48 protein-coding genes and 2 riboswitches (1 of these 50 running past the window's edge) are annotated in these 57671 nt (G+C 70.6%); of the genes, 23 read left to right on the top strand and 25 right to left on the bottom strand.

Going from position 1 to position 57671, the window contains the following annotated elements; genetic code table 11:
• Positions 1–866, bottom strand: partial view of a M24 family metallopeptidase gene (locus KGQ19_RS12510; protein WP_212009272.1) — the 5' portion only. It extends 16 nt beyond the left edge of the window; the window shows 866 of its 882 coding nt (coding positions 1–866); its start codon is at positions 864–866; the stop codon falls past the left edge of the window.
• 77 nt (positions 867–943) lie between these two features.
• Complete coding sequence (locus KGQ19_RS12505) at positions 944–1489, bottom strand: dihydrofolate reductase family protein (protein ID WP_212009271.1); 546 nt, start codon at positions 1487–1489, stop codon at positions 944–946.
• Between the two features lie 198 nt (positions 1490–1687).
• On the opposite strand from KGQ19_RS12505, the gene KGQ19_RS12500 reads away from it, so the two are divergent.
• The 3 genes from KGQ19_RS12500 to KGQ19_RS12490 all read left to right on the top strand — a co-directional run bounded on the left by KGQ19_RS12500 (position 1688) and on the right by KGQ19_RS12490 (position 4110).
• Positions 1688–2338, top strand: a complete 651-nt coding sequence (locus KGQ19_RS12500) for a TetR/AcrR family transcriptional regulator (protein ID WP_212009270.1) — start codon at positions 1688–1690, stop codon at positions 2336–2338.
• Between the two features lie 84 nt (positions 2339–2422).
• A complete protein-coding gene (locus KGQ19_RS12495; protein ID WP_212009269.1) occupies positions 2423–2956 on the top strand; it encodes a SigE family RNA polymerase sigma factor in 534 nt (177 codons plus the stop codon).
• A gap of 14 nt (positions 2957–2970) precedes the next feature.
• Positions 2971–4110, top strand: coding sequence for a hypothetical protein (locus KGQ19_RS12490; RefSeq protein ID WP_212009268.1), 1140 nt, complete (start codon positions 2971–2973; stop codon positions 4108–4110).
• 110 nt (positions 4111–4220) lie between these two features.
• On the opposite strand, the gene purU is transcribed toward KGQ19_RS12490, so the two are convergent.
• The 4 genes from purU to KGQ19_RS12470 all read right to left on the bottom strand — a co-directional run bounded on the left by purU (position 4221) and on the right by KGQ19_RS12470 (position 9626).
• Entirely contained in the window at positions 4221–5105 is an 885-nt protein-coding gene (gene purU, locus KGQ19_RS12485) for a formyltetrahydrofolate deformylase (RefSeq protein WP_212009267.1), read from the bottom strand.
• Between the two features lie 1842 nt (positions 5106–6947).
• Positions 6948–7775 carry an isocitrate lyase/PEP mutase family protein gene (locus tag KGQ19_RS12480; RefSeq protein WP_212009266.1) on the bottom strand — a complete coding sequence of 276 codons (828 nt, stop codon included), beginning with the start codon at positions 7773–7775 and terminating at the stop codon, positions 6948–6950.
• Positions 7776–7786: 11 nt separating this feature from the next.
• Positions 7787–8395 (bottom strand): P-loop nucleotide/nucleoside kinase family protein, encoded by a 609-nt coding sequence (locus tag KGQ19_RS12475; RefSeq protein WP_307856404.1) that lies wholly within the window; start codon positions 8393–8395, stop codon positions 7787–7789.
• Between the two features lie 31 nt (positions 8396–8426).
• Positions 8427–9626, bottom strand: a complete 1200-nt coding sequence (locus KGQ19_RS12470; protein WP_212009265.1) for an MFS transporter — start codon at positions 9624–9626, stop codon at positions 8427–8429.
• Positions 9627–9727: 101 nt separating this feature from the next.
• Here KGQ19_RS12470 and KGQ19_RS12465 point away from each other — a divergent pair, with 101 nt between their 5' ends.
• Positions 9728–10813 carry a DUF5937 family protein gene (locus tag KGQ19_RS12465; RefSeq protein ID WP_212009264.1) on the top strand — a complete coding sequence of 362 codons (1086 nt, stop codon included), beginning with the start codon at positions 9728–9730 and terminating at the stop codon, positions 10811–10813.
• Positions 10814–10829: 16 nt separating this feature from the next.
• On the opposite strand, the gene KGQ19_RS12460 is transcribed toward KGQ19_RS12465, so the two are convergent.
• The gene (locus KGQ19_RS12460; RefSeq protein ID WP_212009263.1) at positions 10830–11741 is read right to left on the bottom strand and encodes an esterase/lipase family protein; all 912 of its coding nucleotides are present in this window, start codon (positions 11739–11741) and stop codon (positions 10830–10832) included.
• A 220-nt stretch (positions 11742–11961) separates the two neighbouring features.
• Between KGQ19_RS12460 and KGQ19_RS12455 the strand changes: the two genes are divergently transcribed.
• Positions 11962–13587 carry an AMP-binding protein gene (locus tag KGQ19_RS12455; RefSeq protein WP_212009262.1) on the top strand — a complete coding sequence of 542 codons (1626 nt, stop codon included), beginning with the start codon at positions 11962–11964 and terminating at the stop codon, positions 13585–13587.
• A 150-nt stretch (positions 13588–13737) separates the two neighbouring features.
• The gene (locus tag KGQ19_RS12450; RefSeq protein WP_212009261.1) at positions 13738–15450 is read left to right on the top strand and encodes an AMP-binding protein; all 1713 of its coding nucleotides are present in this window, start codon (positions 13738–13740) and stop codon (positions 15448–15450) included.
• Between the two features lie 212 nt (positions 15451–15662).
• Here KGQ19_RS12450 and KGQ19_RS12445 read toward each other — a convergent pair whose 3' ends face one another.
• The 4 genes from KGQ19_RS12445 to KGQ19_RS12430 form a co-directional block, all read right to left on the bottom strand.
• Positions 15663–18623 (bottom strand): FtsX-like permease family protein, encoded by a 2961-nt coding sequence (locus KGQ19_RS12445; RefSeq protein WP_212009260.1) that lies wholly within the window; start codon positions 18621–18623, stop codon positions 15663–15665.
• 165 nt (positions 18624–18788) lie between these two features.
• Positions 18789–20405, bottom strand: a complete 1617-nt coding sequence (locus KGQ19_RS12440) for a beta-N-acetylhexosaminidase (RefSeq protein WP_212009259.1) — start codon at positions 20403–20405, stop codon at positions 18789–18791.
• A 46-nt stretch (positions 20406–20451) separates the two neighbouring features.
• Positions 20452–21780, bottom strand: coding sequence for an MFS transporter (locus KGQ19_RS12435; RefSeq protein ID WP_212009258.1), 1329 nt, complete (start codon positions 21778–21780; stop codon positions 20452–20454).
• A 55-nt stretch (positions 21781–21835) separates the two neighbouring features.
• Positions 21836–22315, bottom strand: a complete 480-nt coding sequence (locus KGQ19_RS12430; protein ID WP_212009257.1) for an RrF2 family transcriptional regulator — start codon at positions 22313–22315, stop codon at positions 21836–21838.
• Positions 22316–22413: 98 nt separating this feature from the next.
• Between KGQ19_RS12430 and KGQ19_RS12425 the strand changes: the two genes are divergently transcribed.
• Positions 22414–23139 carry an SMI1/KNR4 family protein gene (locus KGQ19_RS12425; RefSeq protein WP_212009256.1) on the top strand — a complete coding sequence of 242 codons (726 nt, stop codon included), beginning with the start codon at positions 22414–22416 and terminating at the stop codon, positions 23137–23139.
• A gap of 63 nt (positions 23140–23202) precedes the next feature.
• Entirely contained in the window at positions 23203–23955 is a 753-nt protein-coding gene (locus KGQ19_RS12420; RefSeq protein ID WP_212009279.1) for an ABC transporter ATP-binding protein, read from the top strand.
• Positions 23956–24030: 75 nt separating this feature from the next.
• Here the strand turns inward: KGQ19_RS12420 and KGQ19_RS12415 are convergent, their stop codons facing one another.
• Positions 24031–24822 (bottom strand): VOC family protein, encoded by a 792-nt coding sequence (locus KGQ19_RS12415; RefSeq protein ID WP_212009255.1) that lies wholly within the window; start codon positions 24820–24822, stop codon positions 24031–24033.
• Positions 24823–24963: 141 nt separating this feature from the next.
• Between KGQ19_RS12415 and KGQ19_RS12410 the strand changes: the two genes are divergently transcribed.
• Complete coding sequence (locus tag KGQ19_RS12410) at positions 24964–27990, top strand: FAD-binding and (Fe-S)-binding domain-containing protein (protein ID WP_212009254.1); 3027 nt, start codon at positions 24964–24966, stop codon at positions 27988–27990.
• A 16-nt stretch (positions 27991–28006) separates the two neighbouring features.
• On the opposite strand, the gene KGQ19_RS12405 is transcribed toward KGQ19_RS12410, so the two are convergent.
• The 3 genes from KGQ19_RS12405 to KGQ19_RS12395 form a co-directional block, all read right to left on the bottom strand.
• Positions 28007–28741: a DUF695 domain-containing protein gene (locus KGQ19_RS12405; RefSeq protein ID WP_212009253.1), complete on the bottom strand. Its 735-nt coding sequence runs from the start codon at positions 28739–28741 to the stop codon at positions 28007–28009.
• A gap of 61 nt (positions 28742–28802) precedes the next feature.
• Positions 28803–30047, bottom strand: coding sequence for a hypothetical protein (locus KGQ19_RS12400; RefSeq protein ID WP_212009252.1), 1245 nt, complete (start codon positions 30045–30047; stop codon positions 28803–28805).
• 90 nt (positions 30048–30137) lie between these two features.
• Positions 30138–30992, bottom strand: coding sequence for an alpha/beta fold hydrolase (locus tag KGQ19_RS12395; protein ID WP_212009251.1), 855 nt, complete (start codon positions 30990–30992; stop codon positions 30138–30140).
• A gap of 166 nt (positions 30993–31158) precedes the next feature.
• Here KGQ19_RS12395 and KGQ19_RS12390 point away from each other — a divergent pair, with 166 nt between their 5' ends.
• Positions 31159–31821, top strand: coding sequence for a hypothetical protein (locus KGQ19_RS12390; RefSeq protein ID WP_212009250.1), 663 nt, complete (start codon positions 31159–31161; stop codon positions 31819–31821).
• 117 nt (positions 31822–31938) lie between these two features.
• Here KGQ19_RS12390 and KGQ19_RS12385 read toward each other — a convergent pair whose 3' ends face one another.
• Positions 31939–32187: a hypothetical protein gene (locus KGQ19_RS12385; RefSeq protein ID WP_212009249.1), complete on the bottom strand. Its 249-nt coding sequence runs from the start codon at positions 32185–32187 to the stop codon at positions 31939–31941.
• A gap of 217 nt (positions 32188–32404) precedes the next feature.
• On the opposite strand from KGQ19_RS12385, the gene KGQ19_RS12380 reads away from it, so the two are divergent.
• From KGQ19_RS12380 to KGQ19_RS12360, 5 genes are all read left to right on the top strand, one after another.
• Positions 32405–33301 (top strand): helix-turn-helix domain-containing protein, encoded by an 897-nt coding sequence (locus tag KGQ19_RS12380; RefSeq protein WP_212009248.1) that lies wholly within the window; start codon positions 32405–32407, stop codon positions 33299–33301.
• A 30-nt stretch (positions 33302–33331) separates the two neighbouring features.
• The gene (locus KGQ19_RS12375) at positions 33332–33700 is read left to right on the top strand and encodes a hypothetical protein (protein ID WP_212009247.1); all 369 of its coding nucleotides are present in this window, start codon (positions 33332–33334) and stop codon (positions 33698–33700) included.
• A 201-nt stretch (positions 33701–33901) separates the two neighbouring features.
• The gene (locus tag KGQ19_RS12370; RefSeq protein ID WP_212009246.1) at positions 33902–35713 is read left to right on the top strand and encodes a serine/threonine-protein kinase; all 1812 of its coding nucleotides are present in this window, start codon (positions 33902–33904) and stop codon (positions 35711–35713) included.
• 25 nt (positions 35714–35738) lie between these two features.
• Positions 35739–37772 (top strand): murein biosynthesis integral membrane protein MurJ, encoded by a 2034-nt coding sequence (murJ, locus tag KGQ19_RS12365; protein ID WP_212009245.1) that lies wholly within the window; start codon positions 35739–35741, stop codon positions 37770–37772.
• 147 nt (positions 37773–37919) lie between these two features.
• Positions 37920–38762 carry an SGNH/GDSL hydrolase family protein gene (locus tag KGQ19_RS12360; RefSeq protein ID WP_307856403.1) on the top strand — a complete coding sequence of 281 codons (843 nt, stop codon included), beginning with the start codon at positions 37920–37922 and terminating at the stop codon, positions 38760–38762.
• A 131-nt stretch (positions 38763–38893) separates the two neighbouring features.
• Here KGQ19_RS12360 and KGQ19_RS12355 read toward each other — a convergent pair whose 3' ends face one another.
• Positions 38894–40789, bottom strand: a complete 1896-nt coding sequence (locus tag KGQ19_RS12355) for a helix-hairpin-helix domain-containing protein (protein ID WP_230418548.1) — start codon at positions 40787–40789, stop codon at positions 38894–38896.
• A gap of 157 nt (positions 40790–40946) precedes the next feature.
• Positions 40947–41957: an aldo/keto reductase gene (locus tag KGQ19_RS12350; protein ID WP_194896618.1), complete on the bottom strand. Its 1011-nt coding sequence runs from the start codon at positions 41955–41957 to the stop codon at positions 40947–40949.
• 132 nt (positions 41958–42089) lie between these two features.
• Between KGQ19_RS12350 and KGQ19_RS12345 the strand changes: the two genes are divergently transcribed.
• Positions 42090–43139 carry an LLM class F420-dependent oxidoreductase gene (locus KGQ19_RS12345; RefSeq protein ID WP_212009243.1) on the top strand — a complete coding sequence of 350 codons (1050 nt, stop codon included), beginning with the start codon at positions 42090–42092 and terminating at the stop codon, positions 43137–43139.
• Positions 43140–43294: 155 nt separating this feature from the next.
• The gene (locus KGQ19_RS12340) at positions 43295–44107 is read left to right on the top strand and encodes a hypothetical protein (protein WP_212009242.1); all 813 of its coding nucleotides are present in this window, start codon (positions 43295–43297) and stop codon (positions 44105–44107) included.
• On the opposite strand, the gene KGQ19_RS12335 is transcribed toward KGQ19_RS12340, so the two are convergent.
• The 5 genes from KGQ19_RS12335 to KGQ19_RS12315 form a co-directional block, all read right to left on the bottom strand.
• Positions 44104–44619, bottom strand: coding sequence for a GNAT family N-acetyltransferase (locus KGQ19_RS12335; RefSeq protein WP_212009241.1), 516 nt, complete (start codon positions 44617–44619; stop codon positions 44104–44106). The two genes, KGQ19_RS12340 and KGQ19_RS12335, sit on opposite strands and share 4 nt — an antisense overlap.
• A 164-nt stretch (positions 44620–44783) precedes the next feature.
• Complete coding sequence (locus tag KGQ19_RS12330; RefSeq protein WP_212009240.1) at positions 44784–45773, bottom strand: SCO2521 family protein; 990 nt, start codon at positions 45771–45773, stop codon at positions 44784–44786.
• Positions 45754–46791 (bottom strand): SCO2522 family protein, encoded by a 1038-nt coding sequence (locus KGQ19_RS12325; protein ID WP_212009239.1) that lies wholly within the window; start codon positions 46789–46791, stop codon positions 45754–45756. Before KGQ19_RS12325 ends, KGQ19_RS12330 begins: the two co-directional genes overlap by 20 nt.
• Entirely contained in the window at positions 46788–47708 is a 921-nt protein-coding gene (locus KGQ19_RS12320; protein ID WP_212009238.1) for an SCO2523 family variant P-loop protein, read from the bottom strand. Before KGQ19_RS12320 ends, KGQ19_RS12325 begins: the two co-directional genes overlap by 4 nt.
• Position 47709: 1 nt before the next feature.
• Positions 47710–49545, bottom strand: a complete 1836-nt coding sequence (locus KGQ19_RS12315) for an SCO2524 family protein (RefSeq protein WP_212009237.1) — start codon at positions 49543–49545, stop codon at positions 47710–47712.
• Between the two features lie 231 nt (positions 49546–49776).
• On the opposite strand from KGQ19_RS12315, the gene KGQ19_RS12310 reads away from it, so the two are divergent.
• From KGQ19_RS12310 to KGQ19_RS12285, 6 genes are all read left to right on the top strand, one after another.
• A complete protein-coding gene (locus tag KGQ19_RS12310; protein WP_212009236.1) occupies positions 49777–51624 on the top strand; it encodes an SCO2524 family protein in 1848 nt (615 codons plus the stop codon).
• 2 nt (positions 51625–51626) lie between these two features.
• Positions 51627–52550 carry an SCO2523 family variant P-loop protein gene (locus tag KGQ19_RS12305; protein ID WP_212009235.1) on the top strand — a complete coding sequence of 308 codons (924 nt, stop codon included), beginning with the start codon at positions 51627–51629 and terminating at the stop codon, positions 52548–52550.
• 5 nt (positions 52551–52555) lie between these two features.
• Positions 52556–53566 carry an SCO2522 family protein gene (locus KGQ19_RS12300; RefSeq protein ID WP_230418543.1) on the top strand — a complete coding sequence of 337 codons (1011 nt, stop codon included), beginning with the start codon at positions 52556–52558 and terminating at the stop codon, positions 53564–53566.
• Between the two features lie 62 nt (positions 53567–53628).
• Positions 53629–54546: an SCO2521 family protein gene (locus KGQ19_RS12295; protein WP_212009233.1), complete on the top strand. Its 918-nt coding sequence runs from the start codon at positions 53629–53631 to the stop codon at positions 54544–54546.
• Between the two features lie 9 nt (positions 54547–54555).
• The gene (locus KGQ19_RS12290; protein WP_212009232.1) at positions 54556–55023 is read left to right on the top strand and encodes a GNAT family N-acetyltransferase; all 468 of its coding nucleotides are present in this window, start codon (positions 54556–54558) and stop codon (positions 55021–55023) included.
• A gap of 179 nt (positions 55024–55202) precedes the next feature.
• A complete protein-coding gene (locus KGQ19_RS12285) occupies positions 55203–55730 on the top strand; it encodes a GNAT family N-acetyltransferase (protein ID WP_212009231.1) in 528 nt (175 codons plus the stop codon).
• 150 nt (positions 55731–55880) lie between these two features.
• On the opposite strand, the gene KGQ19_RS12280 is transcribed toward KGQ19_RS12285, so the two are convergent.
• Together KGQ19_RS12280 and KGQ19_RS12275 are read right to left on the bottom strand one after the other, a co-directional pair.
• Positions 55881–56348 carry a hypothetical protein gene (locus KGQ19_RS12280; RefSeq protein ID WP_212009230.1) on the bottom strand — a complete coding sequence of 156 codons (468 nt, stop codon included), beginning with the start codon at positions 56346–56348 and terminating at the stop codon, positions 55881–55883.
• Between the two features lie 70 nt (positions 56349–56418).
• The gene (locus KGQ19_RS12275; protein ID WP_212009229.1) at positions 56419–57234 is read right to left on the bottom strand and encodes a GNAT family N-acetyltransferase; all 816 of its coding nucleotides are present in this window, start codon (positions 57232–57234) and stop codon (positions 56419–56421) included.
• A 91-nt stretch (positions 57235–57325) separates the two neighbouring features.
• Positions 57326–57411: riboswitch (glycine riboswitch) on the top strand.
• Positions 57412–57525, top strand: a riboswitch (glycine riboswitch).
• Positions 57526–57671 lie beyond the last annotated feature (146 nt).

Below are 57671 nucleotides of genomic sequence, written 5' to 3'. Positions count from 1 at the left end.
TCCAGCACCGGGACGGCCGCCAGGCCCTGCTCCTGCCACCGCCGGACGTGCGGCAGGTCGTCGTCCAGCCAGAAGGCGTCGTCCTCGGTGACGACCAGCAACTCTTCGAACTTCACCCCGACGTTGCGGAAGCCGATGTGCGGCTCGACCGCCCAGAGCCCCGGCGTGGGGGCGTGGCGGGAGGCGCGACCGCCGGCCCACAGCGGGGAGCGGCCCTTGATGCCCTCGGTGACGATCTCCCGGCCCAAGGTCTCCAGGGTGCGCAGGCCGAACCCGAAGGCGTAGCGGCCCATGTTGCGGCGCTGGGTCATCCGGCCGACCTGGTGGCCGATGACGCTGCCCGGGTAGACCTTGTGGCGGGACTCGTAGCCCTGCTGCGCGATGAGTACGTCGACCGCCGCATAGACCTCGGAGAGGGTGTCCCCGGCCTTGATCCGGTCCAGGATCAGGGTCCGGTATTGCGCGAGGTCGCGCATAAGGGCGTCGAAGATGCGGTTGTCACCGGGCTTACCGAGTACCCCGGCGTAGCCGATGTCGGAGACGTAGCCGTCGACGACCGGGGAGCAGTCGAGGACGTAGGACATCCCCTCCTTGAGCCGCTTGTTGGTCGGGAAGAAGTGCAGCGGCGTCCACGGGCCTTTCAGCGACCGGAACGCCGTGCGCTCCCCGAACCAGGCGAAGGGGATGTGGAAGAAGTCCGCGACGCCGTTCTCCCGCAGGAAGGCGCGCATCCGCCGCGCGACCTCCCGCTCGGTGACGCCGGCCTCCAGTCCCGCGCCGACCGTCTCGGCGCAGCGGTAGGCCAGCGCCTGGGCGTCACGGTGGCGCTGCAGGGCCTCGGACGTGGGACCGGTTTTATTGGACACGGCGTCTAATGTAAGCGCCGGGGCCCCCGCCGACAAGACCCCGTTCCCGGAACGGACACCGGGTGTGACTCGCGGCTTCAGCCGGCGGATCCGACGACGTGGTAGTCGGCCAGCAGGTAGCCGGACGGCGTCCCCACGTTCCGGATCAGTTCCAGACCGATGTGCGGCAGCCCGTCCAGCAGCCGTCGGCCGTGGCCGACGACCACCGGGACGACCGGGAGCCGCAGCTCGTCGACGACGCCGGCGGTGAGCAGCGACTGGGCCACCGCGATGCTGCCGTGGACGCCGATGTCGCCGCCGGCGGAGTTCTTGAGCTCGCGGACGAACTCGATCAGGTCGCCGTCGATCGCGGTGGCGTTGTTCCACTGGGTCGCCAGCGGGGTGGACGCGGCGACGTACTTCGGCGCCTTGTTGATGAACGTGGCGAACGGCTCGATGTCGCTGCCCGGCCAGAACGCGCACCACTCGTCGTAGGTGCGGTGGCCGAGGATGACCGCGTCCTGGGTGGCGATGATCTCGGCGCCGCTGGCGTCCACCACGTCGTCCCAGCCGGTGCGGAACTTGTCGGCGGCCTCGGCCACTCCGTCGAGGGAAACGAACTGGGTCACCACCACCTTGCGCATCGCGTTCTCCTTGGGCCGAGCGGGCTGTCATCTGGTCGAGCGGGCCGCCACTTCCTCAGACGACCCGCCCCGCCGATACTTATCGGCCGGTTCCACATCAGTCGCGGAGGCAGAATCAGGAAGACTGAAGAAGATTCAGGAACGGTCGCGACACGCTCACCGATTCGCTCCTCGCCCCGGACATGGCAGCATGGCGATGTGCAGTCCGAGTCCCGCAGCTCCCAGCCCGTCCCCTCCGCCACGCGCACGGCCCCCCGGCGCCGGCTCTCGGTGGACCGCCGCCGCGACGAGCTGATCGAGGCGGCGCTGGACCTGCTCGCCAGCCGCGGCCCGGAGGAGGTCTCGGTCGACGACGTGGCGCAGGCCGCCGGTGCCTCGCGCGCCCTGGTCTACCACTACTTCGGGACCAAGCAGGAGCTCTACGCCGCCGCGCTGTCCAAGGCCGCCGCCGAGCTGACCCGGCGGCTGGCCCAGGTCGAGCCGGGCGACACGCCGTTGCAGCGGCTGGATCGCGCGGTGCGCGCGTTCGTGGAGTTCGCCGAGGCGCACTCCGCGGGGTTCGTGGCGCTGCTCGGCGGATCCGCGGCCTACGGATCGGGCGGGGAGTCGGCCGCGCTGGTGCACTCCGTGGAGGACACCGTCTATGAACTCCTCGTGGAAGGCCTTGGGGAGCCCACTCCGGTGGACCCACTGGTCCGGATGACCCTCAAGTGCTGGGTCGCCGCCGCCGAGACCGCGGTACTGGACTGGCTGAAGCACCAGGACCTGGCCCGGGTGGAGGTCGAGCAGCAGCTGATCGTGCAGCTCGGCGCGCTGCTTATGGCGATCGGCCATGAGGTCCCGGTCTAGCCCCGTAATAGGGGACGCGGATACGGGGCGGGGAAATACGTTCCCTGTTCCAACCGCGGGGGCCGCACTCCGGTCATACCTGATGTGAGGAAACTCAAGAGCCCGCTGGCGCATGGCGGTTCGGCCGAGGCCCGCGAACAGTTCCGTGAGTACGCCGTGGGCGCACAGCCGCACCTGCGCCGTAGCGCGTACCTGTTGTGCGGGAACTGGCACACCGCCGAGGACTTGGTCCAGACGACCTTCGGTCGGCTGTTCCGGTCCTGGCCCCGGGTGCAGCGCGCCGATTCGATCGACGCCTACGCCCGCACGGTGCTGTACCGCGCCTTCCTGGATCTCAAGCAGAAGGACCACGCGACCGTCGCCCTCGACGACGCCCCCGAACCGGCCTCCCCGGCCGACGACGCCGCCTTGCGGCTCGCGGTGCGCAGCGCACTCGACACGCTGCCGCCCCGGGCCCGGGCGGTCGTCGTCCTGCGGTTCTGGGAGGACCTGAGCGTCGACCAGACGGCCGACGCGCTGGGGGTGTCGCCCGGAACGGTGAAAAGCCAGACGTCCCGGGCGATCGCGATTCTGCGGCAGCGGCTCGGTACCGCCGTCAGCGAGCTCATCCACGACTAGCTGGGAGAAGAACTGTGAGCGACATGCGTGAGCTGTTGTCCGGCGCCCTCCCGGCGCCGCAGGACGAGCCACAGCACCGGGACGTCATCGACGACGCCATGGACTGGGGAACGCGCCGGCGGCGGCGGGACTGGGTGCTGTCCGGCGCGGCGGCGCTGGCGGTGCTCGCGGTGGGGACCGGGGTGGCCGCTATGAGCGGCGGGTCCGGGAGCACCGTGAACGCCGGCGGCGGGACGCCCTCGGGCGCCCAGACACACCGGTCGGATGCTTCCCCGTCCGGACCGGAGGGGAGCTGGTGGACGCCGTACTGCTCGGCGAGCGGCACGGTCACGAAGGACTTGCAGAAGTACTGCGAGCTGTACAACGAGGAGCAGAACTTCGGCATCGACTTCGCCGCGGGATCGGCGAAGTACATCCAGGCGGCGCTGCCCGCGGGGTTCACCGTCCAGCCGACGGGCAAGTGGGTGCTCATCCTCACCGGGCCGGACGGCAAGACGAACTACATGTTCCCGTCGGCGGAGCCGGCTTCGTCGCTGGACGGGCATCAGCTCGGCTGCGGCGTTCCAGCGCCGTCCGACTGCGTCCAGACCAGCACCGCCGGCGGGACCGTGGTCGTGGCCGGCGGGCCGTCGGGGGAGCCGAGCGCCGGGTACGTCGCGGCGGGGTTGAAGGACCCGCGCGTCGATCTCATCCTGGGGACCTCGGTCACCGGCGGGCTGAACGGGATGGCGGGGCCGACCGGTCCGGTTCCGCTGTTGACCGATGCCCAGCTGGCGAAGATCCTGACCGATCCGGGGTTCCTCGGCTACGCGAAGGCGCAGGTGCGGCACCTGGCGGACATCACCGAGCAGCTGCAGTCCATGGCGCCGCCGAGCGGTTCCTGGACGCCGTCCAGCGGTGCTTCAAACTCGGAGTCGTACCCGCCGCCGGGCGGGTACCCGTCGAGTCCGCCTTCGGGGAGTGCGGGTTCGTCCAGCTTGTCGTGGCCGTCATCGCCGTCGGACAGCGGGGCTTCGACAGGCCAGTCGTCGCCCTCATCGCCATCCGGGAGCGGGCCTTCGTCGGGCCAGTCCTGGTCGTCGCAGCCGTTGGGGAGCGGGGCTTCTTCCAGCCTGTCCACGCCCTCGTCGCCTTCGGGGAGCTCGTCCTCGTGAACTGAGGTCGGTATGAACTGAGGTCGGTATGAACTGAGGTCGGCCCTGAGAAGCGTTTCCGCGCTTCTCAGGGCTTCGCCGTGCGCGTGCTCGTGCTCGTGCCCGCGTGCTCAGGCGAAGACGACCGTGCGGCTCCCGTTCAGCAGTACCCGGTGCTCGGCGTGCCACTTCACGGCGCGGGCCAGCACCTGGCACTCGACGTCGCGGCCGACGGCGACCAGCTGCTCGGGGCTGACGCCGTGCCCGACCCGGGCCACCTCCTGCTCGATGATCGGGCCCTCGTCCAGGTCGGCGGTGACGTAGTGAGCGGTGGCGCCGATCAGCTTCACGCCGCGGGCGTGCGCCTGGTGGTAGGGCTTGGCGCCCTTGAAGCTCGGCAGGAAGGAGTGGTGGATATTGATTATCCGGCCCTCCAGCGCCTTGCAGACGTCGTCGGTGAGCACCTGCATGTAGCGGGCCAGCACGACCAGCTCCACGCCCCGGCTCTGGACCACCTCCAGCAGCGCGGCCTCGGACTTCGCCTTGGCCTCGGCGTCCCCGGCGGCGACCGGCAGGTGCACGAAGTCCACGCCGTAGGAGCGGGTCAGCTCCTCGAAGTCGCTGTGGTTGGACACCACTGCCGCGATCCGCACCGGCAGCGCCCCGGTGCCGGCCCGGAACAGCAGGTCGTTCAGGCAGTGCCCGAACTTGCTGACCATCAGCACCACCGGCATCAGCTCGCGGGCGTCGCGGATCCGCCAGTCCATCCGGAAGGTCGCGCCGACTGCGGCGAAACTGCTGTTGAGCTGCTCCAGGGTGACCTCGTCGTGCACCCGCTCGAAGCTGACCCGCATGAAGAACAGCCCCGAGTCCGGGTCGCCGTACTGCTGGCTGTCCAGAATGGTGCAACCGGTCATGAGGAGGTAGTTCGCGACGCCGTGTACGACACCGGGGGTGTCCGGACACGACAGGGTGAGGACCCACTGCTGCTTCTGCTGGTCAGCCATGCCCGTCATTGTCGCTGATCGCGGGCGTTCGCCCTAGTACCGTCCGGCTGACGACACCGATACCTGCATCGGCGACCCTACCTGCTGGTCATCGATGCGGATCGAGGCACCTTCGCGGCCGAGCAACGGCTTGGCGACGTAGATGAGGTTCAGTCACGAGGAGTTTTGTCAGATATAGGCTTGTTTGTGGCTTTTTGGTCCGAATCTTCTTTGGGGTTGGAGTTTGCGGGGCGGGTTGCGGTTGGGGTGTGGGTTGAAAGGCGATTTTTACGGCCTTCGGTCATAGTTGTGCCGGTTCGGGGTTCGTGGTGGTGGGTGTGTTTGTCGGCTGCCGGTTTTCGCGTTCACAACCCCGCCGCACCTCAGGCCTCTTCAACTCCAGCAAGTCAGGACAAGGGCAAAGGGCCAGATCAAGAGCAAGATCAAGGGCATAGGCCAGATCAACAGCAAGATCAAAGTCAAACCCATGGTGAAGGGCCGGGCCTCCGGCGGGCCTCGGCAACCTCAGGGAAACTAGCGCGGTTCCCTAGGGTGGCCGATCTAGTCTCAGCGGCTGCGGTTTGTGGGGTGGTGCGGTTCGTTCCCCTCGGTCGCGTCGTCAGCCCGGGGGGTACAGCACCGGTGTCCGGGGGTAAAGTCCGCGCGCGGCGGTTGGCCGTGTGAGCTGCGGTTTCGTACGGCGCGAACTTGACCCCCGGCCACCGGCACTGTAGGCGAAGCCCTGCCGACGCGACCGAGGGGAACGAACCGAAAACCAGCCGGAAGAATAGCAATCGCAGGGAACGTGGACACCGGTTTGGTGATGCGGCTGCCGGTGAGGGTGTGGCGGCGGGTCCGTGGTCAGTTGGTCGAGAACATGCCCGGGTGCAGTGAAGCGCGATATGGGGCATGTGCCCGCGATAGCCAACCGCCAGCTCCTGATATCCCCTGGTAGACCTTGCCAGCCGCAGCATCGGCCTTGGCCGCGAGGCCAAGCAGCTATCCGCCGGTGTCCATCTGGGGAGTCGGGCCAGTCCGCACCCGCCAGCCCAGAATGCGCACCTTCGGGACTGCCGCGCTGCCAGCACCCTGACCGGCGGTTGACCTCGCCGGGCCGCCGGTACCGAACCACTGGGCTTTGCCATTCTTCCGGCTGGTTTTCGGTTCGTTCCCCTCGGTCGCGTCGGCAGGGCTTCGCCTACAGTGCCGGTGGCCGGGGGTCAAGTTCGCGCCGTGCGAAACCGCCGCCTACCTGCAGGTCCGCCGCGCGCGGACTTTACCCCCGGACACCGGTGCTGTACCCCCCGGGCTGACGACGCGACCGAGGGGAACGGACCGCACCACCTCACAAACCGCAGCCGCTGAGACTAGATCGGCCACCCGAGGGAACCGCGCTAGTTTCCCTGAGGTTGCCGAGGCCCGCCGGAGGCCCGGCCCTTCATCACAGCTCTTGATCTTGATCTTGTTGGTGGCTCTTGATCTTGCTCTTGATCTGGCCTGTGACCTTGCTCTGACTTGCTGGAGTTGAAGAGGCCTGAGGTGGGGCGGGATTGTGAACGCGAAAACCGGCAGCCGACAAACACACCCGCCACCCCGAACCCCGAACCGGCACAACTATGACCGAAGGCCGTAAAAAGCTTTGCAACCCACACCCCAACCGCAACCCGGCCCGCAAACTCCAGTCCCCCAAAAAAGCATCCGAACCTGCATTCACAGAAGGTGTGCAAGAGCGGCCGCAGCACTGCCGCAACCATTCAGCCCGACAGCCCGACAGCTCCCCCACCAACAGCTCACCCAACCTCACCTCACCCAACCTCACCTCACCCGAAGTAACCCTCACCCCACCTCACCTCAGCCGAAGTACCCCCCACCTCACCCGAAGTACCCCTCAATATCCCCATGCGCCAGCACCCCACCCTGCGCGAACTCAAACGTCCCCCGCTCCGCGATCTCCCTCGCGGCGCCGATCGCCGCGCTGAGCGCCACCCGGGCCAGGTTCGAGCCGAGGCTGATGCGGCGTACGCCCCAGTCGCCGAGTTGGGTGACGGTGGCGGTGAGGCGGGCGCCGCCGGCCAGGACGTTGACGGGCTTGGTGACTTCGGAGGTGATGGTGCGGATCTGGTGTTCGGTGGTCAGGCCGGGGGCGTAGAGGACGTCGGCGCCGGCGGCTTCGAAGGCTTGCAGGCGGGTGATGGTGTCCTTCAGGTCGTCGTGGTTGTAGAGGAAGTTCTCGGCGCGGGCTGTGACGGTGAACTTGAAGGGGAGTGCGCGGGCCGCCTCGATGGCTGCGGTCAGTCGTTCCAGGGCCGCTTCCAGGGGGATCACCTCGCCGGCGATCGCGTCCTCGATGGAGCCGCCGACCAGGCCGGCGTCGGCGGCGAGGCGGATGGTCTCGGCGATGTCCTGGGGGGTGGCGCCGAAGCCGCTTTCGAGGTCGGCCGCTACTGGCAGTTGGGTGGCCGCGATCAGGGTGCGGGCGTTGGCCAGGCTGGCGTCGCGGGTGATGGCGCCGTCCGCGTGGCCCAGGCTGTGGGCGATGCCCGCGCTGGTGGTGGCCAGGGCTGGGAAGCCGAGGGCGGTCAGGATCTTCGCGGTGCCGGCGTCCCAGGCGTTGGCGATCACGAAGGCGTCCGGGCCGGCGTGGAGGGCGGCGAAGGTCTCGGCGCGGCGGTACTGGTCTTCGGCGGTCAGCAGGCTCATACCGCCGAACCTTACGCCGCGAACTCTTCGGCGAGGGCCGAAACCTGCGCGGTCAGGCGTTCCCGCTGGTCGGGGGAGTTGTCGATCTCGTGGTGCGGGACCGGCGGGGGAGTGTCGGGGCGGATCGCGGCGGCCCATGCGTCGAACGCGGCGAGTTTCGCAGTGTCCTCATTCCGGCCGCGGGCGACGATCCGGGACCGCAGGGCGTCGACGTCGCACCGCACCCACACCAGGCGCACGGTCCCGCCGCCGAGCTCGGCAGTCCACCGCGACCATCGCTCCGGATCGCGGATCTGGGACGTGAACGGCGCGACCAGCAGTACTGGACAGCCCAAGCGCCGGATCTCCCGCGCGGTCGCGGTCATCCCGCCGTATTCGTGGGCTTTCACGTGTTCGTCGTACCAGGCGCCCTCACGCTCGCCGAAAGGGCGCCCGGCCGCGGCCAGGACTTCCGAGGCGAAATCGCGGTACATGGTGTCCTTGTCGAGGACCGCCGGGACCGGACGCAGGCGCGCGGCGAGCAGCCCGGCCACCGTCGACTTCCCGACGCCGGGCGCGCCGGCGACGACGAACAACTCAGCGGGGTCGTCCAGAAAAGCGACCTCAGCGATCTCAGCCACACGCCGACCTTATACAGAGCCCAGGACCCTCTCACCGCGCCACAGCCGCAGCAGAAACCAGCGTCGCCGCCGCGAGCGTCCCCCACAGCGCCACCGGCCCGGCGGCGGCCAGCGCCGTGATCGCCGCCGGCGACACCGCCAGGCCGAAACCCGAGGAGAGCTGGAACCTGGCCAGGGCGCGGCCCACCGCGCGGGGCGGGGCGACGGCGGTGATGAGCGGCGTGGCGCTGCCGGCGTAGACGATCTCGCCGAGCGCGCAGACCACGGACACCGCCGCGATCATCGGGGCGCCCCAGCCGCCGCCCAACGGGGTCGCGGCGAGGAACCCGAGGTAGGACGCCGAGATGATGACGCCCGCGATGACCAGCGCGGTGCGCCGCGAGAAGCGCGCCATCCAGACGGTCACCGCCACCTGGAGCGTGACCACCAATACGGTGTTCATCACGAAGATGCCCGCCGCCCACGCGAGTGAGGCGTGCAGCTGGGTGACCAGCACCAGGGGGAGCGCGATCTCGGGGACGTTGAGGCAGAACACGTAGATGACGTTGGCGGCCAGCAGCGTGCCCATCCGGGGCGCGGGCTCGTCCGGGTCCGCCGCCGCGGCCGGAGCGGTCGCCGCCGGCGGGGCGCTGATGTGCACCGACCATGCCAGGGTCGCCGCGGCCAGGTACGCCAACCCGGTCGTGGCGGCCACCACCCGCAGCCCCGAGGTCCCGCCGGCGAGCGCCCCCGCCGCGATGAGGGCGCCGACGCCCATCCCGCCGTTGCGCAGTGCCCGAGCCGCGGCCAGGGCCGCGTCCCGCTCCCGGCCCTGAGCGATCGTCGCCACCAGGGCCGCGTGCGCCGCGGGCCAGGCCTGGTTGCCGATGCCCAGGAACAGGCAGGCCGCGGCGAACATCCAGGCGTTCCCGGCCGGGGTCGCCAGCAGCAGCGCGGTCCCGACCACCCGGATCAGCATCGACGCCGCCACCACCGTCGAGCGCGGCCCGCGGTCCAGCCAGCGGCCCACGCCGGGCATCGCCGCCAGGCCCAGGACGATCCCGCCGGTCATCGCGGCGCCGGCGGCCGGGGCCGACAGGGCCAGCACCTTGATCGCGAACAGCAGCAGGAACGGCCGGAGCAGCCCGGTGCCCAGGGCGTCGATGGCGATGGCGACGGCGTAGCGGGGCCCGCCGGTGGCCCGGACCAGCTCGCGGCCGCGGGTCTTTGCCGGGTTCTTCGGTGCGGTCATGGCGGCCACGGTATGGGCCGGCCGTCGATACCGGCACGATGGTTGACGGTTCCCGTCAATCGGAGCTGCCGGCCGCGTCCCGACCTGCGATGATGGTGGACATGACGTTGCGCATCGACATCACCGGCCTGGCGCCGGACCGCGTCCGGTTCGCCGTCTCCCCGCTGGCCGAGCTGACCTCGATGCTGCACGCGCTGGCCGCCACCGAGCACCACCCGGACCTGGCCGCCTGGGTCGCCGCAGTACGGTCGGCGCTCCCGCCGGAGCTGACCGAGCGGCTCCAGGAAGCCGAGTTCCTGTGGCGCTCCTCCCGGGCGGACTTCCTGCTTCCGGCCCGGCCGGCACCGACCCTGGCCGAGGAACTCGACGATGTGGACCGGATCGCCGACGAGGCCTATGTCACCTCGGCGCTCGTCACCACCTGCGGCAGCAACCGGGTCACGTTCGCCGGCCGCTCGCCGCTGGCCGATCCCCGGGCCCGCGAGTGGGCCCTGGATCTGGCCCAGGCGCGCGGTGCGGTCCAGGAGGGCTTCGCCGAGCGGCTGCTCGCGGACCCGGCGGCGGTGCGGGCCCGGGTGCGGCAGACGTTGCAGTGGTGCGCCGCCGAGTTCTTCGACGCCGCCTGGCCGGGCCTCGTCGCGCAGCTGACCGCGGACACGCGGCAGAAGGCGGACCTGCGTGCGCGGCAGGGTGTCGGCAGCGCGCTCGCGGCCGTGTCGGCGATGGTCCGGCTGGAGCCCGGGGGGAACGCGATCGTCGTGGACAAGCTGCAGGACAACGCGACCAGCGCGGGCGAGGCCGGGGTCACCTTCCTGCCCAGCGTCTACGGGCATCCGCACCTGGTCGCGGTGCATGCCGCCGGGTGGCGTCCGGTGGTGCAGTACCCGGTCGCGCACCCGAGTGCGGCGCAGGCGGTGTCGCTGGAGACGATGCAGGCGCGCTTGGAAGCCCTCGCGCATCCGGTGCGGCTGCGGCTGGTGCGGACGCTCGCCCGCGGCGCGCACACCACGGGCGAGCTGGCGCAGGCCTGGGACCTGACGCCGCCGGAGGTGTCACGGCACCTGGCCGTCCTGCGCAAGGCCGGGCTGCTCACCGCCGAGCGGCGCGGGCGGTATGTGCACTACCGGCTGGACCTGCAGGCGACGACGGCGTTGGGCTCGGACCTGGTGGCCGCGGTGCTCCGGTGACTGCGTTCGGCCGCGCTCAGATCAGCGCCCCGACCACCCCCGTCAGCAGATCCGCACACGTCGTCGGCGTCGCGTGCGCCGGGTCCAGCGCGTTCGCCGCCTCGTGGAACGCCACCCCGTCGACCGTCCCGACCAGCACGTGGTCCGACACGTCCAGCGGGCACAGATCCTGCACCAGCACGTTGTGCACGTTCGGCCCGGACAGGAACTGGTTCGTGTAGGGCGTGACCAACTCATCGTTCCGGGTCACGATCGTCGTGTACTGAACCCCGGGCACGGTGTCCCCGCCGGCGTCGAGCCGCCGGTTGAAGGCCGACCCCACGAACTGCTCCACACACGCCGGGCACGCCGTCCCGATCACCCGCGTGGCGCCCGGAATCTGCTGCGCGAGCGTGAAGATCCCCGATGCGGTCCCGCCGTGGTTGGTCGGCGCGATCCCGACCAGGGTGTGCACCTTCGGCGCGCCGCCGAGGAACTTCAGGTAGTACCGGGGCAGCGCCCCGCCGCCTTGGGAGTGCCCCAGGATGTCCACTTGGCTCGCGCCGGTCGCGGCCAGCACCCGGTCGACATACGCCGCCAGCTGACGTCCCGATCGCTCGATCGGCCCGATCCCGTGGACCAGCGGGATGCCGTCGTACTGACCGTAGTCGAGCTCGAACACACAGTATCCGAGTTCGGCGAAGTAGGGCCCGCCGATCAGCCACTGCTCGGTCGGGTTCACGAAGGTGCCGTGCAGTAATACGAGAGGCCGTGGATGTTCGGCGCTCGGCCGGCATCCGAAGTCGTTGACACCGGAGGAGAAGGCCGGAGCCGATGCCGCGTGCGCCGGGGCCGCGGCGAGCGCCGCGGGGCCGGCGAGCAGGGCGGCGGCCAGCAGCCGGGCCGCGCGGCGTCGCAGGGTTCGAGGACGCGGGAAGTGCGGTCGCATGAGTCCTTTCTAGGCCCGCGGCGGGCTCCCGTACATTCTCAACACCATGATATTCACCCGTCTGGCCCCGGGCTGTCGGAGGGCGGGGGAGGTATTGACGTCGGCTCCAATTTACCGGAGGGTAACTTCGAGCGAGCGGCGTTTCGGCGCGGACGCACACCCCCGCCCGGCCCCCGCGCGCCGACCGACCTGGTTCCACGGACGAAAGCAGGTACCGACCATGCCCGGCCCGGCAGGCGCGACCATCGACGGCGGCGGCTCCCACCTGGCGGTGGTCGCGACCCTGGTACGGGCCGGCGTGCTCCGCCCCGGGCCGCCGCACCGCAGCGTCCCGCAGCTGCGCGCGCTCATGAACTGGGGCGCGACCATCGCCGGGGGCTTTCGCGCGGCGGCCGCGCGCACCCCGAACGCCGAGGCGGTCATCGACGAGCGGGTCGTGCTCACCTACAAGCAGCTCACCGCCCGGGCCACCCGGCTGGCCAACGGCCTGCAGGAGCGCGGCGTCGCCCCCGGCGACAAGGTCGCGCTGCTGTGCCGCAACCATGCCGGCATGGTGGCCTGCTTCATCGCCTGCGCCGAACTCGGCGTGGACGCGGTCCTGCTGAACACCGGCCTGTCCGCCGGCCAGATGGCCCAGGTCATCACCGAGCAGCAGCCCAAGGCGGTGATCGCGGACAGCGAGTTCGACGCGGTCCTGGCCGACTGTCCGGACGGCACGCTGCGGATCAACGCCTGGCCCGAGGACGGCGCGGCGATCGCCCTGAGCCTGGATGAAGTCATCAAGGCCGCCCCGGCCACGCAGCGCAAGCCGCCGGCCAAGCCCGGCCGCATCATCGTGCTCACCTCCGGCACCACCGGCGCCCCCAAGGGCGCGCGCCGCCCGAACCCGCCGGGCATCGGCGCCGCGGCCTCGATCCTGAGCCGGATCCCGCTGCACGCCGGCGAGCGGATCCTGGTGCCGGCCCCGATGTTCCACTCCTGGGGCCTGGCCGCGCTGCAGATGGCCATGCCGCTGCGGGCCACGCTGATCATGCAGCGCCGCTTCGACCCGGAGGCCACGCTCAAGGCGATCCAGAGCAAGCGGCCCACGGCGATGTTCGCGGTGCCGGTGATGGTGCAGCGGATCCTGGATCTCGGCGAGGACGTCATCAAGAAGTACGACACCTCCACGCTGCGCGTCGTGGCGCTGTCCGGCTCGGCGATCCCGGCCGCGGCCGTGACCAAGTTCCTGGACACCTTCGGGCCGGTCCTCTACAACTTCTACGGCTCCACCGAGGTCTCCTGGGCCTCCATCGCCGACCCCAAGGACCTGCGCCAGGCCCCGACCACGGCCGGCCGTCCGCCGCTGGGCTCCAAGATCGTGATCCGGGACGTGGCCACCGGGCAGCCGGTCCCCACCGGCACCGTCGGGCGCATCTTCGTCTGGAACGACATGCTCTTCGAGGGCTACACCAACGGGGCCGGCAAGGAGACCGCCGACGGCTACATGGCCACCGGCGACCGCGGCTACGTCGACCCGCACGGCCTGCTGTTCGTCTCCGGCCGGGACGACGACATGATCGTCTCCGGCGGCGAGAACGTCTTCCCGCGCGAGGTCGAGGAGCTGATCGCGGCCCAGCCCGGGGTGCGCGAGTGCGCGGTGGTCGGGGTGCCGGACGCCGAATGGGGCCAGCGCTTCGCCGCCTACGTCGCCCTGCTGCCCGGTGCGACGATGACCGCCGAGGAGGTCAAGGCCCTGGTGAAGGCCGGGCTGGCCCGCTTCTCGGTGCCCCGGGACGTGCACTTCGTGGACGAACTGCCGCGCAACGCCACCGGCAAGGTCGTGAACCGGCTGCTGGCGGACTGAACGGTGGCGGACTGAACGGTGAATGAAACCCGGTCTGCGGGATAACCGTCTGCCGATCTTGTCAGCGGCCGACTCCCGAACGGAACCGGAAAACTGCGAACCCCACGAACGCCCAGCCATCCGTCACCCCGACAGGAGGGCCCCGCCACCATGTCCGTCAGCCGTGCCGAGCCCAGCGAGATCACCGGCCCGAAGGGCAGTAGCCTGCGGGTGCTGCGCATCCTGACGCGCTCGGGGGTGGCCTCCCCGGCACGCCCGGACCGCAACGTCCGCCAGCTGCTGAGCCTGGCCCGGTGGGGAGCCACCGTCGCCGGCGGCTACCGGGCCGCGGTGGCCCGCTCGCCGCAGCGGCTCGCGGTCATCGATGAGCAGCGTTCGGTGACCTTCCGCGAGCTGCACGAGCGCGCCGTCCGGCTGGCCAACGGTCTGGAGCGGCTGGGAGCCGCCCCGGGCAGCCGGGTGGCGGTCCTGTGCCGGAACCACGCGTGGTTCGTGGAGTCGGTGGTCGCCGCCGCCGAACTCGGCGCGGACGTCGTCCTGGTCAACACCGGCCTGACCGTGCGCGCCACCGCTGAGGTGCTGCGCGCGCACGAGCCGGCCGTGGTGATCGCCGACGCCGAGTTCGCCGATCACGTCGCCGCCGCCCGGCTCGGCGTGCCGTTCCTCGTCGCCTGGCCGGACGGCGCCGGATCGGGGGCCGGCTTGGGCGCCGGACCGGGCGCCGGCCGGTCCTTCAGCCACTCCGCGCAGCGCGCCCCCGGCACCGCCACGGTCGACGACGTGATCGCCGCCGCCTCGGCCGCCAAGCGCCGCCCGCCCCAGCGCCCGGGCCGGATCATCGTCCTGACCTCCGGCACCACCGGCGCGCCCAAGGGCGCCCAGCGCGCGAACCCGCCGGGGCTGTCCGCCGCGGCCGGGCTCATCTCCCGAATACCGTTGCGGGCAAGGGAATCAGTGCTCGTGGCCACTCCGCTGTTCCACATGTGGGGGCTGGCCGGGCTGCAGATCAGCATGGCGCTTCGCAATACCCTGGTCCTGCAACGCCGCTTCGAGCCCAAGGCCGCGCTCCAGGCCATTGAAGAGAAGCGATGCGCGGTCGTGTTCGGCGTCCCCGTCATCCTCCAGCGGATCATGGAACTGCCGCCGGAGCTGCGCGACTCCTATGACGCCTCCTCGCTGCGGATCGTGGCGACCTCCGGTTCGGCGATCCCGACGCCTTTGGTCACGGCGTTCATGGACGTCTTCGGCGACGTCCTCTACAACTTCTACGGCTCCACCGAGGTCTCCTGGGCCGCCATCGCCGAGCCGGCGGATCTGCGCATCGCCCCGAACACCGCGGGCCGCCCGCCGCTGGACTCCCGGCTGAAGGTGCTGGACGACCGCGGCGAGGTCGTGCCGCGCGGCGTCACCGGCCGCATCTTCGTCTGGAACAACCTGCTGTTCGAGGGCTACACCAGCGGCGGGACCAAGGAACACCGGGCCGGCTACATGGCCACCAACGACCGCGGCCATCTGGACTCCTCCGGGCGGCTGTTCGTCCACGGCCGCGACGCCGACATGATCGTGTGCGCCGGTGAGCAGCTGTTCCCGCGCGATGTGGAGGACCTGCTGGCCTCGGTGCAGGACATCCGGGAAGCGGCGGTGGTCGGCGTGCCCGACGCCGACCAGGGCCAGCGGTTCGCCGCCTATGTCGTGGTCCGCCCCGGCGCCGAGATGACCGCGCCCCAGGTGCGTGGCGTCGTGGCCCGGTACCTGCCGGGCAACGCGGTGCCGCGCGACGTCGTGTTCGTCGACGCCCTGCCGCGCAACGCCACCGGCAAGGTCGTGGTGCGCGATCTGCCGCCGTCGCTTGCCGGAGCGTGACCGGTGGCAGTCACGGCCGGTAGCGACCGCGACCGGTAGCGACCGCGACCGGTAACGGCCGCGACCGGTAACGGCCGCCGGGAACGGTCGCCGAGCAGCCCCGCCGATCACCCTCAGCACACCCCTGAAAGCTCCCCGTACCCGAACCGGATGGCGCGCCCGCCAGGCGCGCGCCATCCGGCCGCTCTCCAATTGCCCGCGCCGGGCTCGCCTTATCCCCGTCGTCGCCGAATCTCTATCTTCGAGCGTGTGACCAGGGCCGCTGCGATCCCGGCGAGCATCGGAACGATCACGATCGTGCCGATCAAGAACGTCCACGGGATCGTCAGATAGCTCTGCGCGTGGACCGTCGGGCCCCCGCCGATCAGACCTCGAAGACCGTGCCCGGAGCGCCCCTGCAACGCCGACTGCACGAAGCTGTGCGACCGGGCCTCGACGATCGCGACCGCCGGCACCAGACCGGTCGCCGAGCCCAGTACGGTGCCCAGCACGGCCGTGATCGTGGCCTGCGATCCGGCCAGCGCGCGGCGCATGCGCGGCCGCGCGCCGACCGCGGCCAGGGTCTCCAGATCGGCCTGGCCGTCGGTGATGGCCAGCCCGGTGGAGATGGCCGCGGCGCCGAGCGTCACGAACGCCGCGACGGCGGCCAGGGCCAGCATCGTGGTGTCGTTTCCGCCCTGGTAGCCGCGCTCGACGTCCAGCAGCGCGGTGGTGCCCAGGGACTCGGCGGCGGCGTTCGCGCGCTCCTGCTCGGCCTTGGTGGGCATCCGGGTCGTGTCGAAGAGGACCATCGACGGCACGTACTTCACCCGGTACTTGTCGGCCGCGGACTGGGGGATCAGGGCCCGGACGCCGTTGACCGCGCTGCCGTCCTTCGTCCTGGCCACCGCGGCCGGCAGGGTCAGATCGGCCGGCGGCGGGCCGGCGCAATACGGCGCGAACTGGCTGCGCAGGTCGTCCGGCAGGTCCAGGCCGGCCGGCGGGCAGTCGCGCTGGAGCGCGATGGTCGCCCTCGGGGCGCCGCCGGCGGGAGCTGTCCCGGTGAGGTCGAAGGGGCTGAAGACCACCATGCCGCCGGCCGCGAGGATCTTCTCGGCCTGCGGGTCGACCGTGCCGGTGAGCGCGCGCAGCGTGGCGGCGTCCCCGGGCACCACCTGGCCGCCCCCGAAGGCGGCCTGGCAGCGCGGATCGGACTGGATCATCGACTCGCCGCCCTGGCCCGGCGGGAGCACCACGGCGCCGCCGTTGCCGTTGAAGAACGGGCAGTCGTTGGCCGGGGTGCGTTTGACGACGATGCTGACCGGCACGAAGCCGTTGTAGTCCTGGGTCGGGATCACGGCGGCCGAGCGCACCGGCAGCACGGCGCTGATCGCGGCGATCGCCTTGGCGGCGTCCACCGGGGTGAGGTCCGGGCCGGTCGGGGTGCCGTTGTAGCGCAGGCTTCCGCCGGACTGCTGCTCTTCCTGCTGCTGGGCGGCGGCCCCGAACATCAGCGCCACCTGCCCCGGTCGCAGTGTGCTGTGATACTGCGCCCGGCCCTGGGCGTCGTTGGTGGTGAGCAGCGTGGCCACGGCCGTGGAACCGGCGACGGCGGCCAGGATCGCCGCGACCGCCGGCGCGGTGCGGCCCCGGTTGCGCGCGCTGTCGCGCAACGCCATCCGGCCGGTCAGCGGCAGCAGCCGGCCCAGCTTGCCGGTCAGCGCGACCAGCAGCGGGGTGCAGGCCACCACCCCGAGTTCGGACACCGCGATGCCGCCGACCAGCGGCACGGTGTGGATCCCGGGCCGGAAGACCGCGTATCCGGTCGCGGCCAGCCCGGCGGCCAGGATCACCGCGCCGAGCGTGGCCAGCTTCCACGGCACGCCCCGGGCGCCGCGCCGGCCGCCGGTCAGCGATTCCAGCACCTGCTGCCGGCCGGTGATCACGGCCGGGATCAGGGCGGCGATCAGTCCGGTGACGACCCCGATCAGGGCCGCGCCCGCGAGGTCGCCCGGCGCGATCCGGAACGCCCCGGGTTCGCGGTGCGTGAAGTCCACGGCCTCCGGCAGCGCCAGCCGCCCCAGCCCGATCCCGGCCAGCGCCCCGACCACACCGCCGACCGCGCCCAGCACCAGCCCGTCGGCCAGCACCACGGCGCGCACCATCCGGTGGTCGGCCCCGGCGGCGCCCATCAGCCCGAAGTCGCGGCGCCGTTTGCGGGCTCCGACCGCGAACGCCGGTCCGGCCAGCAGCACCACTTCCAGCAGCGCCATGACGATGCCGACAGCGCCGACCGCGAGCAGCGCCTGGGTCAGCCGGCTGCTGCCGACCGAGGCCGCGTGGTAGTGCTGCATCAGCGGCACCGCGGAGTCCGGCGGCGGGTTCTCGACGACCAGGCGTGACTCGGCGGAGTACCCGCCCTGGTTCAGCTTCTGTACCTGGGCCCAGTTCAGGCCGCCGGGTATCTGCGCGAGCCACTGCGTCGGACCGGCGTCGTCCGGTACGGCCGGGAGCGTGCCGGGGTAGGCGATGACCTCGTCGGCGTCCAGATGCGCGGGGTCGTCGTCCTCGCCGACGATGGTGAGCTGGTGTTTGGGCAGCTGCCCGTTCTTGTCGGGGACCTGGCCGGGGGTGAGGAACTCGGCGGTCAGCTGGTCGCCGATGTGCTTGTCGAGGGAGGAGAGCAGCGAGGTGGACAGCGTCACCTCGCCCGCGGCGCGCGGGGCCCGGCCGGCCTTGGGGACGTAGAGCCCGGACAGCAACGGGTCCCCGAGATCGCGCTCGACGACCGGGACCGAATCAGCCCCCTGCGGTGCCTCGACGCGCAGTTCCTGCTGGTTCGGCAACGGCACCACGCGCGATCCCGAGGGCAGCACGCCGGAGTCGACCGGCGAGGCCACCTGCACCCCTTGCAGCGCACCGCTGAGCATCCCGCCGGCCTGCGCCGAACCGGGCACGGTGCCGTCCGGCAGCTGCTCGATCGGGGTCGGGGCGACGTAGGACACCAGCGCGTCGGCGTGCCCGAGGTCGCGCTGCAACTGCTCGACGGTGGTCAGCTTGGTGGTGTGGTAAAGCGTGTCGGCCGCGCTCGCCCCGGCCACCGGCAGCGCTAGCATCGCCGCGACCAGCGCCGAGCGGCCCTTGTGGCGCAGGGCCTCTCGCCGGGCGATGCGGACGGCTACCTTCCAGATCATGGTGACCAGGATTACCGGAGTATGTTCGAGTACTGCATCGGAAGGTTTGCGTAGCGCATCTGCGCGGGGTGCTGTAGTCGCCTGGCGGGCTCTGCGAAGTCTTAACTGGGCCGTCTCGCAGGGCCGTGCCGCGGGGCCGCAGGGCCGTCTCGCCGGGTCAGGCGATCAGCCCCAGGGGACTTCCGGCGACTTGTAGTAGGCGATCCCCAGCTTGTCCCACAGCGGCGCCTGATCGGCCAGCCGGTGCGAGAATCCCGGCCAGTCGTGGGTGTTCGGCGCGGACCAGCCGATCTCGGCGATGGCCGGCAGCCGGGGGAAGGCCAGCGTCTCGGCGTCGGCCAGGCTCTTGACCGTCTCGGTCCACAAGGGTGCCTCCACACCGAGGACCGAGGACGGGGACACGCCCGGCAGCACGGTCACCGGGTCCCAGTCGTAGGCCTTGGAGACCGGGACGTAGCCGGCCCAGTGCAGGCCGAGGCGGAAGTCGGCGACCGGCTGCTGGTCGAGGTAGGCGTGGTCGCCCGGGGCCATGATCAGCTTGGTGCCCTTGGCGGCGGCTTGGAGGACGGAGGGCTGCGGCTGCCCGGTGTTCCAGTACTCGAGGATCGTTTGCGGCAGCAGCGGCGCGGTGCCGGCCTCGGCCCAGGCGATCGGCGTGCGGTCGTGTGCGGCGACCAGGTTCTGGGCGCGCTGGACGAAGGCGTTGTACCGCGTCAGGTTCAGGGCTTGGGCTTCATCGCCGCCCAGGTGCAGGTAAGGCGAGCCGGGGGTGGCGTCGGCCGCCGCTTTCATCGCTGAATCGACAAATCTGTATGTTGATTCGCTCGACGGGCACAGGGCGTCGTAACCGGGGGAGACCGACGTCACCGGGCCGTGGCGGCGGCCGTCGCAGGCCAGCGTGGGGTAGGCATACACGGCCGCGCCGACGTGCCCCGGCATGTCGATCTCGGGGATCACGGTCATGGAGCGGGAGGCGGCGTAGTCGACGATCTCCTTCAGGTCGGCAGCCGTGTAGTAGCCGCCGTGCCCGCCGCCGACCTGCGTGGAGCCGCCGACCGCGGCCAGCTTCGGCCAGCCCGGGACGGTGAGGCGCCAGCCCTGGTCGTCGCTGAGGTGCAGGTGGAACTCGTTGACCTTGTACAGGGCGGCGGCGTCGATGTAGGCCTTCACGTCGGCCACGCTGAAGAAATGGCGCGCGACGTCGAGCATGACGCCTCGGTAGGCGAAGCGGGGGTGGTCGGTGATCGTGCCGGCCTGGAGCTTGTCGCCGATCAGGAGTTGGCGGACGGTCTGCACGCCGTGGAAAAGGCCCGCGTCGGTGGCGGCGGTGAGGGTGACGGAGGTCGGGGTGGTGGTCAGGGTGTAGCCCTCGGCGCCGAGGGCCGGGTCGCCGCCGGTGGGTCGCAGGAGGAGTCGGATGCCTGCGTCGGTGTTCGCGGTCGTTGGCAGGGCCAGGCCGGTCTGTTGCTTGAGGTAGGCGGCGAGCTCGGTGGCCACGGGTTCGGCGCCGGGATCGGCGTGGATGGTGGCGGCGCTGGTCAGCGTGAAGGTGCCGGTGGCCGCGGTGGCGGTGGTCGGCGCCGGGACGACGCGTTGGAGTGCGGCCTGGTCGGCGGGGGACGGGGTCGCCGAGGCGGAAAGGCTGACGCCGGCGGCGGGCAGCGCGGTGGTTTCCGCGCCGATCTTCGCCCTGGTGCTGCCGCCGCACGCGGACATGGTGAGGATCGCGGCGCACACGCCGATCGTCGCGGCGGTTCGGAGCAGGTGGGGTCGGCCGGTCACCCCGTGAGGGTAAACCAGAGGTGGCGCGGCCGGGCCGAGGTTCCCATCAGCGAGCTTGCTCAGTCACCCTTGCGTGTTGCTCGGTCATGCGCTCGGTTGTGCGCTCGGCCATGCGCGCGGTCGTGGCGAGCCAGGCGACGGCCAGGCCGGCGACCACCGTGGCGACCGTGAACATCCGCGCCGTCCCGGAGGACTCCAGCAGGCCGCCGGTGGCGGTGCCGAGCCCGATGCCGACGTAGATCGCCGAGGCGTTGAGCGCCATCAGCAGCGGCGCTTCGGTGGGCGCGGCCGTGAACAGGCGGTGCTGCTGCGGCGGGGTCTGACACCAGGTCGCCGCACCCCAGGCGATCGCGAGCAGCGCGACCAGGGCCGGGGCGTGCACGCCGGAGGCGGCGAGGAGTGCGAAGGCTGCCATGCTCGCGGCCATGAGCGCGTAGCCGGCCGTCAGGACGCGGATCGGGCCCAGCCGGTCGGCGGCGATCCCGGCGACCAGGTTGCCGACGATGGCGCCGGCCCCGTACGCGGCCAGGATCCAGGCCGTGCCGCTGCCGCCGATGCCGAGCGTGCGCAGGGCCGGGATCGCGTAGGCGTAGACGATGTACGCGGCGCCCATGCCGAGGACGGTCAGCGGCAGCACGGTCGCCACGCCGGGGCGGCGCAGGGCGGCCAGGCGTGCCGAGAGCGGGACCGGGGCCGAGCCCGGCAGCGTCGGCATCAGGAAGCCGGCGGCGATCGCGGTGACCAGACAGAGCCCGGCGACCAGCCCGAGCGCCGCCCGCCAGCCCATGACCGAGCCCACCGCGTCGCCGAGCGGCACGCCGAGCGCGGTCGCCACGGTCAGCCCGCCGACCACGACCGACAGCGCGCGGCCGCGCAGCTCCGGGCGGACCAGCGCGGCCGAGACCGCGCCGGCGGTCGGGGTGTACCCGGCGGCGCCCGCCGCGGCCAGGACCCGCGCGGCGAGCAGGAACGGCAGGTTCGGGGCCAGCGCGCAGGCGGCGTTGGCCAGGGCCAGGACGGCGAGGGCGGCGACCAGCAGGACGCGGCGGGGGAAGCGTGCGGTGAGGGTGGCCACCACCGGGGAGGCGATGGCGTAGGCGGCGGCGAAGACGGTGATGGCCTGGCCGGCGCTCGCGGTGGAGGTGTGCAGGGACGCGGCGACGTCGGGGAGGAAGCCGGCCAGGACGAAGGCGTCGGTGCCGACGGCGAAGGTGCCCAGGGCTAGGACGAGGGTGCGGCCCAGGCCGTTGCCCGCGGTGCGGGGCTGGTGCCCGTCTCGACTGTCCTCACGGCTGGCTTCACGTCCTTCACGTCCTCCACGTCCTCCACGTCCTCCACGTTGTATCGAGACGCTTCGTATCGAGACATTAGGCATCCCGAATCACCTTTCGCGAAAGCCCGGCCGAGGCGGCCGGGCTGATTGGTGGGAGTCAGAGGGTGATGTCCTGGTAGAAGCGGCGCATGCGGACCGGGGCGCCGGGCGGTGCCATCCCCATCACGTCGGCGACGGTCTGCGCGGCCAACTCCCGCCGCCACGCCGTCTCCGCCCGCCGCATCGCCCGCGCCACCCCGCACGCGTCCCCGAACTCGGTCGGCGCGGCCAACGTCCCGGCCCCCTGCTGCCGGATCTCGGTACAGCGGAACGCCTCGTCCCGCCCCTCCACGGCCGCCACGACGTCCATCAGCGTGATCTCCTCCGGCCGCCGCGCGAGCGAGTAGCCGCCGCGCGCGCCGGGCGTCGAGGTGAGAATCCCGGTGCGCACCAACGGCTGCAGCCGCTTCTTCAGGTACTCCGGCGGCAGATCGAAGATCTCCGCCAGCCGCCCCGTCGCCACCGGCGCGTGGTCATCCAGCCAGGCCAGTGCCACCAGGCAGTGCAGGCCCCACTCGACGCCTTCACCCATCTGCATAACCGGGATACTACATGTCTTGATTAGGGGGTGTGGGTGCGGGTGCGGACGTAGGTCGGGGCGGGCCCGCTGTCGGGGCCAGTGGCTACCGTCGTGGCATGACCGAAGACGGCTATTTGCACGGCGCCTTCGACGATCGCCACCAGACCTGGGACTTCGTGCGCTCATTCGCGGCCGCGTACAGCGAGCCGCTGCGCCCCGGCGACGGCGTGGAGGCCGCCCGGCTCGACGCGGTCGAGGCCCGCCTCGGTCTCGTGTTGCCCGCCGCGCTGCGCGAGGCGTACCTGCTGTTCGGGGCGCGTGATGACCTGACGCGGTGGCAGGATCGGTTGCTACCGCCCGATGAGCTGCACGTCGACGACGCCCGCGAGGCGCTGGTGTTCCGGCGGGAGAATCAGGGCTGCACCAGCTGGGGCGTGCGCCTCTGGGACTTGGGGCGGGACCGGGATGATCCGCCGACGGTCGTCCAGGACCGGGGGCGGTGGGCGCCGTTCACGGATCGGTTGTCGATCCTGGCGGCCGAGATGGTGTTGCTCGAAGCCATGTTCTCCAAGGACCCGGCCCGAGGGCTTTACGACACGACCGAGTTCGACTGGGACGAGCAGGGCTCGTTGTTGGAATCGCGCTACGAACCGCTCGGGCTGCCCGGCATCCCGCAGTGGAGCGCGCCCGACGGCCGCCCGATCCGCTGGTACCAGGGGCCCGACGTGCTGATCCGGGAGGACGGCGGCGGGACGTGGCTGTGGGTCCACGGCCGGACCCCCGCGGCCGTCGACGCGGTGCGCGCGGCGCTGCCGGCGTCCTGGCAGCTGGTCCCGGACTGAGGGGCCTCAGACACCGGCGCGCCTAGTCGGCGGCGAGCGAATACGGTACCGACCGTGACAGCGATGAACGGGGAGACCACGACAAGACCGGTGCTGGAGTTGCGCACCGTCACCCGGGTGCACGGCAAGGGTGCCGCCGAGGTGCACGCGCTGCGCGGCATCGACCTGGCCGTCGCGCCGGGTGAGCTGGTGGCGGTGATGGGGCCTTCGGGTTCGGGCAAGTCCACGCTGCTGTCGCTGGCCGGTGGGCTGGACATGCCGACCACCGGCGAGGTGGTGATCGAGGGCACGGCGCTGGCCTCGCAGAGCAGGACTCAGCTCGCTGCGATCCGCCGTCGCTCGGTCGGCTACGTCTTCCAGGACTACAACCTCATCCCGGCCCTGACCGCCGCCGAGAACGTGGCCCTGCCGCGCGAGCTGGACGGCATGTCGGCGCGCAAGGCCCGGCAGGAGGCGGTCGCAGCCCTGGAGGAAGTGGGCCTGCGGGCCGAGGCCGACCGGTTCCCGGATGAGATGTCCGGCGGCCAGCAGCAGCGGGTGGCGATCGCCAGGGCCCTGATCGGCGAGCGCCGCCTGATCCTCACCGACGAGCCGACCGGCGCGCTGGACAGCGAGACCGGGGAGACGGTCCTGGGCCTGCTGCGCAAGCGCTGTGACGCCGGCGCGGCCGGGGTGCTGGTCACCCACGAGTCCCGGCACGCGGCGTGGGCCGACCGCATCGTGTTCATCCGCGACGGGCTGATCGTCGACGAGTCCAGCCCGTCCCAGCGTCCCGAGGACCTGCTGGCGTCCGACGGGGCCGGCGCCGGGAGATGACAGTGCGGCCCCGCCGGACGCGTGATCGGCATCCGGCGGGGCCTGTGAACCGGCTTGCGTGAGCCCTATGTCGCCTCAGCTCGCGGCGCCGGCCGGCTCCTTCGCCTCGAACAGCGAGAAGAACCCACCCTGCGGGTCCTGGCACACCGCGAACCACCCCGGCGGGATCGGCGTCGTGGGCACCACGACCGTGCCGCCGAGCGCGCCGACCTTGGCCACCGAGGCGTCGCAGTCGGCGACGCCGAAGTAGACGGCCCAGTGCGGCGGCGTCTCCTTCGGGAAGTGCTCGTCGTCCATCTCCATCAGCCCGGCGACCGTGCGGCCGTCGACCTGCAGTTCGGTGTACTCCATGCCCTCGCCCATGGCGCTGGTCTCGGCCGTCCAGCCGAAGGCCGCGGCGTAGAAGGTCTTGGCCGCGGCGGCGTCCCGGGTGTTGAGCTCGTCCCAGGTCAGCGCGCCGGGCTCGTTGACCACGCCGGCGCCCTTCATGCTCCGCGGCTGCCACAGGCCCAGGATGGCGCCGGTGGGGTCGGCGAACATCGCCATCCGGCCGACGTCGGTGACGTCCATCGGGGCCACGATCGGCTGCGCGCCGGCGGCGGTGGCCTTGGCCATCGTGGCGTCGGCGTCGGTCACCGCCACGTAGGTGCTCCAGGCCGTCGGTTGGTCCGCCGACATGGTCTTCATCCCGCCGGCCGCCTGGACGCCGTCCAGCTCGAACAGGACGTAGCCGCCGGCCGCCGGGTCGTCGGCGACCTGCGCGGTCCAGCCGAACAGCCCCCCGTAGAAGGCCTTGGCGCCGTCCAGGTCCGTGGTCATCAGGTCCACCCAGCACGGGGTGCCGGGGACGTAGTCCGTCATCTTCATCGCGGGCCTCCTTCAGCCGGCCGGCAGCGGCCAGGCGGGGGTTTGCGGGTCTGCTCCCGAACCTACTCGCCGCCGGTCCGGTCCGCCCCCGGGACACGCCACGCCACGCCCACCCGCGCGACGGGGCGCTACGTTGGGAGCGTGCCCGACCGATCCTCCCGCGCGAAGTCCTCCGCCACCGGCCCGGGTGAAAGCCCGGATTCTGTTCCCGACCTGGCCGAACGCGCCTGGCGCGGGGCGCTGACGGAGGCCGGTCTGGACGTCGATTTCGGGACCCGGCGACGCGCCGAGTACAGCGCGGACGCCTCCAACTACCGGCACGTGCCGCGCGGCGTGGCGTTCCCGCGCTCCGCCGCCGACGTCGAGGCCGCGGTCCGGATCTGCGGTGCGCACGGCGTGCCGGTGACGCTGCGTGGCGGCGGCACGTCGGTGGCCGGGAACGCGATCGGCGAGGGCCTGGTGCTGGACTGCTCGCGGTCCTTCGGGCGGGTGCTAGAGCTGGACGCCGCGGCGCGTACAGCACGGGTCGAGCCGGGCGTCGTGCTGGACGCGCTCCAGGCCGCGGCGGCCCCGCACGGGCTGCGCTTCGGGCCGGACCCGTCGACCGCGTCGCGCTGCACGATCGGCGGCATGATCGGCAACAACGCCTGCGGGGCCCGGTCGCTGGCGTTCGGGACGACCGCGGACAACGTGCTGGCGCTGGACGTGCTGCTGGCGGACGGCACCAGGACCACCGTGCGGCGCGGCACCAGCGGCGTCGCAGCGCTCGACTCCCGGCTGCGGGATCTGGTCGCGCGGCACGACGCGGCGATCCGCGCCGAACTCGGCCGCTTCCCGCGCCAGGTCTCCGGCTACGCCTTGCAGCATCTGTTGCCGGAGAACGGTTTCGACGTCGCCAAGGCGCTGGTCGGTTCGGAGGGGACGCTCGCGGCGGTGCTCGGCGCCGAGCTGCGGCTGGTGCCGGTGCTGCGGGAGCCGGTGCTGGTGGTGGCGGCCTACCCGGACATGGTCGCTGCGGCTGCCGACGTGCCGGCCGTGCTGCCGCATCAGCCCTCGGCGATCGAGGGGCTGGGCGCGGAGCTGGCCGAGGTGTGGTCGGCGCGGCGCAAGCGGCCGCTGCCCGCCGCGCTGCCGGAGGGCGGCGGCTGGCTGTTCATCGAGACGACGGCGGAGCAGGCCGCGTCGGTCGTCGCGGACCTGGCCGGGGCCCACGCCACGCGGGTGGTCCTCGGCCCGGCCGAGCAGCGGGAGCTGTGGCGGATCCGCGAGGACGGCGCGGGGCTGGCGACGCGGACGCCGGGCGGGGCCGAGGCCTGGCCGGGCTTCGAGGACGCCGCGGTGCCGCCGGAGCGGCTGGCGGACTACCTGCGCGGATTCGAGGCGCTGATGCGGAGCGCGGGGCGCAGGGGCACGGTGTTCGGGCACTTCGGCGAGGGGTGTCTGCACGTCCGGATCGACCACGACCTGCAGACGGGGTCGGGGCGGCAGCAGTTCGCGGAGTTCACGGCCGCCGCGACGGAGCTGGTGGTGGCGCACGGCGGCTCGGTGTCGGGCGAGCACGGCGACGGGCAGGCGCGCTCGGAGCTGCTGGCGGCGATGTACAGCCCTGAGCTGCTGGCGGCGTTCGCGGAGTTCAAGGCGGCGTTCGACCCGGCCGCGGTGCTGAACCCGGCGATCCTGGTGGCGCCGCGCGCTTTCGCCGCGGACCTGCGGGCCCCGCGCGTGATGCAGGCGGCGCCGCCGCAGCTGGCGCTGGCCGGGGACGAGGGCGACTTCGGGCGCGCGGTGCGGCGGTGCGTGGGAGTGGGGAAGTGCCGCAGCGCGTCGGGCGGGGTGATGTGCCCCTCGTTCCGCGCGACCGGGGACGAGAAGGACTCCACGCGCGGACGTGCCAGGGTGCTCCAGGAGATGCTGGACGGCCGCGCGGTCGGCGGCGGCTACGCGGCGCCGGAGGTTCTGGACGCGCTGGACCTGTGCCTGGGGTGCAAGGGCTGCAAGACGGACTGCCCGGTCGGGGTGGACATGGCGGCGTATAAGACGGAGGTCTTGTACCAGCACTACCGGGGCCGGGTGCGGCCCGCGGCGCACTACTCGCTGGGCTGGCTGCCGGTGTGGGCGCGGCTGGCGGGCTTCGCGCCGCGGGTGGTGAACCGGCTGATGGCCTCGCCGCTGGCGCCGCTGCTGAAGCGGGCCGGGGGGATCGCGGGGGAGCGGGCGCTGCCGCGTTTCGCGGTGCGGTCGTTCCGGCGGGCGCGGGCGGATGCGGTGCGGGCGGAAGCCTTGCAGTCTGGACGGCGGGTGGGTCCACTGCCCCATGCCGGTGCCGCCTCAGCCGGATCGGCGGCTGATCCAGTGGTGCGCTCGGCAGCGGCCCAAGAGACGGGTGCTCCTGCCGGCGCCTGGTCGGGTTCTGCTTTGCACACGCTGTCAGGCACGCGCTCGGTCGTCCTGTGGGCCGACACCTTCACCGAGAACTTCACCCCCGCGGTCGGCGAGGCGCTGATCGCGGTGCTGCGCTCGGCCGGATTCCGTGTCGTGGTGCCGCCGCGTACCGGTTGCTGCGGCTTGACCTGGATCTCCACCGGTCAGCTGGGCGTGGCGCGCCGGGTCTTGTCCCGCACGCTGGAGCTGATGCGGCCCGCGATCGAGGCCGGATTGCCGATCGTGGTGCCGGAGCCGAGTTGTGCGGCGGCGTTGCGGGAGGAGCTGACCGAGGTGCTGCCGTCGCATCCGTTGGCGGCGCGGGCCGCGGGGCTGGTGACCGGGCCCGCGCAGTTCCTGGCCGCGCACGCTCCCGACTGGCGCCCGCCGGCTTCGCCCTGGAGCGGTCACAAGGCGCTGATCCAGATCCACTGCCATCAGTACGCGAGCGGTGCTACCGGCGAGGCGGAGGTGGAGTTGCTGGCGCGCGCCGGGGTGGCGGCGACGGTGGTGTCCGGCTGTTGCGGCCTGGCCGGTGACTTCGGTGTCACCGCCGGGCACTACGACGTGTCGATGGCCGTCGCCGAGCTGAATCTGCTGCCGGCCATCCGCGCCGCTTCCTCGGACACGCTGCTCGTCGCGGACGGGTTCAGTTGCCGCACGCAGGTTGAGCAGGCGGTGGCGGAGCGCCGGGTGTGGCACGTCGCCGAGGTGCTGGCCGCCGGCTTGCCCACGCCCGAGGCTTGATCGCGGTTCCGCCGCACTACTTCGCGATCAAGCATCCCCACCCGTCATACCCACCGCCATACCGCTCCGCCATTTCGCACAGCCCCCACACCACGCCGTGAATGTGGTCCAGTTCCACCGCGTCGTCCCGCTCCAGAAGCACCTGCCACCGCCCCTCCTGCGCCCGCACCCTCCCGCCGAACCCCGCCGCCTGCGCCTCGGCCAGCAGCGCGCGGCCGCTGCGTTCGTCCGGGACGTCGAGGCAGTGGTCGACCGAGCGCGGCAGGTCGTGCCGGTCCCCGTTCTCCGCCAGCGACTGCAGGACGCGCCGGTCCATCAGGTACTGCATCGTGCGCGGGTCGGGCCACAGGAACTCCGTGTAGTACGCCCACGCCGGGTCGTCCTCGCTGAAGGTCTCCAGCTCGTAGTCCGCCGACTCGGCTTCCACCTTCGCCACCACCGTGCGCCCGTCGCTGTGCGCGGGCAGGTGGAAGAAGTGCTCGCGATAGCCGTGGTTGTTCATGCACGCCAGGTAGACCGCGTCCGTCTCCTCGGTCAGCGCGGCGACCAGCGTGTCCTGGAGGGCGTACATGGCGTCGTTCTCGGTGCCGTCGGGCAGGCCGTTGGCGCGCGGCGCGTGGAAGGCGTGCCGGACGTGCAGACGCTGCGGGTGCGTGCCGCGCTCGGCGGTCTCCCGCAGGTCCAGATCCAGGCTGATCACCGCTGGCGCGCCGTCGACGCCGCACACATAGACATCCCAACCCATACCCATGACCGGCACGCTATCCAGCCGCGGCCCTGGCCCGCAGGTATACCGCCGGCTTGGTCGCGGATCAGCCCGCGGCGCCGCCGCTCGGCGTGGCCTTGCCCGCCCCGGTGTTGGCCGTACTCGGCGTGTTACCGCCGGCGGACGAAGTCGGCGGCGTCGTCGGTCCGTTACTGCTGCCGCTGCTCTGCGGCGTGGACGGGATCGAGGACGGGGACGTGGAGGGACTGCTCGACGGTGTCGAAGACGGCGCCGAAGGCGTGCTCGCCCCGGAACCCGACGGCGACGGCGTCGAGGGCGGCGTGTTGCTCGGCAGCCCGCTGGACCCGGACCCGGACCCGCTCGAAGAAGGCGAATCCGGCTTCTGCGACGGCGTGCTCTGCTTGTGAGTGCCGCCGGTGCCGCTCGGATCCTGCTGGGCGGGCTGCTGGTTGTTCGAGTTGCCGCCGGTCCCGGGGTCGAACACGCTGCCGTGGTAGCCGGGGAACTCGCCCTTGCGCGCCACTTCCAGGGCGGTGACGGCACCGGTGCCGATGACGAAGCTCGCGATCGCCGCCGCGATCATCGGCTTGCGGCCGGGGAGGCGGTCCTTCCACGTGCGCGCCGCGCCACCGGCCGCGCCACCGGCCGCGCTATCAGCACCGGCACCGGCTGTGATCGTCGGCAGCACCACGGTCTCGGCGTTCGGGTTCGCCACGGAGAGCGTGCCGCCGTGCAGCGCGATCGTCTGGTCCAGATCGCTGCTCAGGACACCGGTCGGCATCTCGACGGGGGTTTCGTCGACGCGGGTTTCATCGACCCGAGTCTGGCTGCCCCGAGTCTGGCCGAATCGGGTCTGGCCGAACCGAGTCGCATCGGCCCGGGTCTGGCCGCCCCGAGTCGCCTCGGCCCGGGAATGGCCGAACCGAGGCGCATCGACCCGAGTCGCGTCAACCGCCGTGCGCTCATCGGGCACCAGATGCGTCCGAGCCTCCCGGTCCGCCGCATCATGCTCGGCCGCCGACTCCCGCTCGATCCGGGCCCGCGACAAGATCGTCGTGTACGCCTCCGGATCCAGCACCGGCATCGCCTTGCGAGCCGCCGTCTTCCCGCGCTCGAGCGAGTGCCCGATCAGCGCGCTGGCCGAGGTGGCCACCACACTGGCGACCGCGGCGCCGGCGATGGTGCCGGCCACTCCCAGCTTCGAGCCCACCGCGGCGGCCAGGGCGGCGGCGCAGGCACCGGCGGCGATCTTGGTGACGGACAGGTCGATGTGGTGGCGGGGGGCAGGTTCGCCGCGTTCGTCGCGGTCTTCAGGCGTCGGCGTAGTCATACGCTCATCAGTTTTCCAAGCCGCGCCACGGTTTCTCGACTTACGAGCGGTAGCTGTGACCGGATTCACGCCTGGAGCGGCGTTTGCTCCTCAGCTTTCAACAGAGCGAACGCGGTCGGCCACGGCGCGCGCCAATTCCTCCGGCGCCTGATCCGGAATCCAGTGGCTGATCCCGTTCAGCTCCACGAACCGGTACGGCCCCTCGACGAACTGTGCGCACCGCTCCGCGACCGGGCGGCCGATCGCGATGTCCTCGGTGGACCACACGAACGTGGTCGGGATCGTCACGTTCGCCAGCGCCACCGACTGCTTCACGTCGATCGCGCGGTACCAGTTCAGCGCGGCGGTCAGCGTCGCACGCCGGCCCAGGGCCGCGTAGTGCGGCAGGATCGCCGATTCCGGCAGCGGGGAGAACAGGTCGTGCAGGGCGCGGGCGCTGTTCGCCAGCAGCACGTCCTCGGCCTTCTCGCCCTCCATCCGGAACAGCTGCACGTACGCCGACCGCTGCCGCTGCTCCTCGCCCTGCGGCCCCGGATCGGCCAGCACCTCGTAGAAACCGCGCAGATGGGGCACCGAGACCGCGGTCAACGTCCTGAAACGGTCCGGGTGCGCGACCGCGGCGTGCCAGGCGACGATCGCGCCCCAGTCGTGGCCGACCAGGTGCGCGGTCGGCAGGTGCAGCGCGTCCAGCAGCCCGATGACGTCCTGGACCAGGCGGTCCACGTGGTACTCGGCGACCTGCGTCGGGCGCGCGCCGGGGGAGTAGCCGCGCTGCTCCAGGGCGATGGTGCGCATGCCCTCGGCGGCCAGCAGCCGGGAGGTGGCCTGCCAGCTGGCCGGGGTCTGCGGGAAGCCGTGCAACAGCACCACCGGGGGACCGGTCTGCGGGCCTTCTTCGGTGGCGGCGAACTCGTACGCGCCGATGGTGACGTGGTACGCGCGCATGTGCGCCCCCTGCTGTCCGTGCGGCGGCCGGGCGACCGCCTCGCCTGCAGCGACGCTACCGAGCCGCCGCCGCGTCGTCCATGGGACTGACAAGTCCATGCCTTCTTGTCGGTATGCACGCGGGTATTGCGAGCCGACACGGCCAAGACCGGATACCGTCTACCTCATGTCTGAACCGACCGCCCCCACCGCCGCCGACGTCCGCACCGCCGCCGACGTCCTCAAAGCCGCGATCGACGCTCACCTGGCCGCGGTGGAAGGCCGGTCGGACGAGAGCGACCCCGCCGTGCGCGCGGCGTTCCTGGCCATGGCCGCCGCCGCCGAGGCCTACGACGACTCGCTGTACGACACCTACAACGAGGTCACCCCGTTCGAGATCCCGAGCCAGTACCCCGAGGTGGCCGCGGACCCGGACAACCCGGAGGCGATCAGCGTGCTGATCCGCCGCGACTACCAGATCGAGCACCCCGGGCGGCTGCTGGGCGCGGCCCGTGCCCTGGCCGCCGGCGCGGTCGACCCGGAGGTGGACATCAACACCGTCGCCGGCTCGCTGGCCGCGCTGTTCGACGTGTTCGACCCGGACGAGATCCACAACCGCTCCGACGAACTCGGCCTGCTCCCGGCCGACGGCACCACCTGGGTCCTGGCCGCCGATCCGGAGACGATCGGCGACGAGCAGTGGTTCGACGACCCGTTCTCCGACACCGACCCCGAGCGGACCGTCTGCCGGTTCGACGTGATCGGCGACGAGGAGGAGGACGACGAGTACTTCGACACGTTCGCCGAGGACGGGTCGGAGGACGAGATCGACGGGATCGAGGTCGTCTAGGCGGCGACGATCATCAGAAGCGACTCCTGAACGAAGACCGCGCCTAGGACGATCCCGATCGGTCCGCTGCGGAACCGCCTGTCGTCCCGCCTGTTCCGTGGGCGTCGGCCTCGGGGTTCAAGAGATGAACCTCAGCGCGCGGTCTTTGTTCAGATCCGCTTCATGCGCGGCGAGCCACGAACGGCCCTCCTCATACGGGATGGGCCGGAACTCCCAACGCATCACCTTCGGATGTCTGGTGATGTACTCCACCGTTTCGCTGTTGTTCAGCGTCCCGTACACAATGCCGCCGTTGTGGCAGACCACCGCGAGAACGCCCTCAGCGGCCCTGTACGGCAGTAGGCCCGGCGTGCTCCAGAGCAGCACGCTCGGGAGACGGGAGCGAGTCAGAACGTAGGAGCAGTCCGGGCACGGCCCGGCGTCGCGCCCAGCGTGGTGGATCTTCCAGCGGTTGTCGCAGGTCTCGCACTGCGCCGGGGGATCAGTCGGGTTCGTTGCCATAACGCAAGTTCATCCGAGTCGGCCATTGCACGGCAGACCAGATCGCAGACCAGATCGATCCTCGACCTCTTACACTCTTCGTATGGGACCGATCACGCCTAACGATCTGCTTCAGGCAGCTCGCGCGGCGTCCGGTTGGACTCAGGACGAGGTGGCCGAGCGGGTCCGCTCGATCGTTGAAAGACGGACGGGCCAGGTCAGACCTGGTTTCGATCAACGCAAGATGTCGCGCCTCGAACGGGGCGAGACCCGGTGGCCGGACAAGGACGAACGCGGCGCCCTGCGAGAGCTTTTCGGCGTCTCCGAAGACCGGGATCTCGGGTTCTACTACCGGGCTCCCGCCGCCGCCCAATTGCCACCTGCCACTATTGACGATGTGAACCGGCGGGAATTACTTCGTCTCGGGGCGTTGGTCGGCGCGGCTGCGGTCGAGCACGAAGCCGCCGCCATGTTCGGCGGTGCCTCACGCGGCGTTGTCAAGCAATCGGTCGGCGACCTGGACCAGTGGGGCGCGGCGAGTGCGGACCTGTGGACCGAATACGGGTCGGCACCGGTGAAAAGCTCAACCTTGCCGGCCGTCCGGCTACACGCGGGGCAACTCGTCGACGAACTTCGAACCCCCATGACATCGGCCCGCCGCGAGCATCTATACGAGCTGACAAGCAACACGTTCCAGCTCGCCGGGGAAATCCTCTTCGACGTCAACGACTACACGGACGCCGCGAACTGCTATGCCGTCGCCGCCCACGCGGGCCGTGCGGCCCGGCACTACGACCTGTGGGCCTGTTCCCTAGCTAGTGGACCTGGCCAAGGTCGGGGCGCAACTCCACGACCCCGAGCGCGTGGCCACGTACGCGTCAGCAGCACTCAACATCACGCAGCGCTCACAGTCCGGGGTGAACGCGCAGCGCCTCAACTCCCTCACGCCCTACCTGGACCGGGTGCCGGAAACCGCCGAGGTGAAGACCCTGCGGTCTAGGATCAACGAACTCAGGAGGAAGGGAAGCGCATGAGCGTAGACGGTGGTCAGATCTTCCGCGCGGCTTGGATCGCTGGCGTCCACAAGTACTACCCGGGCGAGCCGAAGGCGGGATACGTCGCGCCATGGGAGGAGACTCCGGAGTGGGAGCGCGCTGCCGCCGCATCGGTCTTCGAACTCGTGCGAGCGTTCACCGAAACGACGGGCGACGGGGTGAAGAAGCTCAGCCGGGAGGACAAGGGCCGCTACGTCGCGCTCTGCTGGACAGCGCAGATCTTCAAGCACATCGCGGACCCGAAGCCCGCCTACGTCGCCGGTTGGGAAGACCTGCCACAGTGGCAGCAGGAAACGGACTCCGACATCTTCGAGCGGATCGAGGATGCTCTCAGCGGCTCATAGCCGCCCGCAGAAGCCCTGTTGTACCCCGGCCACTGGCGACCGTTGCCGGAGGGATAGGAATCCCGACGGCACCGGTGGGAGGCCGGCTGTTCGCATGCCCGCCTATGCCGCTTATCCGCGATATCGAAGCCGTATATCCCGGTTTGGTGACGATGTTTCGGCCCGCAAGACCGGTCGGTCCCCGACCCTAGACTTCCGCCCATGACCGGAGGGGACCAGGGCGGATACGTGATCGACGGGCGCTTCGAGCTGCTCGCTCGGCTCGGCGGCGGCGGTATGGGGTTCGTGTGGCGGGCCCGTGATCTGATGCTTCAGCGCGAGGTCGCGCTGAAGGAGGTGCGCTCGCCGGATCCGTCGCTGCACGGCAGCGATCCGGCCGAGGCGCGTGTGGTGCGCGAGCGGGTGTTGCGCGAGGCGCAGGCGCTGGCCCGGCTGCACCACCCCAACGTGGTCACGATCCACCACATCGTCGACTCCGTCGAGTTGGCCCACCCGTGGCTGGTCATGGAGTTGGTGACCGGCGGTTCGCTGGACGGGCTGCTCGATCAGCGCGACCTGACGGTCCCCGAGGCGGCGCGCATCGGGCGCGGCGTGCTCGGCGCGCTGCGGGCCGCGCACGCCGCCGGGATCCAGCACCGGGACGTGAAGCCGGCGAACGTGTTGCTGCGCGCGGACGGCACGCCGGTGCTCACCGACTTCGGCATCGCCGCGCTGGAGGCCAGCCCCGGAATCACCGCGACCGGCATGCTGATCGGCTCGCCGGAGTACATGGCGCCCGAGCGCGTGCACGGCATCGAGGGCGACCCGGCCTCGGACCTGTGGTCGCTGGGTCTGCTGCTCTACGTCGGGCTGGAGGGCCGTAACCCGCTCACCCGCGAGACCACCATCGCGACCATCGCGGCGGTCTCCCAGGGCTACGTCCCGCCGCCGGAGCGCAGTGGTCCGATGCGCACGATCCTCAGCGCGCTGCTGGTCCCGGACCCGTCCCGGCGGCCCTCGGCCGAGGTGCTGGACGCGATGTTCGCGCAGGTCGAGGCCGGGCAGAGCGTGACCGCTTTCCAGGCGCCGATACCGGGGCCGCCGATACCGGGGCCGCGGATGCCCGACAGCCAGCAGTTCGGCGGTTCCACTGGCGAGTTCAGCGGTCCTGCCGGTCAGTTCAGCGGTCCTGCCGGTCACTTCAGCAGTCCTGCCGGTCAGTTCGGCGGTCCCGCCGGACAGTTCGGGACCACCGACCAGATTCCCGGCGCGCCCGGGCGCCCGCCGATCAACCCCTACGGCAACCAGCCCGGCCAGTCCTACGGCAACGGCATGAGCCCGGAGGCCGCCGGGCGCCACCGCTCGAAGGCCTTCCGCCTCACCGCGATGTCCACGGTGTGCGTCCTGGTGATCATGGGCTTCTCGGTGTGGGCCTCGACCCGGGCGCAGAGCCACGCCGCCCACACGGCGCGAAACGACGCGGCGAACACCGGCCCGACGTTCTCCATGCCGGTCACGGCATCGACGTTCTCCGTGCCGACGGTCCAGGACACGCAGCCCACGGCCCCCTCGACCGCGCCTTCGACCGGGTCGCAGGACCTGCTCACGCCGGCCGGGGTCCGGAACGTGATCGCCCAGATCTTCGCGGTCAGCGGCGGCACCCGGATCGTGTCGATGACCGTCTACGACGACCACGCGAGCTTCGACGTGATCAAGAAGGACGACGACACCGTCTACGACACCTACGACTACAACGACGGGCAGGCCGCCTTCTCGATGACCGGCAGCACCCTGGACCCCGACCAGCAGCCGCTGGACCCGGCCAAGGTGAACTGGAACGCGCTGCCGGCCCTGCTCAAGGACGCGGACAGCACGCTGAACGTCAAGAAGCCGACCTACCACTACGTCATCGTCGATTCCGACAACATCGACGGCTCCCTGGAGATGCTGGTCTACGTCGGTGACGACTACCGGGCCGGGTATCTCCAGGCGGATTTGACGGGCAAGATTCTTAAGCGCTACCCGCAGGAGTGAGCGCTCTGTTGCTAGTTTGCTGTCGGTGAGCGAACCCGAGATAGATCCGCGCCGCTACGCGCAGGCCGCGGCTGTCACCGCGGCCCGGTTCGAGGTCCCGGCGGTCGCCGGTGACTGGGACACCGGGATGCTGCGGGTGGTCGCCGATCCCGCGCGCCTCGCTGAGCTGATGCCGTTGCGACGCGGGCCGGTCCAGGGTCCGGCGGTTCAGGGTGCGGCGGTGCGTGGCGACGGCGCTGGTGTCGGCGACGGCGACGCGGATCGTTCGGCTCTCGGGGCGGCGGATCCGTATCTCGGGCGGGCGGATCTGTGGTGGCCGTCGGTCGAGGAGCCTGTGGCTTCGCAAGCCGTCGCGGCTGCTGACGTGCCCGCGGTTCAGAGTTCGAAGGCTGCTCCGCACTCGAAGCCCGTCAGCGGCGCGCGCTCCTCGGCCGCGATGGCCGCCGTGACCGTCCTGTCCCGCTTCGGCGGCATGGCGGCCCAGCTGCTGCAAGCCGCGGCCCTCGGATCCGGCGCGCTGGCGACCACGTTCACCGTCGGCAACACCCTGCCGAACATGATCTACTTCCTCATCATCGGCGGCGCGCTGAACGCCGTCTTCATGCCGCAGCTGGTCGCCGCGATGCACCGGGACCCCGACGGCGGCGCCGCCTACGTCGACCGCCTCCTGACCCTGGTGATCTGCGCGCTGTTGGCGGTGACCGTGGTGGCGACCGTCGCCGCGCCGTGGATCGTCGCCGTCCCGGCGCGGCACCTGGACCCGGTCCAACGCGCGCTGGCCGTCTCCTTCGCCCGCTACTGCATGCCGCAGATCTTCTTCTACGGCGTCTTCGCCGTCGTGGGCCAGGTGCTCGGGGCACGCGGACGTTTCGGGGCGGCCGCGTGGGCCCCGGTCGTGAACAACGTCATCGTGGTCGCGGTCTTCGCCGGCTTCATCGCGGTCGGCGGGGGACTCGGGCAGGGCAGCGACCACCTACCGGTCCTCAGTGTCGGGCAGACGATGGCGATCGGCGTCGGCACGACCGTCGGGGTCGTGGCGCAGGCGCTCGTCGTGGTCTGGTTCCTGATCGGCTCCGGCGTCCGCTTCCGGCCCCGCTTCGACTGGCGCGGCGCCGGACTCGGCCAGGCCGGTTCGCTGGCCAAGTGGACGCTGGCCTACATGCTGGTCGGGCAGGTGGTGAACATCCTGGTGATGTCCCTGGCCGCCGGCGTGGACCAGGCGCGCCCGGAGGCGGGCGTCGGCTACGCCGCCTACTCCAAGGCACAGCAGATCTGGATCCTGCCGCAGTCGGTGATCACCGTGTCGCTGCTGACGATGCTGCTGCCGCGGATGAGCCGGGCGGCGGCCGACAACGATCCGGCCGGTGTGCGCGACGACCTGTCGTTGGGTTTGCGGGTCTCCGGCGCCGCGATCGTGCCCTGCGCCTTCGCGTTCCTGGCTCTGGGTCCGCAGTTCGCCGCGGTGCTGTTCGGCTACGGCCACACCTCGCTCCCGCAGACGCACGGGATCGGCTACATGCTCGCCGCCTCCGGACTCGGCCTGATCCCGTTCTCCGCGCAATACGTGATTCTGCGTGGTTTCTACGCCTTCGGCGACACCCGCACCCCCTTCACCATCGGCCTGATCACCGGCGCGGTGAACGCCGCGATCGCGATCACGGCCAGTGCCGCGCTCGGCGGCACCCGCTGGCCGGTGGTGGTGATGGCCGGCGGCACCGGGCTGTCCTCGGCCGTCGGTCTGCTCTGGTCCATCCGCCGGCTGCGGCCCCGGTTGGCCGGGAGCGCCGCCGCCAAACCGGGCAAGGGCGTCTCGCGGGTGTATCGCAGGCTGTTGCTTGCCGCGGCGGTGGCCGCGGCCGTCGGCTACGCGGCGGCCCAAGACGTCGGCGCGCTCGTCGGCGGCGCACGGCTGGGCTCGGTGCTCGCCGCCGCGGCCGGGGGCTCGGCTCTGGTCGTTGTCTATGTTTTGGCGGCCAAGGCGCTGCGGGTGACCGAGGTGGACCACCTGACCCGCCGGGTCCGGTCCCGCGTCATGGGGTTGATTCCGCGGACCGGATGACGTGATTGTTCCGAAACGTCCTGACCTGCCAACCAAGAAGTTACCCGCTCGTCAAAACTCGTTAGTAACTTGGTCTTCACAGGGCCCTGACCGGGTGCCATTCTCATCCACGCGCACCCCCCATCCACCCCCACATGGAGGTTCCCTGTGCTCCCTCGTCCCCACAAGCGGACGCGGACGCGTCGTCCCGTACTCAAGCGGGCGCTCATCGTCCTGGGCGCGGTGACGACCGCCTTCACCACGGTACTGGCCACCAACGCCTCGGCCGCCAGCGGTGTCAACTACGTCGCGCTCGGCGACTCGTACTCCTCCGGAGTCGGCTCCGGCTCCTACATCTCGGCCTCCGGCAACTGCCTGCGCAGCACGCTGGCGTACTCGCAGCTGTGGGCCAACGCCCACAGCCCGGCCAGCTACACCTCGGTGGCCTGCTCCGGCGCGACCACCGCCGACGTGCTGAACAACCAGATCTCGGCGCTGAACTCCGGCACCAACCTGGTGTCGATCACCATCGGCGGCAACGACGTCGGCTTCTCCTCGGTGATGGAGACCTGCGTCCTGGACTCCGACAGCGCCTGCCTGAGCGCCATCAACACCGCCACGTCGCAGGCCGACTCGGTGCTGCCGGGCAAGCTGGCGAACACCTTCGCCGCGATCGCCGACGCCGCGCCCAACGCGCAGGTCGTGGTGATGGGCTACCCCGAGCTGTACGACCTGGGCAACTCCGACATCTGCCCCGGCCTGTCGACCACGGACCGCAGTGCTCTGAACAACGCCGCTGACACGCTGGACAGCGTCATCCAGACCGCGGCGCAGAACGCCGGCGACTCCTACGCCGACGTGCGGAGCAACTTCTCCGGGCACGAGCTGTGCGACTACTTCAGCGAGTGGCTGCACTCGGTCAACGTCACCGACGTGACCGAGTCCTACCACCCGACGGCCGACGGCCAGTCCGGCGGCTACCTGCCGGCGATGGACTCCGTCACCGGCTGAGGCCAGTCCAGGCAGTAGCCCACGCGGTAGTCCGCGCAGTGATCCACACATAAACCGAACCGCGCCGGTCCTCCCACAGGGACCGGCGCGGTTCTGCTATCTCTGCTTGCCTCGCATCGCCTTACACTGCCTCACAGGTCCCTGAGGACCGCCGGGAGCCGGGTGTGCCGGGGCCGGTCCGGGACGTTGGCCACGGCCTGAGGCAGCGCCGAACCCGCGCCGTGCACGATCGACAGGTGCCGCTCGGCCAGCCCGCACAGCCCGTAGACCAGAGCCCGGGTCAGGCTGCCGGACGACGGGCCGTCCAGCACCACCACGGCCGCCGGCCAGGTGCCGCCCAGCGCCTCGCGCGCCGTCAGCGCCCGCACCTGCTCGGTGCCCAGCCGCTCGCGCAACGCCCGGGTGAGCGTGTCCGCGCCGGCGTCACCGGTGGCGCGGATGGCCACCACCTGGATGTCGTCGGGCGCCAGACCGAAGGTGCGCGGAATGGAGTCGGCGGCCAGCTGCACGGCGCGCGCCACCGCCTCGGAGGCGTCCCGCACCGGCACGATCACCAGCCGCTTCTCCGGATCGTTCTCCGGCGGCGGCAGCTCCCCCTCGCGCAGCGCGAAGCGCAGATCGGTGAGCGGGTGCGGCTCGGAGTCGGCGGCCCGCACGCGCGGGACGCGGCCGTCGGCGGTGTAGGCCATCAGCGAGTCCGAGCGGGTGTCGATCAGATCGCGGAAGGGCTGGCCGGGACCGGCGGGGCCGGGCTCGGCGGGGTCCCCGGCCAGCAGGACGCGCATGCCCTCGGGGACCGCGTCGAGCAGGGCGGCCAGGGACTCGGCGTCGATCTGGTGGGCCGCGGAGACGACGACCAGGCCGGGCTGGGGTTCGGCGAACTCGGGGGCCGGGGGCTCGGCTTCGGCGTCCGACGAGTCAGAGCTCGCGGGGTCGGCTGCTTCGGCTTCGGCCGGGTCTGGGGCGCTCGGGTCGGCAGACTCGTCGGACGCATCGGTCTGCGCGGCAGCCGTGGTCGATGCACCCGCGGACTCGGCGGTTGCGGCGATCGAGCCGTCGGCCGTGCTGGTCGCGGAGCCGCCTGCCGCGGAATCGTCGCTGTCGCTGTCGCTGTCGCTGTCGCTGTCGCCGTCGCTGTCGGCTGCCGGGCCGCGCTGGCCGGGTACAGCGGTGGCGTCTGCCGCCTTTTCTTCCGCCTCGCCGCGGCCCAGCGAAGCCAGGTACTCCTGGATCGACAGCACCGTCAGCTCGGTCCCGCCGAGCTCCCGGTTCAGCGTCCGCACACTCGCGGCGTTCCCACCGATTATCGCCACCGGCACCCCGGCCGCCGCCGCGGCCTCGGCGAACCCGGCGATCTGCGCGGTCTTCGCGATGCCCGGCGCGGTCGCGACCAGGGTCAGTCCGTAGGCGCCGACGGTGTCCCGCAGCTCGCTGTGGATGCGGTCGCCGGTGGTGTCCAGGCGCTCCCAGTCCTCGCCGAGCGGTTCCGGCGTGGCCAGCAGGCGCTGCACCGCTTCGCCGACGCCCTCCTCGGCGAAGGCGTAGCGCTCCCGGATGATCATCAGATCGGCGGCGCCGGCCCCGGCCTCGCCGTCCCCGGAGTCGCCGGAGCCGTCTTCGTCCTCTTCCTCGGCCGCATTGGAGAACGCGAGCATGTCGCCTTCCTCCAGCGCCGCGTGCAGGGCCCCGGCCGGGTCGCCGAAGCCGAGCGTGCCCAGCGCCGAGCAGAGCACGTCGGCCGGCTGCGCGGTGTGTCCGTCGAGCGCGGCCCGGTCCAGCAGCCAGCCCAGCACCGCCCGCGCGCGCCGCGGGTCCTGCGGGCCGGCGGTGCCGCCGAGCACGCTGCGGGCGAAGCCGTCGGCGGCCTCGGGGCGCACCCCCGGCACCGACAGGATCAGCCACGGGTCGCCGGCCAGCCGGCTCGCGGCCTGCTCGCCGAGCGTCGCGGCCACCCGCGGGGCCAGGTCGCCCGGGGCCCCGGCGGCGGCCAGGAGCTGGTCCAGGGACGGTGCGTCCGGTTCGGTCATCGTCACTTCTCGTTCCATCCGTCCTGCGCCATCGCGAGTTCTGTTCGCGCTTTGAGCGGGTTTGTGCGGTTTACACAGTTTGCTAGTTTGATCGGTTCAAGCAGTACTGCATATCTTGCAAGGCCTGCTACTAGTTACTGCTGGCTACTACTGCTTGCTACTGGTTCTGCGTGTGCTGCGACACCAGCCGCGGCCGGGCCGGCTGCCAGGTGTGCTCCGGATAGCCGATCTCGGGCTCGGAGACGTCGTCCAGCGCCTCGCGGATCTCCCGGGGCAGGGTGAGCAGCTCGGCGTTGAGACAGCCCCGCAGCTGCGCCACGGTGCGCGCGCCGACGATCGGGGCGGTGACGCCGGGTCGGTCGCGCACCCAGGCCAGGGCCACCTCCAGCGGCGCCACGCCGAGGCCGTCGGAGGCTATGAACACCGCGTCCACGATGCCCTCGCTCGGGCCGTCCAGGTAGGGCTCGACGAAGGGCGCGAACATCGCCGAGGCGGCGCGGGAGTCGGCCGGCACGCCGGTGCGGTACTTGCCGGTCAGCACCCCGCGGCCCAGCGGCGACCAGGGGAGCAGTCCTATGCCCAGGTCCACGGCGGCCGGCAGCACCTCGCGCTCCACGCCGCGTTGCAGCAGCGAGTACTCCATCTGCGCCGAGGCGATCGGGGCCCGGCTGAAGTCGGCGGACTGCCAGGTCGCGGCGCGGGCCAGCTGCCAGCCGGTGTAGTTGCAGATGCCCACGTAGCGGGCCTTGCCGGAGGCCACCGCGGTGTCCAGCGCGGCCAGCGTCTCCTCCAGCGGGGTGGCGGCGTCGTAGGCGTGCAACTGCCACAGGTCGATGTAGTCGGTGCCCAACCGCTTCAGCGAGGCGTCCAGGGCGTTCAGGAGGTGGCGCCGGGAGGCGTCGAAGCGGCGCGGGCCGAACGGGACGCTCACCGCCTTGGTGGCGATCACGACGTCGGAGCGGATGCCCTCGACCATCCGGCCGATGATGTACTCGGCGTCGCCGTCGCCGTACACGTCGGCGGTGTCGACCAGGGTGCCGCCGGCGTCCAGGAACGTCTTGAGCTGGTCGGCGGCCTCGTGTTCGTCGGTGTCCCGCCCCCAGGTCATCGTGCCCAGCCCCAGCCGGGACACGCGCAGTCCCGTCCGCCCCAGGTGTCGCTGCTCCATGACAGGTGACGCTATCGGTTGCCGGGGACACCGCGTGGGCGGCGTCACCATCGCGCCGCTTACTACTGACGAGTAATATCAGCGGCGACGGCCTGGCGATCAAGCGCGGCGAACCGCGGACAGGAGTGGGCGATGAAGCTCGGCGTGAACATGGGTTACTGGGGCGCGGGCAACGATGCCGAGAGCCTGGAGGTGGCCAAGGAGGCCGACCGGCTCGGCTACACGGTCTGCTGGGCGGCCGAGGCCTACGGCAGCGACGCCGCCACCGTCCTGACCTGGATCGCGGCCCACACCCAGCACATGGACGTGGGCGCAGCCGTCTTCCAGATCCCGGCCCGCACCCCGGCCATGACCGCGATGACCGCCGCCACCCTGGACACCCTGTCCGACGGCCGCTTCCGCCTGGGCCTGGGCGTCAGCGGCCCCCAGGTCTCCGAGGGCTGGCACGGCGTCCCGTTCGCGGCCCCCCTGGGCCGCACCCGCGAGTACGTGGCCATCGTCCGCAAAGCCCTGACCCGCGAACGCCTCACCTACGAGGGCAAGCACTACCAGCTGCCACTGCCCGGCGGCCCCGGCAAGCCGGTGAAGCTCACGGTCCACCCGGTCCGCGAAACCATCCCGGTCTACCTGGCGGCGATCGGCCCCAAGAACCTGGAACTCACCGGCGAGATCGCCGACGGCTGGCTCCCGGTGTTCTTCAGCCCCGAGCACGCCGCCGACCACCTGGAACACATCAAGGCGGGCCGGGCCAAGGCCGGCAAGAACAACCTGGACGGCTTCGACATCGCCCCGACGGTCCCAACAGTCATCGGCGACGACGTACAACTGTGCGCGGACCTGGTCCGGTGGTACGCGGCCCTGTACATCGGCGGCATGGGCAGCAAGGAGCAGAACTTCTACAACCAGCTCGCCTGCCGCATGGGCTACGAGAAGGAAGCCGACGAGGTCCAGCAGAAGTACCTGGCGAAGGACTACGCCGGCGCGGCGGCCGCCGTCCCGTTCGAGTTCATCGACCGCACCAGCCTGATCGGGCCGAAGGAACGGATCGCGGAGCGGATGGCGGCCTATAAGGAGGCCGGGGTGACGACGCTGAGCGTGGCGGCGGCTTTCGGGGATCAGGAGACTCGGTTGGGGATCGTTCGGACGGCGGTGGAGGCTGCCGAGTTGGCGGGGGTCGCCTGAGCGGCGCCGGTGGGTGCGGTCAAGGGTCTCGCGGTCACGGCTCCGGGGCGGGCGGCGCGTCCGCCTCGGCCGTGCGCCTGAGAAACGGGTAAGGACCCTGGCTGTGTATCAGAAGGTCATCGACGTGCTACCGGATCATCATTAAACTCGCGTAAGTGCCGACCTCGAGTTTCCCCGGCGTCGAATCAGTGATCGACGACATAGCCAAGTGCGAGCTGAGATACCGCGACGGCACCGAGAAGAAGCTCGGCGAAGAGGAGCTGCTGGAGCTCCTCGACAGCTACCTGCCACCCCTGGTGTACGCCTTCGACAGCCGGGTCCCCTCCCCGCGGGAACGCGGTGGGGACCTGGCGTTGGAGAAGGAGTTCTACGAGTGGCGCAAGACCACGAGCGGGGATCCCGACGCGCGCCGGGCGGCGGTGATCCGGTCCTTCCTGGCGACCGAGACCGAGAGGCGCGGACAGTTCCGCCTCAGCCGCACGCAGACCGGACGCATCGCAGCCCACTATGACGCGATCGGCAAGGAATTCGTCGCGCTCGGAATGCCGGGGCACGCCATGTCGGCGTTCCAGAGCGCGGCAGACCTGTTCCTCCAGCTCCAGCAGAAGCCCAAGCGCGAACTATCGCTCCTGAACCTGCGGCGCGCGCAACAGCAGGCCCGCCCACGCGGCCCGGCCCGCTTCTTCGAGGCGATGTACGACGCGATCTGCGGGTACGGCTACCGCCCGTTCCGGATGCTCGGCTGGATGGCGCTGACGCTGCTGGTGTTCAGCGTGGCGGTGTGGCTGTGCGGGCCGGCGGGGTACGTGCGGTCGCTGCACGGGTGCCTGATCAACTTCCTCAATCCGCTGTCCTTCGGCGACCTGGACGGGGCGTTCAGCGGAGCCGGGCAGGTGCTGCTGGTCATCGAGAGCTACTTCGGCAGCATCTCGATGGCGATCTTCTTCGCGTTCCTGGTCAGGGACTAGGCGGGAGCCGCGGTATATGGGTTCTTGACCAGAGAGCGATGGAACACCTGGCGCGGCTCGCCGTTCCCGTAGAAGTTGTCGCGCTCCTCGCCGTCCGCGGTGAACTCGAATGCCTCGTAGAGGTGGCGGGCGGCCTTGTTGTCGGGGCGGACGGTGATGTAGGCGTCGGGGGCTCCGGAGTCCATCATCAGCTCCATGGCCCGGGCCATCAGAGTGCGGCCGAGGCCGTGTCCCTGACAGTTTCCGCTGACGGCGAGACCCATCAGCCAGACTTCGGAGTTGTCCGAGTCCGGGCACACCAGGGCGTAGCCCGCCAGACCGCCTTCGTGCTCGGCGAGGTACCAGCTCTTGCGGAACATGAGGTACAGCGACGTCATGTACATCAACGAGTAGGCGGCGTTGCCGAAGACCTCTTCGTCGAGGTTCGCAAGGGCTTTCAGGTCGGCTTTGACGACGGAGCGCAGAGTCGCATAGTCGGACTTACTGCCCAGCTCCTCGCGGGTGGTGGTCACGCACACCTCGTCAGACGTCGGATAAGGGTTTACAGGTTCCTGATACGGGGTATCGGGACCACCTTCCATGGCATGTTACCGTCCGGCGGCATCGGCTTGTACGCAGGATGCTGCAATAAGTGTCCACGCGCCTCGATCACGCCTGGTTCGCAAGCGCCGCGCCCCTAGAAACGTCGGGGCGGCCTGATCTTCACCTGGTCCCGGAGGTCGCGGATCCGCGCGACCTGACGCTCGAACAACCGCGAGTAGTGTGTCCGGCTCTCCATAGCTTCCCACAACGCCTTCATATCCGGGCTCAGGTGCGTCGGAGGCATCCATAGTGGCGCCAACTCATTGAGAGCGAACAGCAGCGAGTCCAAGGGATCACGGTCGCGGGCGATGTCGGCTTCGGCGCGGGGCACGATGACGTCCTGCACCGTGGTCAGCAGCCACTCGTGCAGCGCGAACTCCTCGCAGAAACGGATCAGCATCGGCAGGTCTTCCGGCGATCCGTTGAGCCGGATCACGTGGAAGTTCGGTATGTCGCTCTTCGCTATCCCGACCGTCGGCTTGGCCTCCTGGGCCAGCGTGGCGGCCCAGCGGACCACGGCCGTGCCGGTGCGCAGGGCGGTGGTGTGGTCCAGGCGGTCGCTCTGCTGGACCTCGTCGATGATCCGGTCGCTGATCGAGGCCAGGTCCAGGCCGCGGGCCGGGGAGGCGTCGGTGAGGTAGCCGTCCATGACGTTGTGCGGTTTCGGTGAGCCCAGCACCTCCACGACGCCGGGCTGGCGCAGGTAGTGCCGCCACTCGCGGCGCTCCTTGGCCGTGGCCGAGGCGAGGGCCGCGTGTGCCGTGCCCTGCAGGATGCGGCCGTTGGTCACGACCGCGTGGCTCAGCACGGTGCCGATCGCCCGGCCCCGGCCCTCGCGCGCCACGTGCAGCCGGCAGTCCACCCCGGTGACCTGTTCCGGGGACACCACGCGGCGGGTCGGCCGGTCCACCTTGCTCACCGGGGAGCCGGGGGTCAGCTGCATCAGGGCGACGCTGGCCGAGGGGGACAGGCCGGCCAGGTTCTGGATCAGGCAGGTGCGCACCTCGCCGAACCCCAGCAGGGGCTGCGCGCCGTCGTCGGGGACGGCCGGGATCGGGTCCCGGTCAGTCGTTGCGTGTGACATGGACGTCATCGAAGAACAAATGGCTCACGCGGCCCACCGGGTTGTCGGGTAATGTCACCGCGTTCGTCTCGTCCCGGGCCCGGTCCGCGGTCTGTTTCAGCACCGCCTTGTCGAAGCGCAGGTGGTCGATGATGATCTCGGCGGCGTGTTCGGCCGCGCGGAAGTGCGGCGGCAGGACGGAAAGGGCCTGATACGCCGCGAACGGGGCGGCGTCCGACGTCAGCTGGGTGATGCTCGGCAGTTGCTGCCACAGATCCGGGAACCCTTCGCCGGAGCCGAACCGGTAGGGCTTGGCGACGGCCTTGCCGGCGTCGCGCAGCAGGCCCAGTCGCAGCAGCTGCCAGACCGCCGACAGCAACGAGCACGAGTACTGACGCTCCGCGGACTGCAGGTTGCTGTCCTGGCTCCACAGCTCGATGTCCACGAACACCGAGTGCCGGTACTTCCCGAACTCCTCAGGCGGCTCCCACTGAGGGGCGTCCATGGCCACCGAGACGGCCGGGGAGCGCTCCCCGTTGGACAGCCAGCCGGTCTGCGCGGTCGGCGGCCGCGAGCCGTTGGCGCCGACCGCGGCCTCCTCGACGATGAGTCCGGCGACGATGTTCGCCAGTGGGCTCTGGTCGCGCGGCCCGGAGTAAGGGCGCTCGCAGGCGATCGCGCAGCCAGCCTCCCGCGCCAGGTAGTCGATCTTGAAACCGGCCTGGTCGGCGGCGGTGGTCACGATGTCCACCACCTCCGAGGGCTTGGGCTGGTCGTCCACCGGGCCGGACGGGGAGTAGTCGTCGACCAGGAAGCAGGTGCTGATCCTGGCGTTGCGGCCGAACCGCTTGCGGGTCCGCTTGGTCGCCGCTTCCAACCACGGTGCTGCCTGCTCCAGCTGCCGGGCGATCCTGCGGTCGCCGTCGGCGAAGTCCTCCAGGTAGAGGTGCCCGGTCTCGACCGAGAGATGGCTCAGTGGTACCGCCTCCACCCGCGCGGACTGGGTCATCTCGTCGTAGCTCACGTCCACGGCCGTCACAGCCCTTCCCAGAATCTCTCGTCCGACAGTTTCGCGGCGAGGTCTTCGAAGGCCTGCACGGTGGCCTGGTTGGCGATCTTCAGTCCGCTCACGTCGGAGTCGTCGATCACCTGCTCGCTCCACTGGAGCATCGGGTCGTAGGGTATCTGCCCGGCCAACCGGGCCCGGCCCATGCGCAGCTTGTCCGCCTGTTCCCGTAGCTTCTGGTCGTAGGCGCGCAGCCAGGCGCCCTGCGCCGGCCGGGTCACCGACTCCTGATCCACGCCCAGGTCCACGACCGCGGTGCGGACGTAGCGGACTGAGTTGTTCAGCTTCTGCGGGTCGTGGCCCCGCCGCTCGCCGGCCTTCAGCAGCCCCTTCTCGCCGAACACCAGGCCGTGTGCGGCCAGGATGTGCTGTTTGGTCCAGCGGTGGAAGACCAGCCAGCGGCTGGTCAGCGCGGCCAGTTCGGGTCGGGCGGTGGCCTCCAGGACCAGGTCTACGGCGTAGGAGCGGCCCGCGGACAGGTCCACGATGCACAGGTCGAACTCGCGGTCCAGCTTCAGGAACAGCTGGGCGCAGCGGGCTGGCATGTCCGCGCTGATCGAGAACTCCCCGCCGTCTTTGTCCCCGGGTAGCAGCACCAGTCGGCTGGCGCCGGAGATCCGCGGCAGGTCGCGCAGCGTGTCGCTGTCCGAGTGCAGCGCCGTGTCCAGCTGTTGGGCCTCGGTGTGTTTGGTGAAGTACGAGTGCAGGCCCGAGGCGTCCACGCCGCGCTCGGCCTTGGGAACATCGAAGATCGCGCCGGCGGTGGGCGATCCGAAGTCGAAGTCGAGATAGGCGACCGCCTCGCCCTGCAACGCCCGTCGGTAGGCCATGTTGCAACTGGTCACCGAACGCCCCGTGCCTCCCTTGTCGGAGGTGGCGAATATCAGCACGTCATGCGCTCCTGCTCGCTGCTTGGCGGGCGAAGGCCAGTTCGTCCAAGTCTCTGAGTACCTTGTCTGCCAGCGCCGCGGCCGTCGCGGGCCGCTCGCCGGACAGCGAGTCGGCGCGGTTCAGCGATTGTTCGGCCTCCCGGAGCAGCTTCTGTTCCTGCGACCCACCGGCCGTGGGGGTGGTCAAACGCTCCTGGTCCAGGATGTGCCGGGCCTCGGCGATCTTGTTGTTGGCCTGGTCCACCTGGCCCTGGTCGGCCACCGGAGGGGCGCTGACCAGCGCGGCCGCGGCGACGAAGACCTCGATGCAGCGCTCGGTCATGTCCCAGGCCGGAGTGGCGGGCGCCTGCGCGAGGCGGGGGTAGACGTTGGCGGGGTGGTCCCACAGCCCGTCGGACGGTTGCCGCCGGGCGAGCAGGTGCTCCACCGAGGCGTCCGCGACCTCGATCAGGCGGGCCCGGTTGCGGCGGCTGCTGCTGATGTTCGCGACGCGCAGCGCGGTCTTGGCCAAGGCGGCGGCGAAACCGTTGTAGGACCACGCCAACGACGGCCCTTCCAGCTCTGATCCGCCCAAGCGCATCAGGACGCCGGGATCGTGCAGCAGCACGCCGCGGTCGTCCTCGGCCGCGCGCCGGCTCACCAGACCGCGCTGGCCCAGCTCCTCCAGCACAGCGACGCTTCGTCCGATGCTGCCGCTGATGGTGCCGCCCTGCTGCGACATCGCGACGATCGCGAGCACCAGCTCGGTGAAGTACGGCGAGCTCTGACCGGTGGTCGCCTCCCACGGCACGTCCTCGATCGCCCAGCGGCCGGAGCCGAAGGTGGCGATCGTGGACCAGTACTGCAGCGCCAGACCCCAGCGCAGGTTCAGGGCCTCACGCAGGGACTGCTGTTCGGAGGTCAGCAGGCCTTGGCGCGAGGTGCGGGTGGAGAAGAGGTCGGCCAGACCGTCGAGGGCGTTGACCGTGAAGTGCAGCAGCGGACGCGACTCGGCGATGCCGTGGGGCTGCTTCACACTTTCGGCGGCCGTCAACTCGATGTCCGTGGCGTCCTGGGCCACCCCCCAGGCCCAGCCGCACTCGAAGAAGCGCTCGGGATAGTCCCGCAGCATCTGCTCGTTCTCCGGCGGCAGACCGAAGGTCAGCTCCGGCAGCTTGTCACGGACCGGCTGCAGCCGACCGCGCAGGTCCTGGGTCAGCGTCCGGCCCACGACCCGGCCCTGGCTGACCGTGCGCAGCAGGACGGCCTCGGCAGCGGAGTCGGGGTCCAGGACGTTGACGACGAACGAGCGCAGCAGGCCGACCATGGCCGAGGTCAGGCGCTGGTCCATGGCCAGGATCACGGCCTCGATCCGGTTCTGTAGCTCGCGCCGCTCGACCGTGCGCTGGAACTCGCGCAAGAAGCCCTTCGCTGACAGACAGAGGGTGACGGAGATCGAGTACGACTCTGTGATGTCGTAGGCGTACTGCTCCGGCTTCACCTCCTCGTCTGGGTCCTCGGCCAGCAGATAGGAACCGCCGGTGAAGGTCGGACCGCCGTCGTCGTCGGTGTAGCGGGCCAGGTACTGCTCCAGTGCCTCCAGCATCCGCATCGGGATGTCCAGGCCGCTGCCCATGGGTCTGAGCACCGCGAGCACGTCGTCCTCGATGGAGTCCGGCCGGTCCAGCCGGAAGCCGGCGACCTCGGTCGCCGGGTAGAGGAGGATCAAGATCTGTTCGGCATCGCTGATGCTGTTCGAGGCGTAGCGGCCACCCCAGGCCCACTCCCCGCTACCGAACGTCGCGCGCGCGAAGGCCCGCCACGTGTCCAGGATGTGTTGTCGTGGGTTCGTTCTCAAAGCTGCCGCCCCTGCCCTGACCTGCCCCGATCGCGCGTGTTCGGTCCCATGTCGCATGCCGGACCGGCACGGCGTTGTCTGCCGGACAACTCCCCTACCCAGGTTGTCGGGGTCTGATACATGCAGGTGGCGGGAATCCCCGGAACGGTTCGGCGCCGGGAGGGGGAGCCGATAGCATGGCGGGGCGAAAGTAGGGTCCTGACATGGCGATCTTCCCTGAGGGAGGCCCCGGTGCGGATCGAACCGCGCAAACAGATCCTCGACATCTGGCGTGACATGCTGAAGGACTGTTACGAGCAAAAGAAGTGGATCTGGGGCGGCCGCGCCGAGTCCAACTCCATCGCGGACGCCGAACAGCTCCTATGTCTCTTCTACCCGATCACCCAGATCGACACCTTCGGTGTCTACGATCCCGACGCCATTCCCGACGACGTGCTCGACGTGCTGCGGCCGCTGGGGGAGTCCAGCCGGATCTCGCGCACGCTGGTGGACGTGGCGCTGGAGTACTTCGACAACCACACCGGCGAGGACGGCCAGCCGCGGTTCGGCGCCGGCAGCTATCTGCGGACCCTGGATCCGGACCAACCGCTGCCAGAGGACCAGCGGCTCCAGGGGCTCGACGTCGTCGACGCCTACTCCATATCGATCACGCTGTGCCTGTCACTGCTGGTGTTCGTGAACGCTCGCGCCGAGGAGGAGAAGCAGGCCCGGCAGCTGGACAAGCTCGGCGATCTGCGGGTGAGGGCCTCCCGACGGCTGACCGCCGCGATGGTCGGCATGCTCCGCAGCTTCGTGGTGAACTCCGTCAGCGTGGACACCGCCGAAGGCCAGAACATCCTCAACATGCTGCGGCAGGGCGACACCACCGACGCGGAGCTACAGCAGGGCCTGAGCACCCGGTTCGGCCGGCTGCGCAGCCAGCTGCACGCCGACGTGCGCCTGGGCGTGCCGGACGACACCAAGCCCGACGACGACGAGCTCTTCGAGTGCGGCTGGACCTGGGGGATCGCCCAGGGCGCGGAGTCGATCGGGGACTTCGACTTCGACGTGGCCGCCAAGGACGGGTACGCGACGACTCGCCCCTGGCTGTACTTCACCGTGTCCGCCCTCGACGGCATCGTGGACCTCGACTCCCGCCGGATCAGGGCCCTGAACATCCTGGACGAGGACCAGCGCAGGCTGTCCGACGCGCTGGCCCTGCGGTGGGACCTGACCCAGCGATACTGGTCGGCGATGGCGCGCTTCGACCCGGAACACTGGCCGCTGGAGGACATCCCCTGGCGCACCAGCGACGGCGAAGAGTCCGACTACTACTCCCTGCTGGTCATGTCGGTCCTGATCCAGGACCTGATCAACCGGGCCGCCACCGACGCCGACCTGATCAAAGCGGTCGGCATCATCCAGGAGTTGGCCATCCGCGGCCGGATCACCCGCCGGATGACTGACGACGACCCCGCCGTCGCCCTGCACCACCCCGGTGTGCGACAGGGCCTGGGCGGCAGCGAGGACGTGGTGGACGCGGGCCTGGCACTGTATGCCGCGGACTACGCCCCGCTGATCATCAAGCGGTCCCTGCAGGCCGCGCAGCTCACCGACAACGTCGAGGCCCGCGAGGCGCTTATGACGGTCGCCGAGGCGGCCATGGACCATCTCAACGAGCGCCGCCTGATCCGGGACGGCAACCCGGTCGAGCTGTGGGACAGCCTCCAGCACTTCCCCGGCCTGGAGAACCTCTCGTTCGCCAAGCCCTCCTGGTACGTGACCGAGCGTGTCGTAGAGGCCCTGGTCGCCACTGCCGCCGCGTTCGAGCAGGAACCGCCCCGCAGCTCCCGCATGTACGACCATCTGCTCCGGCTGCTGCACGAGGCAGACCACGTATACAACCAGGAGCTGCTGCGCTCCAACGTCAACGACCGCTCTACCCTGCGCGACCGGCTGGAGGAGATCGGCGAGCACATCAAGCGGTCTCGTGAGCTGCGCTTCCGCCGCACGAGCACCGCGATCGCGCTGGCTGAGCGCGCGCTGCGGTTGCTGGACGCCTTGGAAGAGGCTCGCGAGGACGCCGGGAGGAGGCGGTAACCATGCTGATCTTCTCCTCCTCTGACAAGGGCGGCACCGGCCGCTCGGTGACCAGCTGCAACCTGGCCTACCGGCTCTCGCTGCTCGGCCAGGACGTGGCGTACCTGGACTTCGACTTCGGCTCGCCCACGGCCGGAGCGATCTTCGAGATCCCCACCCTGGAGCGCGGTACCAGAAACGGCGGCTTGCACTCCTACATCCGCGGCAGGGCCACCGAGCCGGTGCGCGCGGATATCCGCACTACCACCGAGCGCCAGGTGCTCAAGGAGCGGCCGCCCGGCTCGGGCAAGCTGACCCTGTTCCCCGGCGATGTCGGCGGTGCGGAGTTCTCGCTCACCAACGAGCACATCAAGAAGGCGGCAGAGCTCTTCCAAACCGTGGAGCGCGAGTTCGACGTCTGCATCGTCGACCTGAGTGCCGGGCGGTCCTCGGCGCTGGACATGTCCCTGCAAGCGATCTCGCCGAAGAACCGGCCCAAGAAGGCAGAGGCGGTTCGCTGGCTGCTGTTCCACCGGTGGACGACACAGCACGTGATCGCCGCCAGCGGTCTGCTGCTGGAGGAGAACGGTATCCTCTCCTGCGCCCTCGCGGCCGGTTTCGCCAGGCGGGAGTTCCTGCGCCTGGTGCGCACGATCCGCACCGCGGTGCCGGACGCCTCGGCCTTCGGCAAGAAGACCACCGCTGAGCAGGACGCCTGGCTCAGCCGCAGCGACGACATACTCAAAACCCTGGCCAAGAGCCGGGGGCTGGGGCTGGACATGCTGGCCGGCACCACCCCGCTGGAGCCGATGCTGCTGTGGCGAGAGCAGGTGATCATGGACGTGGACGTCAAGCGCCGGTTGGCCGACAAGGCCACCACCCAGGCGTTCGAAGAACTCGCGAACAAACTGATCGATGATGAGGCCTGGGAAGGTTTCGAACGGTGAGCGCCATGTTCTCTGCGGTCCCGGACGCCGCGCCTTCGGTGTTTCACGAGCGCAACCAGGGCACGACCGTGCAGAACCTGGGCCTGTCACACCTGTCGGTCGCGGTCGGCCACTTCTATATGGACGAGCTCGAGAACGGCGAGGAGCCGATCCGCACCCAGTTCGAGCGGGTCAAGCCCTGGCTGGACGCCGCCAAGGCCTCGGCGATCAGCGGCGGTGAGCGGCCGCGGGTCAGCACCTGCTTCCTGGTCGATGACTACTTCCAGCACTGGCCGGATGCCCCGCAGATAATGGAGAAGCTGCTGCGGCTCTCACGCGAGGCCGGCGTCACCATCGACTACGTCGCCCGGGAATCAGCGTGCGCGCGGCGGCTGGACGGATTCCAGACCGCGGAACTGGTCGCCACGCGGCTTCTGGAGGAGCCGTTCCCGGAGGGGGCCAATGGCGGGCGTCCGCCGATCTCGATGTCGGGGTGGATGTCGAACGGGAAGCCGCCGCGTGAGTCCCGCGTGCTGGAGACCATGGAATCCCACGTGTGGGAACCGGCGCACGAATTCGGCGAACGCAACCACTCGATCTACCTCGACGTCGAACTCTGGGACAGCCAGGGCAGGCCCGGGGGCGAGGATGACGGAGAGCTGGGCAACCGCCGATACTCCTGTCCGTTCCTGGCCGCGGTCTGGCAACTCATCCGGCTGGGGCTGCTGCGCCAGGACGGCCAGCCCGCACTGAAGGTCACCGACTTCGACGGCGAGTGGCGTACGGAGTGGGATCAGTGCCCTGACATCGTGAAGGTCAATCCGAGTGCCCAGCCGTTCTACGCCTACCGCTCGTTGAGCATCCTGCCCCGGACCTTCCTGCCCATCGAGCACTCGGTGCAGAACATCATCAACCACTTCCTCCCCGACCCGGCGGTGGTGGAATCGCTCGATCGGCAGGCGGGCGCGAAGAACGTCCCCCTTCCGCCGGTCATCGCCGACCGGCTGAGCCACTTCTTCCTGGCCGGCGGGAATTGATGGCGCGCCCTGTCGGGCCGTCGGACCCGGGTGGGCAGCGACCACAAGTCGTCCTAGGGGCCGTGACGACCGGTCTGCTGAACACCTCCGAACCGCTTCCCCTGGAAGCGGCTCGCCAGGCGCTGGCCCTGCTTCCCGGCGTCAGCCCGGACTGGCACCGGCACCCGATCGAGCAGGTGGTCTCACCGGACATCTTCTTCGGCCTGGACTGCCGACTGGCCGTCCCGCCCGGGGCCGGTTCCCAGCCCAGGGTGATCGGCACGGCGCGGGCCCGGGCGGTGCTCACCGCCGGCCACATCCTGCAGGGCTCGGCGCGCGTCGAAGTCCTGCTGGACGCCAACCGCCGGCGGCTGCCCTGGGCGCACTACGCGGCCCGGACCGGCGTCGTGGAAGCGATCAACAGGGCCGACCCCGCCGACCTGGTGACCGGGTTCCTGCAGGGCGCGGTAAACAGCACCGTGTTGGACCTCGGTAAGACCGGGGCCTACGTGATGTCCCTGCTGGACCGGGTGCCGCAGATAGACCGGCAGCCCCGGCTGAAGACCGAGACCGGCCGCCTGCTGTGGGCTGTGCACGTCCAGGACGGGGCGGAACCGGACAGCCTGGTCGAGTTGCGGGACGACGGAATGCTGCGGGTCCGGATCGGCACTCCGGCCGAGCTGCTACCACAATTCGTCGAGTTCTGCGAGATTCTGGCATTGCACCACTGGCTATTGTCAGCGTTGCGAAACGCCTTCGAGCGCTCGAACCGGCGGGGCCGCCGCCCGGAGGGTGAACTGGATCCGGCGCTGAGCTACCTGGGCCACATGTGGAATCCGGAGGCCCACCTGCCTCACGAGATGCGCGGTCTGTGGCAACGCCTGGAGAATGAGGCACAACTGACGTGGGAATGGAAGTCCACTGTGACCCGGGTCCGGGACAAAGTGTCGCTGTTGACACGGAAAGCGATTGAAGAGGCCCTGCACAAGGAAGTTGTCTAGGGAGCTGACGTGGGCGCTTCGCTTTCAGTACGGGCTGCTGAAGGAGATGACCTGCCGCGGATCGCAGAACTCGAAGACATAGTGTTCGAGGGCACAGGTTTCACCTTCTCCACACTGATGCAGTTGTTCGGCCCTTCCGGGGTGGCCTGGCTGGTGGCCGAGGATTCCGAGGGGATCTGGGGCTACTCACTGAGCATGCGGGACACCGACGATCCACAGGTCGGCTGGCTGCTGGCGCTGGGGGTGCATCCGGAGCGGCGCGGCCTGCGCATCGGGCTGCGGCTGCTGGACGAGTCCATCGCCTGGCTGCAGAGCAAGGGGGCCAACGCGATCAAGGTGACGGTCAAGCCAGAGAACTGGACGGCCTACGACATGTACATCCGGGCCGGCTTCCAGGACACCGGCCAGTGGAAGGACGGCGATCTGGGCGACGGCCAGGGTCGCAAGATGCTGACCTTGCTCTTGCCAACACCGTGACCGCGGGCTTTCTCGACACCCGCTGGCAGCCGACAGGGGAGTGCGACGCGAGCCAATGCCCTCATCGCCACGGCTCGCAGGCGCACGATTCTCCGTCCGGAGCTTCCGACGCGCCACGACCGGGTACACCCGAAGAGGAGATCGTCCATCGGCGGATGATGACTCCTGGAGGAGACTTCGTGGACTCGTTCGACCCTCCGCGGCTGCGCGGCGTCAAGAAGAGGGATCTGTCTGCGATCGCCGAGTTGGAGGCCGCCGCGTTCGGGAGCAACAGCCTGACGCGCAGCGCGCTCGACGTCATCTTCGATCCGTCCGGCGGTCTCTGGCTGCTGGCTGAGGACGACGAGGGGGCTTGGGGGCACTCCGTGAACGCACGTGGTGAGGATCCCGCCATCGGATGGATCGTCGGGATGGCGATCCACCCCGAGCGGCAGCGGCGTGGCTGGGGCCAGCTGCTGCTGCGGGCGACCATCCAACGTCTGCAGGACCACGATATGGAAGTCGTCCGCCTGCTGGTCAAGCCCGCCAACAAGATCGCCCGTCATCTCTACGAGACCGCCGGTTTCCTCGACACCGGAGAGCGCATGGATCACTTCGGCCCCGGCGAAGATCGGATGGTGATGTCCTTGCTGCTCAGCAGCCAGTCAGGGCGGTCGGGCGGCGGGCACGTCAATGGCGCGATGGTTCCGCAGGTTCCTGCCTCGTGATCAGGGCCTGGGGCTGTAGTGCGTCGGTGTTGCCCTCACAGGCGGAACATGCGCCGGATGAACATCACTAAGAAGACCGTCCGTAGTATCTCACCGGTGTAGGCGTCGACCGCCAGTGTCGATTTCCAGCTTGCCGAAACACTCTTCGTGTCATTGAAGCCCAACGGGCTCAAGAAGTGTTCTATCGCCATGACGAAGGCGTCGCCTCGTGTGTTCGCCCTCGGCGCCGGTCAGCAGGACCCTGCCGCTCGCTTCCGCACGTGCGGCCGGCATCGTGGCGATCAGGTCGGCGTAGCGCTGCTTGAACGGCGCCGAGCGGTCGTAGAAGTCGTCCAGGACCAAGGCCCCGGGGCGCGCGGCGGCGGCTGCGGCTGCGGCTGCGGAGACGAACCTGAGCCGTGCGCCGGTTTGTATGCGGTCGAAGTCGGCGATGATGGCCGTCTCGGAGGATTCGCGACGGGTCCTGCGATGATCCTCCCGCTCCGACCGCGAACGCGCCCAGGACGGCCGCTTGTGGCGTTGGCTCCGCTCAAGGTCCTCGGCGATGGCGTTGGAATGCGAAACGACCAATGCCTTGAACGTGGTGAGCCGTGCTTCGCCGTCGTGGTCCGCTACCACGTTCGGTCCCCGCGCCGCCGATTCATCGCATCCCCCTGCGAAGTGCTGTGACCGGCTTCGAGTATGTCAGTCAGACCCTGAACTCGTAAGGCGTCGTGACACTCAGAGCCCGGAACCCCAGCCGCTCCAGAATCGGCCGGCTCATATCCGTCGCGTCCACCTGCAAGTACTCACACCCCAGGCCCGCGGCCACCCGCATCCGCCGCGCCACCAGTGCCCGGTAAATGCCGCGTCCGCGCCATTGCGGGGCGGTGCCGCCGCCCCAGAGGCTGGCGAAGCCGGTGCCGGGGTGGATCAGCATGCGGGCGGCGCTCACGGGTTGGTCGCCGGCCATGGCCAGCCAGGTCCAGACCGTCTCGGGGTCGTCGGCCAGGCGGGCCAGGACGCGGTCGCGGGCTCGGTCGCCGCCGCTGCCGAAGGCGGCTTCGGACGCTTCGCCGACCAGGTCGGCGTCGGCCTCGGTGGTGACCGCGCGTAGGGAGATGCCGTCCGGCAGTGCTTCCGACAGGCCGGCGCCGGGTTGCCCGGCGCCGGATAGCTGTGTGATCTCCGCCACGAACAGGGTTTCCGGGTCGTCGGCTACGAAGCCGGCCGCTTGCAGCCTTTGGGCCAGATCCGCGGGCTGGTCGTGGCGGTAGTGCTTCCACTCGAAGTCGGTGCCGAGGGTGCGGAAGTGGGCGATCTGGGCCTGGATCGCGGCGTCGGCGGTGGTGGCGTCCAGGTCGGAGTACAGGACGCCGTGCCAGTCCGTGGGGTGTGCGCCGATTTGGCGGCGGACGCCGTCGGCGTGTTCGACGCGGGCGCCGGGTTCGTCGGGCTCGGCGGTGGCGCGCATCCTGGTGTCGAAGATCGCGAGGAGGTCTTCGTCGGGGGTGGGGGAGGTCATCGGGTCAGCTCAGCACCGGTGGGCGGTTACGGCAAACGGTTAATGGGATTAGAACAGGCGGTGGTGGCGCTGATACCTTCGTAAGTGCCGACTACCTCGGACGGGAGAGACCTCTCGTGGGCGCCGAAGGAGCAACCCTCCCCGGAAACTCTCAGGCAAACGGACCGTTCGGGCAGGCAACTCTGGAAAGCAGGGCGGAGCTTCTGGGAAGCCCTCACCGACGGTGTAAGCCGTGGGCCGGTTCAGGCCGCCCGCGGTGAAACTCTCAGGTTCCATGACAGAGGGGGAGGACGGATCCGCGGGAGGCGCGTATCCACCACCCGACGTCTAAGAGCGTCCGCCTGAGAGGCCACAACAGTGACCGCAGTGCTCACGGATCTGCACGGCGCGGCCGGAGACGACTCCGGCGCCGGCGCGGTGCCCGCCCCTGTCTCTTA

The sequence above is a fragment of the Catenulispora pinistramenti genome, assembly GCF_018274385.1.
Taxonomy (GTDB): Bacteria; Actinomycetota; Actinomycetes; order Streptomycetales; family Catenulisporaceae; genus Catenulispora; species Catenulispora pinistramenti.
Note: the sequence above shows the minus strand (reverse complement) of the source record. Positions and strands in the feature narration are given on the sequence as shown.

Excerpts from the sequence above, each read along its gene's own strand:
- KGQ19_RS12430 (WP_212009257.1), bottom strand. The coding sequence starts at position 22,315 with ATGCAGATGGGTGAAGGCGTCGAGTGGGGCCTGCACTGCCTGGTGGCA.
- KGQ19_RS12330 (WP_212009240.1), bottom strand. The coding sequence starts at position 45,773 with ATGTCACACGCAACGACTGACCGGGACCCGATCCCGGCCGTCCCCGAC.
- KGQ19_RS12450 (WP_212009261.1), top strand. The coding sequence starts at position 13,738 with ATGTCCGTCAGCCGTGCCGAGCCCAGCGAGATCACCGGCCCGAAGGGC.
- KGQ19_RS12425 (WP_212009256.1), top strand. The coding sequence starts at position 22,414 with ATGACCGAAGACGGCTATTTGCACGGCGCCTTCGACGATCGCCACCAG.
- KGQ19_RS12445 (WP_212009260.1), bottom strand. The coding sequence starts at position 18,623 with ATGATCTGGAAGGTAGCCGTCCGCATCGCCCGGCGAGAGGCCCTGCGC.
- KGQ19_RS12405 (WP_212009253.1), bottom strand. The coding sequence starts at position 28,741 with ATGGGTATGGGTTGGGATGTCTATGTGTGCGGCGTCGACGGCGCGCCA.
- KGQ19_RS12470 (WP_212009265.1), bottom strand. The coding sequence starts at position 9,626 with ATGACCGCACCGAAGAACCCGGCAAAGACCCGCGGCCGCGAGCTGGTC.
- KGQ19_RS12460 (WP_212009263.1), bottom strand. The coding sequence starts at position 11,741 with ATGCGACCGCACTTCCCGCGTCCTCGAACCCTGCGACGCCGCGCGGCC.
- KGQ19_RS12435 (WP_212009258.1), bottom strand. The coding sequence starts at position 21,780 with ATGCCTAATGTCTCGATACGAAGCGTCTCGATACAACGTGGAGGACGT.
- purU (WP_212009267.1), bottom strand. The coding sequence starts at position 5,105 with ATGACGGGCATGGCTGACCAGCAGAAGCAGCAGTGGGTCCTCACCCTG.
- KGQ19_RS12465 (WP_212009264.1), top strand. The coding sequence starts at position 9,728 with ATGACGTTGCGCATCGACATCACCGGCCTGGCGCCGGACCGCGTCCGG.
- KGQ19_RS12455 (WP_212009262.1), top strand. The coding sequence starts at position 11,962 with ATGCCCGGCCCGGCAGGCGCGACCATCGACGGCGGCGGCTCCCACCTG.
- KGQ19_RS12480 (WP_212009266.1), bottom strand. The coding sequence starts at position 7,775 with ATGAGCCTGCTGACCGCCGAAGACCAGTACCGCCGCGCCGAGACCTTC.
- KGQ19_RS12415 (WP_212009255.1), bottom strand. The coding sequence starts at position 24,822 with ATGAAGATGACGGACTACGTCCCCGGCACCCCGTGCTGGGTGGACCTG.
- KGQ19_RS12300 (WP_230418543.1), top strand. The coding sequence starts at position 52,556 with ATGTTCTCTGCGGTCCCGGACGCCGCGCCTTCGGTGTTTCACGAGCGC.
- KGQ19_RS12355 (WP_230418548.1), bottom strand. The coding sequence starts at position 40,789 with ATGACCGAACCGGACGCACCGTCCCTGGACCAGCTCCTGGCCGCCGCC.
- KGQ19_RS12420 (WP_212009279.1), top strand. The coding sequence starts at position 23,203 with ATGAACGGGGAGACCACGACAAGACCGGTGCTGGAGTTGCGCACCGTC.
- KGQ19_RS12395 (WP_212009251.1), bottom strand. The coding sequence starts at position 30,992 with ATGCGCGCGTACCACGTCACCATCGGCGCGTACGAGTTCGCCGCCACC.
- KGQ19_RS12305 (WP_212009235.1), top strand. The coding sequence starts at position 51,627 with ATGCTGATCTTCTCCTCCTCTGACAAGGGCGGCACCGGCCGCTCGGTG.
- KGQ19_RS12350 (WP_194896618.1), bottom strand. The coding sequence starts at position 41,957 with ATGGAGCAGCGACACCTGGGGCGGACGGGACTGCGCGTGTCCCGGCTG.
- KGQ19_RS12505 (WP_212009271.1), bottom strand. The coding sequence starts at position 1,489 with ATGCGCAAGGTGGTGGTGACCCAGTTCGTTTCCCTCGACGGAGTGGCC.
- KGQ19_RS12390 (WP_212009250.1), top strand. The coding sequence starts at position 31,159 with ATGTCTGAACCGACCGCCCCCACCGCCGCCGACGTCCGCACCGCCGCC.
- KGQ19_RS12370 (WP_212009246.1), top strand. The coding sequence starts at position 33,902 with ATGACCGGAGGGGACCAGGGCGGATACGTGATCGACGGGCGCTTCGAG.
- KGQ19_RS12375 (WP_212009247.1), top strand. The coding sequence starts at position 33,332 with ATGAGCGTAGACGGTGGTCAGATCTTCCGCGCGGCTTGGATCGCTGGC.
- KGQ19_RS12400 (WP_212009252.1), bottom strand. The coding sequence starts at position 30,047 with ATGACTACGCCGACGCCTGAAGACCGCGACGAACGCGGCGAACCTGCC.
- KGQ19_RS12275 (WP_212009229.1), bottom strand. The coding sequence starts at position 57,234 with ATGACCTCCCCCACCCCCGACGAAGACCTCCTCGCGATCTTCGACACC.
- KGQ19_RS12345 (WP_212009243.1), top strand. The coding sequence starts at position 42,090 with ATGAAGCTCGGCGTGAACATGGGTTACTGGGGCGCGGGCAACGATGCC.
- KGQ19_RS12380 (WP_212009248.1), top strand. The coding sequence starts at position 32,405 with ATGGGACCGATCACGCCTAACGATCTGCTTCAGGCAGCTCGCGCGGCG.